Genomic DNA, 57,505 nt, shown 5'->3' on the forward strand with positions numbered 1-57,505 from the left:
GTAGTGCGTCCAGATGTGCTGGGTCAGCCACAGCCCGGCGGTCGGCCACCACGCCCAAGACGCGTCCTCGCCGGCGACGTCGGCCATCCGCCACAGGTCCGTGTTGTGCCAGACCATCCAGCCACTCGAGCCGATCAGGTGCTCAGCCGCCCGGTGGCCGGTCACGGCCAGCTCTTGCAGCATCGCCATCAAGGGCTCGTGGCACTCGGAAAGGTTGAGGTTTTCGGCGATCCAGTAGCACATCTGCACGTTGATGTTGGTGGTGTAATTAGACGCCCACATCGGACACGGGTTGGCGTTCCAGATGCCCTGCAGGTTCATCGCCTGGCTGCCCGGCCGCGAGCTTGCGATCATCAGGTACCGCGCGTATTGCATCACTAGGGCGGAGAGGCTCGGGTCATCCATGGTGGCAAAGGCGGCCAGGCGCTTGCTGGTCGGCCAGATGTCGGTGCTGGGCCCGGCCACCCGCAGGCCGAAGCGGTCGGCGAGCTGGCGGTAGTCGGCGACGTGCCGGGCGGTCAGGGTGGCCCAGTCGCGGGTGGCGGCCTGAGCGACCACCGCCTGGGCGGTCTCGACCAAAGGCTGCACGGCCAAGTCGCGCGGTTGTTGGAAGCCGGCGTAATTGGTGGTCGCGCTGACCAGCACCTCGACGAAGGTGGCGCCGTGAACATAGGTGCGAACCGCGTCTTGCGTCAGGGTGCCGTCGGTGGCGGCCACCGTGGCCACCGCGCAAAAGCGCAGCGCGTGTGAGCCTGCTTCGTAAACCATGCGCGGTGAGTACTGCGGCCAGTAAGACTCGACTTGATCCGGGGCCCGGCCGGTGACCGCCAAAGTGTCGGCACTCAGGTGGCGGCTTTCGTGGCGCAGCGGCGAGTCAAGCGCCAAGGACAGGTCGAACGGCGCCGGGCTCTGGTAGCGAATCCCGACCACGTTGTCGGGGTGCGAGACCCAGTAACTGCGCGTGAACGGCTGGCCGGCCTGCTTGAAGCTGACCGTGGCGACCGCCGTGTCGAGGTCCAGCTCGCGGCGGTAGTCGGTGACCAGCCGCTCGCCGGCCAGCCGGCGCTTTTGCTCGGCGTCGCGCCAGTTGCTGGTGTTGCCCAGCGTCAGGTGGACATGGGCCAGCGGCAGGTAGGCCGCACTCCAGCACCCCACCATGTGGTCGTTAATCAAGTCGTTGGCCGCGCGGAACTGACCGGCCAGGGTCAGCCGCCGGGCCGCTTCAAAATGGGCCCGGGTCTCGGGGTTGAACGTGTCGTGTTCTGCCCCCGACCACAGCGTGTCGTGGTTGATCAACACATCGTCATGCACGGGGTCGCCGTAGACCGTGGCGCCAAGCGACCCGTTGCCCAGCAGATGCGCGTCTTCAAAGCGCGTCGCCGGGGTTTGTTCCATTAGCTTCATGATTGCCTCCTTGGCGTCGTGTTCACAGCACGGCGGCGATGGCCGAAGCCACCGCCTGCCCCACCACCTGGTTGCCGGTCTCGGTCAGGTGCAGGTGGTCGGCCCCCTTGTAAAACCGCGGTCCGGCAAGCGCCACCTGGTACAGGTCGTCGATGGCCACCCCCCGGGCGGCCATCACCGTCGTCGCCGCCTGGTTGTAGGCGACCACCCAGTCGTTATCGTAGTGAATCATCGCGCCGGTGCCGGTGTTGTCGACCGCCGCCCCGCTGCGTTCGATCGGCAGGCTGGTGGCGAACAGCAGCGTGTGGCAGTGGGCCAACAGCAGCTCGGCCAGCCGGTCCAACTGGTAGCCGTACTCGGGCAGCGGCCGCAGCGGGGTCGCAAGCGGCGGCTCGATGTTCATGTCCCAGTACCCGTTGTTCCAGTGGATGACGTCAAAATCCCCGGCCGCAGCCAGCAGCTGGTTGGCCTGATACAGCGTGTAGGTGGTGTCGCGGCCGTTGTCAGCCGGCGCCACCACCTCGGCCTTGCCGGCCAGCTTTGCTTTGACCACGTCTTGGTAGCCCATGCGAATCGAGTCGCCGAGCAGCAGCACCCGCGGCGTCATTGCGGCGCCTCCGCGTCGGCCGCGGCGTTGCTTGTGGTCTCGGCCGCACCGGCGATGGTCCCAGCGGCCGTGGTGCCGGCCGCGGCCCCGTTCGTTGCGCCCGCACCCGCGGTACCGCCGGTGACGGCGACCGGTGCCTCGTGAATCTGGTAGTCGACCAGCTTGTGGTCGGCCCAGGTGATATCGATGGTGCGACCGGCCGTCAGGCGCAGCCCGGCGACGTGGCCGTTGGTCCAGGCCGCCGGCAGCGCCGGCAGGATTTTCAAGCCGTCTTCGCGGTCTTGCACCAGCATGTTGGCGATGCCGGCGGCGCCGCCGAAGTTGCCGTCAATCTGAAACGGCGGGCAGGAGTCCCACAGGTTGTTCAACGTCGACCCCTGAAGCAGCCGCTGCACGAAGGCGCCGGCCTTATCGCCGTCGCCCAAGACGGCGTAGAGGCTGATCAGCCAAGCACAGCTCCAGCCGATCTGGTCCTTGACGTCCAGGTTGGCCAGGCGGTGTTCGATCAGCTTGCGGCAGGCTTCCTGCAGGTCCGGGCGCTTGCTGAACAGGTCGCCGGGGAACAGGCCCCACACCGGCGTCATGTGCCGGTGGCCGGGCTCCCGCTCCGGGAAGGCGCGGTTCCACTCCAGCAGCCGGCCGTCTTCGCCGACCTCAACGTCCGGGTAATGCGCGAGTTTGGCGGCAAACTCGGCAATCAGCGGATCGTCAATCGCCAGAATCTCGCAGGTGCGGCGGAAGTCGCGGAAGGTGCTGCGAACCAGTTCGCGGTCCAGCGCCACGCTTTCGGTCATGCCGGCGAAGTTGCCGCGCGGCGTGATGAATTGGTTTTCAGGCGAGCTCGAGGGGCAGGTCGTGTAGGTGCCGTCGCCGCGGTCGACCAGCCAATCGTTCAAGAAAAGCATCGCCTCGCGCAGCATCGGGTAAACCGTACCCTTAAGGTAGGCCTGGTCCTTGGTGTAGCGGTACTCTGAAAACAGCTCGCTGGCCAGCCACGCGCCGCCCATCGGCCACATCGCCCACCACACGGCGATGCCGCTGGCCGATTGGTCGCCGAAGTTGATGCCGACCGGGTTGGTGCTGCCCCAGGCGTCGATGTTGTGATGCGCGACAAAACCCTTGGCGTGGTAGTTGATCGCCGCGGTTTTTTGACCCTCGGTCACGATTTTGCGCATCAGGCGCAGGTACGGCGGAAAGGCCTCCTCGAGGTTGCCGACATGGGCCAGCCAGTAGTTCATCTGCAGGTTGATGTTGACCGTCCAATTGCTGCTCCAAGGCGCCCTAAGCTGCCAGTTCCAGATGCCCTGAAGCGTCGGCGGCAAGGCGCTGTCTTCTCTGGCCGAGGCGATCAGCAGGTAGCGCCCGTACTGGAAGTACAGGCTGACCAGCCCGAGGTCGGTGGCGCCGTCACGCACCCGCGCCAGCCGCACGTCGGTCGGCGCGGTTTCGTCGGCCGTCTGGTCAAGGTTCAGCGCGACGCGGCCGAACAGCCGCTGGTAATCCGCCACGTGCTGGGCCTTCAAGGCGGCGTAATCGCCGGCAAGCTGGGGCTTTCGAACGCAGGACACCGCGATCACCGTGTCGTGGCTGTCGTGAACGTCCAGCGTCCCGTGGTAGGCGTTGACCCGGCCGTCGGTGGCGAGAATCCGCACCGCACCGGCGAAGCGAATGCCGCGGGTGCCTTGGATCACGGCCTGCGGGGCCTCCCAGTGGTACTCGGGATCCACGTGTTCCGGGCACTGACCGCTCAGACTCAGCGTGTCACCCGCCGCCTCAACGGTCACCGCCAGCTCGGATTCGAACTTGAGCTGGAAGGACTGCGGCCCCTGCAGGCGAATGATCAGCGCCTGGGCCGGATGGCTGACGAAGGCCTCGCGGTGCAGGTGAGCCCCGCCCATGTCGTAATCGACGCTGGCCACCGCAGTCGTCAGGTCCAGGCTGCGGTGGTAGTTGGTCACGATGCTTTGGTTGAGCCCGTCGATGATCAGGTTGCCCATGGGCAGGTAGGACTCGTTGTTTTCACCCAGCAAGGACTGGGCGATCACGGCCTCGGCCTTTTCGTACTGCTGGTCAAAAATCAGCCGCCGCACCTCTTGCAGGTGAGCGAAGGCCTGCGGGTTGTTCTTGTCACGCGGGTAGCCGGACCACAGCGTTTCCTCGTTGAGGCCGATCACCTCGCGGCCGACCGTCCCCCAGACCATCGCACCGAGGCTCCCGTTGCCCAGCGGCAGGCTTTCCTCCCACTGAAGCGCCGGGTGATCGTAATGCAGCAATAAGTTGGTCATGTTCATTCCTCCAATGTCTCGTCGCGACCTAACGCCCGAACGCCCGGGGTTACCCCCAGGCGTTGTGCGACGCTTGCCGCCCTTAGTTGACTTGGTGCAGGCTCAAGACCCGCGCCTGAAAATCGTGGTTGATGCCGGCGTCGATGAACAGGCCGTAGTTCATCAGCTCATCGCCCGGCAGCTTGAGGCCGTCGATCTCGTAGGTCGCTGCCGGATCCAGCCCCCACAGCCGCAGCTTGACGTGCGGCCGGCTGGCGCTGTTGAGAATCTGGAAGAAGAACAGCAGCGCGTCTTTGCGGTCCGGGCTGACGAACATCCAGGCGCAATCGTTGGTCTCGTACGGGCTGAGCAGCCGGTAGAAGTCGCCGAACTGAATCAGCTGGCGGTGGGCCTTGTAAAACTTGATGCCGGCCGCCACTTCCGGCAGGTCGGTGCGGTCTTTTTGGCCCAGGTCCATCATGATGCCCAGGTTGCCCGAGGCAGCGGTGGCAAAGCGCGTCGAAAGGTCCGTGATGCGCCCGACCTGCTGGTTGGGCGACTCGGAGACATGGGCGCAGATCATCGAGGCCGGATACAAGAGGCTGGTGCCATACTGAATCTTCAGCCGCGCGATCGCGTCGGTGTTGTCGGAGGCCCAGCTTTGCGGCATGTAGTAGCACATCGCCGGGTCGAAGCGGCCGGCGCCGCCCGAGCAGTTTTCAAAGAGGATCTGCGGGTAACGGGCGGTCAGCTTCTCCAAAAACTCGTACAGGCCCAGGATGTAGCGATGCGCGGTTTCCTTTTGATGATCCGCGGCGCGTCCGACCGAGGCGACCTCGGTCAGGTTGCGGTTGAAGTCCCACTTGACGTAGGTGATTGGCAATTCATCGAGAATCGCGGTCATCTGGCGGAAAATCTCGGCTCGCACCTCCGGCCGCGAAAAGTCCAGCACCAGCTGGTTGCGACCGCGCGAGCTCGGGTAGCCGGCGACGTGAACGTGCCAGTCGGGATGGGCCCGAAACAGGTCGGAGTCCTCGGAAATCATCTCGGGTTCAAACCACAGGCCGAACTGCATCCCGCGGTCGACCGCGGCCTTGGCGACCCCGGCCAATCCCTGCGGCAGCTTGTCGCGGTCGACTTGCCAGTCGCCAAGCGACGTGGTGTCCGAGTTGCGCTTTTTGAACCAACCGTCGTCCAGCACGAAGAGCTCGACGCCCAGCTTGTGGGCGTTGTCGATCAGATCAACCAGCTTGTCCTCGTTGAAGTTGAAGTACGTGGTCTCCCAGTTGTTGGCCAGAATCGGGCGCTGGGCGTCGCGGTACTGCCCATGGGCCAGCCGCTCGCGGTACAGGTGGTGGAAGGTGTTGGACATGCCGTTCAGGCCCTTGTCGGAGTATACGTAGACCAGCTCCGGGGCCTGGAAGCTGGCACCCGGTTCCAGCTGCCACTCGAACTCGTAGGGGTTGATGCCGGCCAACACCCGGGTCTGATCGAAGGCGTCGACCTCCGCGGCGATGCGGAAGTTGCCGGAGTAGACGAAGTGAAAGGCGTGAACCTCGCCTTGGAACTCGTCGGTGTTGGGGCTGCACAGCGCGATGAACGGCTGCTGGGCGACGGAGCTTGCGCCGCGCTTGCTGTCCAGCACGTGGATGCCGGCGGCCAAGTGGTCGCGCCGCAGCTGCTTCTCGTTGGCCCAGGCGCCTGGCAGCTGGATCATGTCGTAGTCCGAATCCGTGAAGTCGAAGCACCCAGACATCACCTTGTTGAGCCGAATCAGCGTGTCGCCCTCGTTGTCCACCCGGGCCGTGCGGGTCACGACGTTGCGGTCGGCGTAGATGGTGTAGCTCAAGACCACGGCGACGTGGCGCAGCGCGTCCTTGAGCGTGATGTTGAGCGTCTGCGCCTCGCTGTCGGCCTCGACGTAGGTGGCCGGCAGCCCGGTCAGGCGAGGCTTGCCGGCGACGATCTCGTGGTGGTCGTAGGTCAAAGTGGTCGCGTTGGTGCCGTCTGCGTAGGTGAACTCAAAGGCGGTTTCGCGGTAGTCGCCGGCCCCGTCGCCCGGGTACTCCTGCGGCCACAGGTCCAGGGTGAAGCCCTGCAGGCGCTTGTCCGGGACGTTCGGTGAGAAGCTCGACCGCCCGTCGTGCGGGTAGGGCTGGCTTTGGGCGAAGCGGCGAATCCGCTTGCCGGAATAGACATGCACCAGGTAACCGCCCGGCAGGACCTCCATCACGTAGCTGATCTGGTCGTTGTATAGGTGAAACTGCTGCTTTTGGGAATCAAACTCAATCATATTTACTCTCCAACTTTCTAACGACGTATACTTGGCTGCCCGTCTCGAATCTCGAACGGGTAAAAATGCGGCCGCTCCCGCAGCTGGTCGTTCGGCGCGTGAAGCGTCAACAGCGCCTGGCCAGCCAGCGTCTCAAAGACCATGGCGTGACCACCGTCTCGGCCAAACACCGGCACCGGGCACTGGCGCCAGGGGCCAAGCACCGATTCGGTGTCGGACCGCGCCGCCAGCAGCAGGTACTTGCCCTCACCGTAGGACGACCACAGCATGAACAGCCCCTGCGGCCGCTGCACCAAGAACGGCCCGTCGGTGACATAAGCGGCCGCCTTCGTTGCCGTCGCGGCCTCAAAGGGGGTGACGCTGACGCCGTCGGAGCCGTGAAACAGCACCTGCGGCTCCCCGATTGCCCGGGTGAGGTCGGGCGCCAGCTCCTGGACGCAGATGGTGCCGTCTCGCGCCTGCAGCCACTCGTGGCAAAACACCAGGTACGGGGTGCCGTTTTCCACCCACAGCGTCCCGTCGAGACACTCCCAGTCCGGCGGCGTCACCGGGCCGGCGGTCAGCGGCTTGAAGGGCCCGAGCGGTCGGTCGCCCACTAGAATCTGGGTCCCCCGGGCCCGGCCCGGGGCCTTGAAGGTCGCCAGCATCACGAAGCGGTCGCCGTAAGCCGACACCTCCGGGGCCCAGTAGTTCTCCGTCGCCCAGAAGTCGCCGCGGTTTTGAAAACAGGTCACCGGCCCGAGCCACTCGCTCAAGTCGCGGCTGACGTAGCCGTCGAAGCCGTCGGCCGGCCCCCAGGTCGTCGCGCCGCGGGTGCCGTACAAGTAGTAGCGGCCGTGATCCACCAGGACGTACGGGTCTCGCACATTGATTTCATCGAGTCGCATGGCGTCCTCCCTTCAGCCAAGCCGCAACCGCCGGCGCGGCGGCCAGCTGCCGGGCCATCAGCGCCCCGGCGGCCGGCGTCGGGTGAACGTGGTCGCCCGAGTCGTTCTCGGCCAGGTCGCGCGTCGGGTCCTGCGGGTCGGCGACCGCCGCGGCGAGATCAACGCTCGCCCCGAAGCGGCCGGCCACAATCGCTTGGTTCAGCGTCTGCCGCACCGCCTCACGGGCCGGGGTGTGGTAATCGGACCCGCCGAACGGCAGTAAGGTGCTGACCACCGCCGGCACCCGCGCCGCGGCCACAATCGCCTGCAGCTTGGCAAACCCGGCGAGCAGGGCCGCCACGGGTACCTCCTGTTCGACCGGTGCCCATGGGCCCGGCTGCACCAGGTCGTTGATACCCAACAGCACGACGGCCAGGTCTTGGGGGCCGGCCCCACAGGCGGCGAGCTCGCCGGCCGCACGGTTCACCGCCGCCGTGCCGTACTGATTGCCGACCCCTTGGCTGGGATCGGTGTCGCGCAACACGCGGTTGCCGGACACGCCGAGGTTGACGATGGCAAGCCCGGGCCAGTTTTGCGCCAGGGCCCCGAGGAAGTACCCCTGCTGGGTGATCGAATCCCCCAGCGCGATCAGCCGCCGCGGCGCCGGGGCCGGCACCAACAGCGCCTGCAAGCCGTACAGCACGAGGGCATGCGGGTCGTTGGCGGCCAGGGCGAACAAGTCGCGCGAAGCCACCGCGGCCCCGGCCGCGTCTCGATGCGCCACCTGCACCAACGTCTTGTCGTAGGTCCAAGTCAGCGTCTCAACGGTCGCGGCCACCGCGGTCAGCGTCACCGTCAGCCGGTGCGGCCCCGAACCGGTCAACCCAATTGCGTCGCTGTCCAGGACGCCGCCGGCCGGCACGGTCAACGTCGCGCCGCCGCCTTGCGTCACCGGCAGCGCCGCGGCGTCAGGGGCCGCGGCGTCTTGTACCGTCGCCGCGGTGAACACCAAGGGTTGGGTGCCGAACGCGTTGCTCAGCCGCAGCCGAACGCTTGGGGCAACCACCGGGGTCGCCAGGGTAATCACTTGGGTATCATAGGCCAGGTGAGTCGGCACCGTGTGGTAATCCAGCGGGTGCAGGCTCCAGATGGGAACGTCAGATTTTGTCGTCAATTGAGCTCGCTTCTTCCTTGGGTTCGTGAATCTTGTGGGCAACCAACCGGTGGTCGCGCCAGGTCAAGTCGACCGTGCGGCCGCCTTTGAGGCGCAGGCCGGTGACGCTGCCGTCGCGCCATTCGGCAGGCAGCGCCGGCAGCAGGCGAACGCCTGCGCCGTGGTCTTGCACCAGCATGTTGGCGATGCCGGCGATGGCGCCGAAGTTGCCGTCGATTTGAAACGGGGGACAGGAGTCCCACAGGTTGGCCAGGGTGGACTGGGCCAGCAGGTTGCGGACGAAGCGTCCCGCCTGCTCCCCATCCCCCAAAATCGCGTACAAGTTGATCAGCCAGGCGCAGCTCCAGCCGATCTGCTCGGTGGAATGGGCGACCCTAGACTCGATCAGCTTGCGGCAGGCCACCTGGCGCTTGGCGTCGTTGGCGAACAAGTCGCCGGGGTACAGCCCAAACACCGGGGACAGGTGGCGGTGGCCGGGCTCACGCTCCGGCAGCGGCTTCCCCCACTCGAGCAGCCGCCCGTCTGCCCCAACGCGGGTCTCTTGCAGCCGCGCTGCCTTGGCCGCGACCTCCCGCGTGAAAGCGTCGTCGAGGCCAAGCGCCGTGGTCGTTCGCAGAAAATCGCGGAAGGTGGCCGCGGTGAGCTCGAGGTCCAAGGCGACGCCAGCGGTCCAGGCCGCCGGCTCGCCGTCGGGCAGCAGGAACTGGTTTTCCGGCGAATCGGCCGGGCAGGTGGTCAACTGGCCATCCGGCGCCTCAACCAGCCAGTCGCACAAGAAGGCGCTGGCTTCTTTGAGCACCGGGTAAACTTCCGCGGCCAAAAAGGCGCGGTCCTTGGTGTATTCGTAGTGCTTGTAAAACTCCTGGGCCAGCCACACCCCGGCCATCGGCCACATCCCCCACCAGACGCTGACGGCGTTGCCCTCGTGGTCGCCGTAGTTGATGCCGACGGGGTTGGTGTTTTGCCAGTAATCGAGGTTGCAATGGGCGACGAACCCCCGAGCGTGGTAGTTGATCCGCGCCGTTTTTGTGCCCTCCTTGACCACCCCGTGCATGAAGTCGACGAACGGCGTGAAGCAGTCCAGCAGGTTGCAGCTTTGAAGCGGCCAGCAGTTCATCTCGAGGTTGATGTCGGTGGTCCAATTGCCGCTCCAAGGGGCTCGCAGCTGCCAGCTCCAGATGCCCTGCAGGTTCGGCGGCAGGCTGCCGGGCCGGGCACTTGCGATCATCAGGTAGCGCCCGTACTGAAAGTACAAGGCGACTAGGGCCGGGTCGCTGGCGCCGTTTCGCACCGCGGCCAGCCGCAGCGGCACCGGCAGGTCGGACTGGGGCCCCAGGTCCAGGCTGACGGTCGCAAACAGCCGGCGGTAATCCGCGACGTGAACGCTTAGCAGCTGGTCCCAGGTGGCCCCGGCCGGCAGCCGCGCCGGCTTCACGAACTCGACGGCCAACAGCGTGTCGCTCGCGTCCCTGACCTCGAGCATCTGGTCGTAGGCGTAGGTGCGGCCGTCGGTGTGAAGCAGCCGCACGGCGCCTTGGAAGTGTTGGCCGCGCGTCCCCTGAAGGATTGGCGCCGGCACGTCCCAGTTGTACTCGGGCTCGACGTGTTCCGGGCACTGCCCGGTGATGGTCAACCCGGTGCGAGCGGCGACCACCGCGTGTTGCAACAGCGAGCTGAACCGCACCTGAAAGGACTGGCGCCCGGTCAGGTGAATCAGGATCGCCTGGTGGGGAAAGCTCGCGATCACCTCGCGGCGCAAGTGTTCCCCGTTCATGTCGTAGCTGACCGTGGCCGTCGCCGTGGCGAGGTCCAACACGCGGTGGTAGTTGCTTGCGACGTGCTGGTTGAGAAACTCGAGTTCGAGGTTGCCCAGCGGCAGGTAGGACTCGTTGTTCTCCCCCAGCATGTGGGCGGCCATGATCGCCTCGGCCTCGTGGTTGCGCCCGGCCTGAATCAGCCGCCGCACCTGCGCCAGGTACTGGAAGGCCGAGGGATTGTTCTTGTCGCGGTAGTAGCCCGACCACAGCGTCTCCTGGTTGAGCCCGATGCGCTCAACGCCGATGCCGCCCCAGACCATGCCACCGAGGCTACCGTTGCCGACCGGCAGGGTTTCCTCCCACTGCCGGGCCGGCTGGTCGTAGTTCATCTCAAGTTCGGCCATGTCGCACCTCAATCGGCGATTTGGAAAATCAGCGTCTCCTTAGGGGCCAGGGTCGCGGTCAATAGGGCACCGGCCACCACCGGCTGGTTGTGCCACAGCTCGGTGATTGCGCCGTGCTGCCCGACGCCGACCGTCGCCAGGTCCAGGTTCAAGGCCGCCGGCTCCGACAGGCTGTAATTGAAGCAGGCGACATAGGTGGCGTTCGTGTCACGCGCGTAAAACACCGTGGCCGAGGCCTTGCCGAGCAGCGGCTCACCCACTGGGCGGAAGGCCAGCTCCTTTTTGACCAGTGCCATGATTGAGGCGTTGCCAAAAATCGCCTCGGCGTTGGCCCTGGCCTGTGGCACCGCGAAGTCCTCTGAAATCAGCTTGAGCCCGGAGATCAGGCCGGTCGAAAAGCGCGTCTTGGCCTCGGCCAGGCTGATCGAATCGGAGTCGTTGCTGTGGAACAGCACGATGTGATCCGGGTCGTTGTAGGCGAACTGCCGCCCCTGCAGCCACCACAGGTAGGTCATCGAGTTGTTGACGTACTCGGATTGGTCCAAGGCCCCGAAGGCGTCGCAGGAAATGCGCCGGGCGTGGCCGTAGCCGCCGGGGAAAATCGGCGCGATCGACAGGCTGATGAACATATCGTAGCCGATGCGCTCAGGCGCAAGCCGGGCCGTGATCTGCTTCATCGCGAAGTTGTAGGCTGCCATGCCGGTGGTGATCGACGGGTCGTAGAACGCCCCCTCGCGGCTGGCGTGGCCGAGAAAGTCGATTTTGACGAAGCGGAAACCCCAGGCGACGATGCGATCCAGGTCATATTGCAGGTGCTGGATGGTGCCGGGGTGGGTCGGGTCCAGCGAGTACAGCCCATCGACCGGCGGCAAAATGTTGCCGGCGTGGTCGCGCAGCACAATGTCTTTGAGCCGGTAGTTGTCATCGGTGCCGGAGACGTATTCGTCGAAGTTGCCCCCGGAGATGAACGGCGCCAGGTAGGAGCCGGCAATTTGGCCGTTCGCCTGCAGCCGCGCCGGCAGCACCTTCATGCGGTCGGTGAACTTGTTCCAGCTGGCGTCCAGGTTCAGCCACTGGCTGCCGTTGGCGTCGCTGAATTCCTTGTGCTGGGCCAGGTAATCCGCGGAGGTCAAGAAGCGCTCGTAGGTGATGTTGCCCATGAAGGCGGCCCAAGTGTTCCACCCCACCGGCACCGGGTGCGACCAGGTCAGCGGCGGTTGCACGACCTGCAAGGCGTCGCCCAGCTTCGCCAGCCCCGCCTGAAAATCAGCGAACTGGCCGACGAAGAACCGCGCGGAGCTGACCGTCGTGCCGCTCACGGTGCCGTGAACCGCCCCGTCGAAGTCGCGCGTCACCTCGCTGGTGGCCCCGGAGTAGATCTGCACCCGCGCCGTTTTGGCATCCACCACGTCGATGGCGGACTTCCACGTATCGTGGTCGACGGCGCCGACCACCAGCCCGGCGTTGCTGCCGCTTGCGTGAAGCGCCGTGAAGCCGTAGCTCTCCCGGGCCGCGTTCAGCGGGTAATCGACGAACTTCGCCCACTTGTCGTTGTCAAACGGCACGGCCAGCATCCGCCAGGCCTCGGTGCCGGCCAAAGTCGCGGTCAAGCCGACCTGGCGCAGCGCCACGGTCGCGCCGGCGCCGCCGGTCACGCTGACCTGCACCAGCCCGGTGGTCGCGTTCAACGCCGCGGCGGTGACCGTCGCGGTGCCTTCGCTCAGCGAAAACGTGGTCGCGGTGGCGGCCAGGGTGCGATCCCCGAAGGCGACGGTCGTGGCGGCCGCCACCGGCGTCTCAGTCGGCGTCAGGCGAACGCCGGTCGCCGTCACGGCAAAAGGTGCCAGGGCCTGGAGCTGCCAGGCGCCGTTAATCGTCAGCGTTTGATCTTCCATCTTCATCAGCGATAACTCCTTATTGAATGCAACAGACAACAGTGACAAAAACTAGGTTCAGCGGTGCTTGGCAACACGCGAGTCGAGGGGTTGACTTGCGCATTGCCAAGCATCGCCTTTCGAGTGGGCGTCGAAAGGCGAGCCCGACCAGGCGCGGTGAGAAGACGCTGCGCCTGCGCAGCCGCGGCCGCTAGGGAACAGCCGCGGGTGCTAGATGTGGTTGAAGGTGTCGCCGAGGCTAAAAATCTTTCCGTTCGCTACTTGAGCGTTAACAGTTGATGGCGACACGCGACTGTGTCAGGCAGAGGCCCGGATTTTCGGATGCAGTTATGCCTTGACGGCCCCGAGCATCATGCCCTTGACGAAGTACTTTTGGACGAACGGGTAAACCATGATGATCGGCACGGAGGACACGATGGTCGCCGCCATGCGGATGCTGTCTGGGGTGACCGCCTGGGCCGCCGTCGCGTTCTTGACCGCGGCCTTGGAGGCGTCGCCGGTGGCGTACTGGTTCAGGATTTCAACCAGGATCGCCTGCATCGGCTTGAGGCTTTGTGACGAGGTGTACAAGTAGGCATCAAACCAAGAGTTCCACTGCCCGACCGCCACGAACAAGGCGACGGTCATCAGGATTGGCTTGGACAGCGGCACGACGATTTTGAAGAAAATCGTCAGGTCAGACGCCCCGTCCAGCCGGGCCGATTCGAACAGGTCCTCCGGCAGCGTGTCGATGTAGCTGCGAATCAAGATCATGTTGTAGACGCTCAAGGCGCCTGGGATGATGAAGACCCAGAAGTTGTTGATCAAACCGAGGGCTTTGATGATCATGTAAAACGGCACCAGGCCACCGCCGAAGTACATGGTGAAGATGAAGATCATGGTCAAGGTCTTGCCACCGTAGAAGTCACGCCGCGACATCACGTAGGCCAAGGCCGCGGTGACGAACAGCGAAACCGGGGTGCCGATCAAAGTCCGGGCCACGGTGACCTTGATGGAGTCCAGGAACTCCACGTTTTGCAAAATGTTGGTGTAGCTGGCCAGGCTGAACTTGCGCGGCCACCAGTAGATGCCGCCGCGAACCGCGTCGGTCGCGTCGTTGAACGACACGATCAAAACGTTCCAAAACGGGTACAAGGTGACCAAGAGGACCAGGGCCAACACGACCCACTTGACGATGTCCAAGACGACGTCGCCCTTGGAGGAACGTGCGAAGTATTTGTGCAATTTTTCCGTCATGATGTTCCCCCCTTAGAAAAGCGCCGCGTCGCTGTACTTCTTGGACAGCTTGTTGGCAAAAATCACAAGCAAGAAGGACACGACGGCCTTGAACAGCCCGACGGCAGTACCGTAGGAGTACATGCCGTTGACCATCCCGTAACGGTACGAGTAAGTGTCCAGCACATCGGCGTAATTCAGAATCGAGGAGTTCTGCAACAGCAGGATCTGCTCGAAGCCGGTGTTGAGGATGCCACCGATAGAGAGAATCAAGAGGATCATGATGGTCGGCTTGAGGGCCGGCAGCGTGATGAAGCGAATCTTCTGCGAGCGGGTGGCGCCGTCAATGTCGGCCGCCTCGTACTGCTCCTGGTCGATCCCGGAAATCGCCGCCAGGTAGATGATGGCGTTGTAGCCCATCCCCTTCCACATGTTGGCAATCGCGAGGATCCACCAGAAGTACTTCCCGTTTTGGAAGAACAGAATCTCCTTGGTGGTGATGTGCAGCGCCTGCAGGATGTCGTTGATAATCCCGTTGGCGGAGAACATGGTCAAAATCAGGTTGGCCGCGACAACCCAGGAAATGAAGTATGGCAGGTAGGATGCGGTCTGGATGCCCTTCTTTGCCCAACCGACGCGAACCTCGTTGAGCAAGACGGCGATGATAATCGGCATCGGGAAGCCGAACAGCAAAGACAGCAGGCTGACGCCCAAGGTGTTGCGCATGATCAGCCCGAAGTCGTTTTCAAAGAAGTACTTGAACCAGTAGAGCCCGACGAACGGCGCGTGGGTCAGATCCGAGATGTAGCCGTTGGAACTTGAGCTGTAGTTGGTGAAGGCCATGTAAATCCCGGACATTGGCGCGTAGTTGAACAAAATGACACAGACGATGGCGGGAAAGGCCAAAAGCCATAAGTAGCGCTGGTCGACGATGGTTTTCCAGCCATTCTTCTTCTTGTTCGGGTGCGTCACTTGAGTCGTCGGTGCCGGTGTTGCGTTATCCATAAACTCACTCCTCTCTATGAATAAAGCTTGAGGGGTTAGCCTCAAGCTTTACAGAACCGATCAACTCATTCGCCCCAAAGTTTGTTTTGAGCCTTGTACTTCTGGTTGACCACCTTCAAGACGTCCTTCAGCCCGGCCGCGTTGATGTCTTTGAGCATCTGCTTGTAGGCCTTCTTAGTGCCGGCCGCGGTCTTGGCGTTGACCATCTTTGGAATGGCTTGCGTCTGAATGTCTTGGATCTTCTGAGCTTTCAACCCTTCCGGTGTGCTGCCTTCCGGAAGCAGTGAATCGTAAGGCGCCGTGTCGTAGGCGGTGTCCGTCAGGTTCTGCTTGGCGAACTTCGCGCTCATGCTCTGGTCACCGATGTAAGCGGTCAGGCTTTGAGCACTCTTTGGTGTCGGCGGTGTCGAGGTGACACACCAGGTCCAACGCGTGATCCCGGTTTCCTTCTTGGCCTTGTCTTGATCAGCCTTGAAGGCCTTTTCGACCTTGGCGGTTGGCACGTACTCACCGTTCTTGATGGTGTAGTCCTTGCCCTTGAAGCCCCAGAACATCAGGTTTTGACCCTTGCGGCTGGCCAGGAAGTTCAACAGCTTCGCGGCGGCCTTCTTGTCCTTGCACTTGTCGGTGATGCCGATGGCGTCCCAGCCCAGGGAGCCGGCGGCCCCGTAAGTGGTCTCCTTCGGGCCGACGCCGTCACCCATGACCTTGTAGGCCACATAGTGGGCATCCTTGCCGTGCGTGGCTTCCAGGCTCTTGGACGCCGTGTCGGTGTTCCAGTAGGCCCACATGGTCCCGAGCACGTTGTTGGCGGAGAGCTTTTGCGAGGACAGGGTGTCGTTGTTGGTGACCCATTCCTTGTCGAGCAGGCCCTTGCGCTGCAGTTCGTTGACGAACAACATTTCCTTGAGGTACTGCGGATCGTAGGCGTTCCAGTTGAGCTTGCCGCCCTTTTCCGTCTGGTAGTACTTCTTGACGCCGAACATCCCGTCGACGACCCAGAAGGCGCCGGTGCCGTTCAACAGCAAAGGCACACTATCTTTGCCGTCGATCTTGGGGTGCTTTTCCTTGAACTTGGTCAAAATGTCGATCATTTCGGACTGCGTGAACGGCTTGGAGGAGGCGGCTCGCTTGGCGCCGACCAGCTCCTTCATGTAGTCGTAGCGCATTTCGAACCCACCGACCGCGCTACCCGTGCCGCCGTACCAGTTGGCCAGGTAGTAGTTCTTCCCGTCGGACCAGCGCGTCTTGTTCAGGGTGTTGCCGTACATCTTCTTGACGTTCGGCATGTACTTGTCGATCAAGTCGTTGAGCGGCACGAAGGCCTTGGATGAAATGTACTTATTCAGGTTATTCGACGAGCGGCTAACCATAACAATATCGGGATAATCGTGACTTGAAAGCAGCAGCGAGAGCTTGCCGTCCGGGTCGCCGGATGGGTTTTGGATGTCGACCTTGACCCCGGTTTGCTTTTCGATTTCTTTGGCCACTGGATCATCAAACTTGGCAGACCCCGAGTTCCCATCGAACCACGTAAGCGTGACGGGTTTGTTCGTGTCCGATTTGGAACCAGAGTCTTTGGCACCGCATGCAGAAAGCATGACAGCGCCGCCAAGTACTAAACCACTTAGCAAGAGTGTGTGACTTACAAAGTGCTTGTTCATTTGTCCAACCTCCTTAGTTGATACCCAAAGTATAGGGGGTATTCGCGGCTAAATACATGGGCAGATGCTCGATGCAGCCGACCTAATGCGCTATTTCAGCCCATTACTGATAAAGTCTAGCATCTCGCTATATTTTGGATAAAGCGTTTACATCTCGCCCACAATTTAGCATTATCCGGGTTAATTAACTTTTGCAAGCGCTTAGACCACTTTTGCCCCATCTAAAAAGGGCGGCTCACCGTAAGGGTGAACCGCCCGAATTTCGAGGCGTTCGGTGCCGGATCAAGCCGACCCGCACAAGCTGGATGGCCGCATTTCGCGGCGGCTTACTCAGCCGTCAGCTCGTACAGTCGCGACTGGAAATCGCCTGAGGTGCCGTCGAAGGCCTGCTGGTCGTTTTCGGTGGCGATGCGCAGCCCGGCGTTCATCAGCTCGGCGCCGGCGTGGGACCCGACCCCGTTGACCCGGTAGTTCAAGGCGGGGTCAAGCCCCTGCAGGTGCAGGTAGGTCGCGACCGGCTGGTTGGGCTGGTTCAGGGTGCGGTAGTCGGCCAGCAAGGCGGTCTTTTGGTCCTTGGCCACCACCAGCCAGGCGGTTTCGTCGCCGTCAAACGGGCTGAGCAGCCGGTAGAAGGTGCCGTACTGGATCAACTCGCGATGCGCCTTCATGAAGGCGACCTGGCGGCTGACCTCCGCCAGCTCGGCGGCACTGAGCTTGTTGAGGTCCAGCTCGTAGCCGAAGGTGCCAAAGTACGCGACGTTGGCTCGGGTGGTCAGCGGCGTGATCCGCCCCACCTGGTGGTTCGGCACGGCCGAGACGTGCGAGCCGATGGCAGACAGCGGGTAGGCCAAAGACGTGCCGTACTGAATTTTTTGCCGGGCCACCGCGTCGGTGTCGTCGGACGCCCAGGCCTGTGGCGCGTAGTACAGCATGCCGGCGTCGAACCGGGCACCACCGCTGGCGCAGGACTCGAACAAGACATCCGGGAAGGCCCGAATCAGCCGCTCGTACAAGGCGTAGACGCCGAGGATGAAGCGGTGGTAGACGCTGCCCTGAGACTCCGGGGCGCCGCCTTGGGAGAAGACCTCCGTCAGGCTGCGGTTCATGTCCCACTTCACGTAGCTGACCTTGGCGGTGCCCAGAATCGCGCTCATCTGCTGGTACAAGGCGTCGACCACCTCAGGCTTGGAGAAGTCCAAGACGTACTGGTGCCGCCCGACCGAGGCCACGCGGTCCGGGGTCCTAAGCACCCACTCGGGATGGGCCCGAAACAGGTTGGAGTCCGGGTTGACCATCTCGGGCTCGAACCACAGGCCGAACTTCAGGCCCAGCTCGGTGATTTTGTCGGCCAAGCCGGTGATGCCGCCGGGCAGCTTGGCCAGGTTGGCCTGCCAGTCACCCAAGGCGCGTTGGTCGTCGTGGCGTTCGCCGAACCACCCGTCGTCCAAAACGAAGAGCTCGACGCCGACCTTTTTGGCCGTCCGGGCGATGCCCAGGAGCTTGGCCTCGTCGAAGTCAAAGTACGTGGCCTCCCAGTTGTTCAGGAGAATCGGCCGCGGGGCGTCGCGGTACGGGCCGCGAGCCAGCCGATGCGCGAACAGGTCGTGGAAGGCCTGGCTCATCGCGTTGAGCCCGTGGGTCGCGTAAACCATCACCACCTCGGGCGTCTGCAAGGCACCGTCGACATCCAGCCGCCAGGCAAAATGATCGGGGTGAATGCCCATCACCACCCGCGTCTTGTTCATCGTGTCGGCGTCGACCAGCCCCTGGAAGTTGCCGCTGTAAACCAGCGCCAGGCCGATCGCATCCCCGGCGAACTCGGTGGTGTGCGGCCGGCGCAGCACCATGAACGGGTTGAACTGGGCGCTTGAGTGACCGCGCAGGCTCTGAATGGCGGCGATGCCCGGCACCACCGGCCGCGTGGTGATCGCGCGTTCCCGGGCCCAGGCACCGGTCAGGGTCATCAGCTCGTAGTCTTGATCCGGGAGATCCAGCGCCAAGCTGGCGGCCCGGGTGACGGTCAAAGGCGTCGTGGTCGCCTCGAACCGGGCGTTACGGGTGATTACCGGCCGGTGCTCGTAGATCGTGTAGGACAAGACCAGGGTCGCGTCGATCACCGCGTCGTGCAGCGTGATGGCAAGCGTCGTGGCCTCGCTGTCGTCTTCCACGTAGGTCGCCGGCAGCCCGGCCAGGCGCGGCTTGCCCGGGGTGATGGCGTGGCTTTGGTAGGTGAAATTGGTGACGTGGCTGCCGCTTGGCTGGGCGACCTCAAAGGCCGGGGTCCGCATGTCGCCGGTGCCGAACGTCGGGTACTCCTGCCGCACTTGGTCCATCTGGTTGGCGTCGGGTTCTTTTGGATCGAAGGTCAGCGGGGCGTCGATCAGGTCGGACAGGTGCTCCCGGTCGGGGATGCGCGGGCCAAAATACACCTGGCCGAGCTGGCCGTTGGGCAGCACCGCCAGCACGTAGCTGAGCTGCGCGTTGGTCAGGTGGAACGTCGAATCCGTCTTGTGGTATACAACCGTCATATGCGTTTTCCTCTTCTCTCTCCAGTCTACCCCCTCATTCTAGGGACCGGGCGACCCCAATGATATGGACTGACCGGCTTTGAATGCGGCGAAATGCGCTTTTTCCTAGCATTATTGACATGTTCTCGCATTCTGCTATACTCGAGGCGAAAAGCGCTTACAGCGTGGTCGGCCGAGAGGGGGGCCGGCCGCCATTGTCGTGGGCGCCAGGAGGAGGACCATGGAAACCGATAAATTGCTGACGCTTGCACAAGAGGAAATGCTCGACCTTCGGCTGTACCAGGCCGGCTTTGCGGCCTGCGAGCCGCTGCACTACTACGGGCCGGTCAAGCGCAACCACTTCTTGTTTCACCTGATCATCGACGGCAAGGGGACGCTGCAGTCGACCCGCTCGACCGGCGAAACCGTCGACTACCACCTGAACAAGGGCAGCGGCTTTTTGATTGTGCCCGAGCAGGTCAACACCTACTACGCCGACCGGGAGCTGCCCTGGTCTTACGTGTGGATGGAATTCGACGGGCTGCAGGCGTATCATTTGCTGAAGCTGGCCGGGCTCAGCCAGGACAGCCCGATTTTTCGCACGCCCAACGACCACCTGTTCCGGCACCTGCAAACCGAGATGATGTACCTGGCCAACAACGCCGACCAGTCGCCCCTGAACCTCTTGGCTCACACCTACCTGGCCGTCGATTACCTGACCAAGCGGCACAACGACGACGCGCTGAACGCCTACGCCAGAAGCGATCAGCGCCAGCTGGATTACGTGCTTCGCGCCATCGAGTTCATCGAGTACCACTACGCCGAGCCGATTTCCGTGGAGGACATCGCGGAGTTTTGCAACCTCAGCCGCAGCTACCTCGGGGCGGTGTTCAAGAAAATGTATTCCAAGAGCATCCAGGAGTTTTTGATCAACTACCGGCTGGCCAAGGCGACGGAGATGCTGCGCTTTTCCAGCGATTCGATCAAGCTGATTGCCGAAAAGGCGGGTTACGCCAACCAGCTGAACTTCTCACGGGCCTTCCAGAAGCGCTTCACCATGGCGCCGAGCGAGTGGCGCCGCCTCAACCGTCCCTGCCTCGATCCCATGGAAGGAATCAACATTCATGAAGCCTAAAAACATCGTCCTCAAGGCCATCGACAAGATCTACCTGGCCCTGCAGCTGTCCTGCCTGATTCTGGTCGCCAACTTGCCGCTGCTCATCGCCTTCATCCTCTTTCAAGCCGAGCTGTTCAAGAGCTTTTTGGCCTACCTGGTCTTGCTGCCCTTCATCCCCAGCCTGATTGCCGCCTTGGCCTTGATGGGCAAGCAGCTGCGCGGCGAGTCGCCGCGCATGATCCGCGACTACCTGCACTACTACCGCCAGGGGGTGCTGCAAAATTACGGCTTCTCGCTGGTTCAAACCGTGCTGTTTCTGCTGTTGACCACGTTTTTTGCCTTCAGCGTTCAAAACGGTAACCCAATTCTGATCGTCTTTCCGGTGTTGCTCCTGCTGCTCCACGCCTACATCACGATTTTCGGCAGCGCCTTGATCGGTCGCTTCACCGTCACCCTGCCCCACCTGTACCTGTTCATTTTGGGCAAGCTCTACCACCAGTTCGGGCTGTTGTTCAAGCTGGACTCGCTGGCCGTCTTCGCCCTGCTGGCGCTGTACTACCAGCCGCTGTTCGCGCTGTTTCTGGCGGCCGGGTTCTTCACCTTCTTCGCCGCCAAGGTGTGCTTCCCGGCCCTGCAGACCTTCGAGGCCCAGGTAGCCGCCCACGCGGCGGCGGCCGGCAAGTGAGCGGCTAGGCGCGGCTGACAATCCGGGCCCCGGCCCGGACGCACCAGCGCTACGGCGCCAGGCCGGGGCGGCGGTCCGGCGGAGCCTCCGCCGTCGCTCGTGACCTTCGAGGCTAAATACAGACTGATCGGATTGTCAGATTCGGCTTCCAAACCCAAAAACCCCACGGCGCAGCCGCGGGGTTTTCGTGTCTCCAGGCCCGTGTTGTCCAGTCGCGTCGGTGTTGCACCACCTGGCGTAACACCGACGCGACCACCAACGCAACCGCCAACGCAACCGCCAACGCGACCGCCAACGCAACCGCCAACGCGACCGCCAACGCGACCGCCAACGCGACCGCCAACGCGAATAAGCCAGCCCTCACCGCGGCGCCGGCGCGATGATGACTGGCTTATTTGGGCTGTGCTGACGCCTGGTCAGGCCGGCTGCAGGGTCAGGTTGACTAGGTTGGGCAGCTGCCCGGCGGTGGTCAGTTCGATGCGGTTGGCGCCGGCGACCAGGTCGACCAGCACCTCGCGGGTCAACAGCTCGCCGACCTGGGTCGCCCCCCAGACGCCGACGCCGCCAAGCCCCGCCTGGACCTGCTGGCCGCCGTTGACCGTGACGGTGGCGGTGCCACCGGCGGCGGCGTAGTAGTTCACCGCCAGGATGTAGCGGCCGGTGTCGGCGACGAACACCGGATCGAAGGTCGCGCTACTTTTTGCATCCAAGCCGACCAGCACGGCCGGCGTCGCCTCGGTCAGATGCGCGTGGCCGCTCAGGGCCGCGCTGGCGACGTCAAGCGTCAGCGGTGCGGGTTCGACCGCATGGCCGATCTGCACCGCTGACAGCAGCGGTGCCGGTCCGGCCTGCCGGGTCAGCGTCAGGTTGAACGGACCGCCGACCAGCGGGAAGCTGACGTCATGCACGGCGAACACGGTGCCGCCGTGGCTGGCCGGGGGCAGCGTCACGGTTTGGCGCGTGTGGCCGTCACCCAGCGTCAGCGTGATCGGCTCAAGCGCCGCGTAGGTCAGGCGCAGCCGGTGCGAGCCGGCCGCGAAGTTTTCCGGGCAGGCGATCGTCGCGGTGTGGTTGAGCTGCAGCACCGCGCGGCCGTCCTCATCGGAAACCGCGGACCGGACGCTGCCCAAAAGCGGGGTCATCGAACTGGCCGGGTAGGTCACCTGCCCCGCCGCCATGAAGCGGCCGGTCGGCTTGACCGCATAAGGGGTGACGTGCCGGGCGATGTAGAGCCCGGCCCCGCCGTGCTCCAGGAGTCGCAGCAGCAGCTTGCTGTCGCGGGTCACCTTCTGGGTGGTGACGTGAATCTGATCGCCGAAGCGGTCGTCTTGGTACAGCTCGACCTCAAACTCGCCCTCGGGCAAAAAGCTCAGGTCAAGCGTCAGGTCGCGCCGCTCGTTGACGATCACGCCGATCACATAAGCGTCTTTGGTCCAGCGCAGCATCGCCACGTGGCTGCCGGGTTCGCCGGCCAACAGCCGCATGCCGTCGTACTTGGCGGCCAGCCGCTGCAAAAAGCGGGTGCCGGTCCAAGGCAGCAGGTTGTAGATGCTGGCGGCGTAGTCTTGGCAGCCGGACTCGAACACCGCGGCCAAGGCCGCCTGATGCGCCATGGTGGTGTTGCGGTTGGCGTTGATGAAGCCGGTCGGCGTGTAGTCCATCGGCCCCACCGCGTTGCGAATGAACGGCACGGTGCAGTTATGCTCGGCGGTCGGGCCACTGCTCCACTTGTAGTACTCCATGCCTTCGATGCCCTCGGCGGCGATGAAGTGCGGCCAGGTGCGGCCTTCGCCCATCGGCTTGGTCGAGCCGTGGAAGTTGACCATCAGCTTTTCTCTGGCCGCGATTTCCGCCATCATTTTGTACTGCTTGGCGGTATGAGCCGAGTCGTTTTCGAAAAAGTCGATCTTGACGCCGTCGACGCCCCAGCGCTTCCACAGCGGGAGGTGGGCCTCGGCGGATTCAACCGTGTCGATCGCCTGCATCGCCGTCCAGACCCAGGCCTGGACGTGATGGGCATGGGCGTAGGCGCAAAACGCCTGAATCCAGCTGGCATCCCAGCCGGCGTCGAGCAGCACGGCCTCAAAGCCGTTGGCCGCCGCAAAGTCGACGTAGGCCTTGGCCTCGGTGAACTTCTGGGCCCCCAAGTCGTTGCTCCACCAGGCCCAAAGCGTCCGGGCCGGGTGAATCCAGCTGGTGTCTTCGATGATCGAGGCCGGGTTCAGGTCGTAGTTAAAATGCGCCCGGACCACGTCGTCGAGCGTCGGCGCCACCAGCAGGTAACGCCAAGGCGTCTCAAGCGGCAGCGTGGTCGCCACCGGCCGGCCCTTTTCCTCAAGCGCAAACTCGAGGTCAAGCCCCGCCCCGGCGGTGCCCACCACGTGGCTGATGCAGTAATTCTGCTCGAGGTTCAACACCCCGGCCTCGTTGACCATCAGCCAAGGGGTCTCGGCGCCATGGACTAAGGCCGGCAGGTTGTAGCGCTGTCCCTGCCGCGCCTGGCCCCAGTGGCCGTGGTTGTACGGGCCTTCGTAAGACGCGACGATGTCTTGCAGCCAGACATCGGTCAGCCCCGCTGCGAAGTTGAAGGCCGTGGCCTCCCTCACCACCGCCGTCGCCCCGGTCGCACCAGGCACCCGGTAGCGCCAGGCAAATCCGTTGTTGGCCAGGCGAAACTCGAGCTCAAAGGCCTGCGTCCCCTGGGCGAAGCGCAGCACGTAGGCCCAACCTGCGCTGTGGTACTCGGCCAGCTTGCCGGCCGGCAGCGCGTAACGCTCGTCGACGCGCGACCGGGTCGGGCCGGCCGCAAAGGTCAGGTCGCGGGTCAGATCGGCGCCGGTCAAAACCAGGCCAAGCGGCGATTCGGTCATCAAGGGCGTCTGATCCAGCGCCAAGGCGTAGGTCAGCTGCCCCTGGGCATCCAAGTTGATGGTGGCCACCAGGTGGCCGTCCGGAGACGGCAGCGGCCAGTGCATAGGTTTCATTTTGTCCTCCTACAAAGTCTCAAACAGTGGGTCAGCCAATCGTTGCAGCAAGGTGATGGCGCCGAGGTGATCCGGCACCGCGGCCAGCACTGCGGTCGCCAGCTGCCGCGCCAGGTCGTGCTGGCCCAGGCCGTAGTGGCCCAGCGCCAGCAGGTAGCGGCAGTAAATTCGGTGGTTCTTGGTGATGTCGGCCTTGAACACCGTGGTCTGCGGCATCGACACGGCGAAGTAGTCGTAATGCGCGACGTCGTGCAGGTGCTTTTGGCCGTAAGTGGTCAGCGCGTAGAAGCAGCGCTTGGCCGCCTTGGTCTCGCCCAGGCGCAGGTAGGCCAGCCCCATGTAGAGGATCAGGTCGGCCGGCTGGTCGTTGTAGTACAAGACGTCGCCGGGCTCCTGGTCGCCGATCGTCGCCTTTTCAAAATGTTCCCGGGCCGCCTCGGGGTCGTTGAGCTTGTCGTAGGCCACCCCGAGCAGGTACTCGCTGAGGTTGTCGTGGTAGTTGGCCAGCTTCCCCTCGCCGAGGTTGGCCGGCCGCTCCAGCGAGCGGTTGAGCAGGACGATCGCCTTTTGGGGAGCCGTCGCCAGCGCGGCCTTCGCTAGTTCGGTCAGGGCCGTCACGTACTGCGTGGAGACCTTGCCCTCCCCGCCTTCCCACGGGTGGAACTGGCGGTGCATGATTTCGGCCAGCGCGTCTTGGTAGCGGCCACTCGCGTTGAGCAGCGTGATGTACTCGACCAGCAAGTCGTCGCGCTGGTGGACCAAGTCGAGCTTGCCCTCAAGCCCCGCCAGCCGCGTCGCCACCGGCTGCCCGGCCAGCTGCTGCAGCGAGTTGAGCTCTAGCAGCAGCCGCGCGTCGGTCGGATCAAGCGCCTGAGCCTTGGCCTGAAGCGCCAAGGCGCCTTTCAGGTCGTCTTGGACGTTGTAGCGAGCGAAGGCCAGGTTGCGCAGCAGGGTCGGAAAATCGGGCAGCTGTTCCTGCGCCTTTTCCCAGGCCGCGATGGCCGCTTCGTGGCGCCGCTTATCGTACAACAGGTTGCCCAGGTAGTAGGACGCATGCGGTGTGTCGTCCGGAAAGGCCGCAATCAAGGTGGTCAGCACCCGGTACTCGCGCAGCTTGTTGGGGAAGCAGTAGGTCGGATCCGCCGCCTCGGCCGCGGCCAGCTCGGCTGCGGCCTGCCGTGGGTCGCCCTGGGCCAACGCCAGCGCCGCCAGGTAGTAGTGCGGCATCGGACCGGCCGGCGCCGCCTGCAAAATCGCCGCGGCCGCCGTCAGCTCGCCCATCTGCCAGTAGTCATCGGCCAGCTCCAGGTAGTTGTTCAACGACTGGCGCATCGCCTGCTGCCAGGTCGCCTGGGCCGCGACGTCACCGCGGCCGGCCTCGTAAAGGCTGCCGAGATCCAGCGGGTCGATCGCGAGGTTGGCCGCAATCGCCGCGTCAACCGGCTGGCCCAACCGCCGCATCAACACCACCTGCAGCACCCGTGCCTTGAGGTGGTGGGTGTTGCGGGTCAAGGCCTGCGTGACGAAGGCCAGCGCCTGGCGGTCGTTCCCCTGCCGGGCGGCGGCCAGGGCCAGCTGGAAGAAGGCCGGGCCCTTGGTGTCGTCGTTCCAGGTCGCCTTGTAGAAGCTGTCGAAGGCCGCGGCGTCTTCGCCCAGCGCCAGCTGTGCAAGCCCCAGGTTGAAACGCGGGGCCCCGGTGTCGGGGTTGGGCGTGTGCAGTTCCTGTCTGGCCACGGCCCTGGCGAAGTGGGCCTTGGCCGCCTTGAACTCGGCGCGGCGGTACAGGTACAGGCCGTAGCCGTTGTTCAGCCGAATGTCCGAGGCATCGCGGCGCAGCCCCTCTTGGTAGTAGGCCGCCGCGTCCAGCGTCGCGTGGCGGTACTGCTCGATGTGCTGGGCGGCCAAGAAAAGCTCCTCGGTGGTTTTGATTGCGGTCGGCTCGCCGATAGCGGCCGCCGGATCCGGCAGGTCGGCGATGGCGGCCGGGGCCCCTTGGTAGGCGACGATCACGCCGTGGTCGTCGCTCAAAGTCAGCTTCACCCGCTCGTCGATCGCGGCGATCGGCGTGTCGAGCAGCTTCTCGTAGGCGGCGTTGGGGGTCAAGGCGACGTGGTCGGTGAACAGCACCTCATCGTCCAGGGCCAAGGTTAGCTGGGCCGAGAGCTTGCTTGAGGCGTAGACGGCCACGCGGGTCTTGCCGTCGGTCAGCTCGACGTTGATCGCCGCGTCCTTGGTCGCGTTTTTGATGTGGCCGACGCCCTTGTACGGCATGAAGTACTGGGTGAAGGTCTTCTCCTCGTACGGGGCCAGCCACGAGAAGTCCGGCTGGTTGTCGGTGAACACGCCGGTCATCAGCTCGATGTACGGGCCATCGTGGTCGGTCAGGTTGCGGTCCCAGGCCTGGCCGAAGTCGCCGGAGCCCCAGGTCCACTGCTTTTTGCCCGGCGAGACGTGGTGGTCGGCGACGTGCAACAGCCCCGCCGCGACTTTCTCGTCGTAGTTGCCCATGAAGTTGTAATCCGAGTGGTAGGCCATGTACGAGGTCGGCACCTTGACGTTCTTGTAGCGCGAGATGTCCACGCCATCGGAGTAGTCGTACTTGTAGTAGGTTCCCGTCGCGATGGGGAAGCTCGACACCGCGCGTTTGCCGTGGTCCATCACCGCGTTGACGTCGGGCGGGAAAACGGAGTAGGTATGGTCATTGACCGGCACCGCCGGGTTGGCCCACCACAGGAAGGTCTGCGGCAGGTCCGTGCGGTTGTACAGCTGCCCGTCAATTTGGATGTAGGCCTTGTCCGGGTAAAGCGTGAACCGCGCCTCCCCCTTGGTGCCGTACATCTGATCGATTTCCGAGACGATCACGGTTTGGCTGCCGTCGGCGTTTGGAACCAGCTCGTGCTCCACCGGCATGAAGGTCGACGGCCGGTGGTGCTGCGGCCAGTTGAACTCGATGCCCCCAGAGATCCAGGGCCCGACCAGCCCGACCAAGGCCGGCTTGATCACGTGGTTGAAGTAGATGAAATCGTAGCCGTTGGTCTTGTCCAGGGCCCGTTGGATGCGGCCGCCGAGCTCCGGCAGAATCATCACCTTCAGGTAGTCGTTTTCGAGGTAGACGGCGCGGTAGGTCTTGTCCGTCGGCTTGTCCGCGATTTTTTCGGTCACCGGCAGCGGGTAGACCTTGCCGCTGGATCCCTGGTAGACGCGCTTTTCCAAAAACAGCGGGTTCTTATCCGGCTTGGCCACCTCATAGGTCGGCAGCACAACGTTCTCTTCCCAAGCTTTCACTTGCATGTGATCCACACTCCTTTTGTTAATCGCCCCTATCGTAGCCGCTCCCGGCGGCAAAATGAATGCACTTTCAGCCGAAAGCATTGACTATCCGCCACTCCCGCGGTATAAAGGGCCCGAGGTGATCGTATGACGATTCAAAAAAAGGCCGGCTTTGCCGGCGAGCGCTACTTGCTGTTGCCGATGCGCGATTCGGCGGCGCTTTTGGCCCACGCGCTGGTCAACCAAAACTACATCACGGAGATCGGCTACTACCCCGCCGCGCGGTTTCACTACCGCGAGCGGCCGCACGGGGCGGCCCAGACCATCTTCTTGTTTTGCGTCGCCGGCCGCGGCACCGTCGAATTCGGCGGCGCGACCTACCCGATGACCGCCGGCACCATCTGCTTCATTCCGGCCAACACGCCGCACCGCTACTTCGCCGACCCGGCGGCGCCTTGGACCATCATGTGGTTTCATTTTGCCTCCCAGACCTTCGCGCAGATTCAGGCGACCGATCAGACCAAGTTGCTGCACCTCGGCGCGGCCAAGCAGGCGCGAATCGAGCAGCACTTCTCGGAGCTCTTGACCCTGCTCGAGCAGGAGGTCTCGATCGCCAATCTGATCTGCGCCTCCAACTACCTGACTTTGATCATCACCGAAAGCTACTTCATGCAAAATACGCCGGTCCAGGACCTGAAGGCCAAGCTGGTGTCCGATTGCATCGCCTACATGAACAGCCACCTGGAAACCGACCTCACCGCGGCCGCCCTGGCCAAACACGCCGGCGTCTCGATCAGCTACCTGAACCAGCTGTTTCGCCAGTACGCCGGCCGCTCGCCGATCGAGCTGTTCATCGAGTCGCGCATGAACCGCGCCTGCAGCTACCTGCGCCTGACCGACATGCGCGTCGGGGCGGTCGCGACGACCCTGGGCTACCACGACCCCTTCTACTTCTCCAAGCTGTTCAAAAAAACCATCGGCCTGTCGCCCAAGGCCTACCGCGAGCAGGCGACCGCGCCGACGCCGTAGCGGTCAGGCGGCGAGCGGTCGGGCGGCGAGCGGTCGGGCGGCGAGCGGTCGGGCGGCTTGGCCACGGGCCAGCCGGCGACCGCGAAATAACCGCTGCCCGAGGTCGCGGCGGCGGCGCCACCCGCCGGTCCGAGGCCGCCCAATTTCTGATCGCGGCGGTTCGCACCAACGCGTGAGCCGCAGCCCAAATCAAATCCCGGTGCCGCCGATCGTCGGCGACCGGCCGGCGCGAAACCGCCGGCCATTTTTTTTGGCAATCGCCCTTGACCCTGACGTCGCGTCAGCCCTTATGCTACTGAGTGGGGCCAACCCGGCCCCGAACGGAGGAATGAGATGCCCACTTACACCACCAGCCAGTTTGCCGCCTTGACCGGCCTGACGCCTCGCACCCTGCGCTACTACCACCGGCTCGGGCTGCTGCACCCGCACGTCGCGGCCAACGGCTACCGCCTGTTTTCAAGCCAAGACGCCGACCGGGCGCAGCTGATTCGCTTCTACGCGGCGCTTGGCCTGAGCCTGACCAGCATCGCCGCGCTGCTGGCAGTCGACGCCGCGACGCGCGTTTCGGCACTGAGGGCCCAACGCGCCAGGCTGGTCGCCCAGCAGCAGGCGCTGGGTCACCTCATCGCCGAGCTGGACAGCACACTCACCAATCAGGAGGGACAACCGATGACAGATACCGACAAATTCGCCGCCTTCAAGCAGGCGGCCCTCGCCCACAACGACGCCGAGTTCGGCCAGGAGGTCTTGGCCAAATGGGGCCCGGCGGAAAAAGCGGCCGCCGACCGCCACTTCGCAGGCCTCGATGAGGCCACCTACAACCGCGCCCAGGCAATCGAGCGGCAGCTGGCCCAGGCACTGCGCCAGGCAACGGCTGCTGGCGCCGCCCCCGCCGGCCCCCAAGGCCAACAGGTCTACACCCTGCACCGGCAGTGGCTTGAGATCATGTGGCGCAAGTACGACCCGGTCATGCACCGCAACCTGATGGCGCTGTACGAAGGCGACAGCCGCTTTGGCGCCTACTACGACGCGCTGGCCGGCGCCGGCGCCGCCCAATTTCTGATCGCGGCGGTTCGCGCCAACGCGTGAGCTACGCCAAAATCAAATCCCGGTGCCGCCGACCCGAACGGGTTGGCGGCACCGGGATTTTGGCGTTGCGGCATTCAAAAATCCGGCGCAGCGCTGCGCCGGACGCGCCGGAGCCACCGCGGGTCTCGACCCGTGGCGGCCTCGGTCTTCTTGTTGATCGGTGCGTTCTTGTGCTGATTGACCCGCGGCGGCCGCGTTGCGGCACGGTGCCTTGGGACAAGAAGCCGCCTGTCAGTCGGCGCCGCAGCTACCTCGCGATGCGAGTAGGCGCCAGGCTTTGCGGCAGGCGGATGGTGGTCCACACCCTGGTGGTCGGTCCCAATCGGAGGGGACCGTTGCACGAAAACGTCGGCGTTGTTGCCTGGTACGGCATGGCATGGGTGGGGGTACTGGGAATGCTTATGTCCCGGACCTTCCCCCTAAGCAGTAGAGTTGCAAGCGCCGCGGCCGCGGCGTTTTCCCTGCCCGTTGACAATCATCTGATTCTAATGTAAGCCCCGTCACCGCCGGCGTCAACTTTTTAGCTCACGTGATTGGGTGCCGGCTTGCGCGATCGACGGCCGCCGATTCAGCCCCCGGCGACCGCCGGCCTGCGCCGGCTCACGGTTGCGACCGGTCGGCAACTGACGGCTCCGGTTCCGTGAGGCGGCACCCCGCCAGTGTTCAGTCCCCGTACACGATTTGCTGAACGCGCGTCGCGACGGTTTGGACCAGCGACCAGTCCATGTAGTCCTGGTTGGTGGTCAACACGGCCAGCAGGTAGCGCTGGCCGTTGGGCAGCGTGACGATCGCCGCGTCGTTGTCGGTCGATTCCAGCCAGCCGACCTTGTCTTGCACCACGGCCTTGGGCGTCAGGCTCGCCACGGCGGCGGGAATGCCGTCGCGGTAGACCTGCGTCGCCATGTCACCGGTCAGTTTGCTGGCCAGGCTGGCGTTGGCAAAGGGCGCCTGGCGCAGCGCGATGCGCCGCAGCATGGTGACCAGGTCGTTGGCCGTCGTTTTGGCGATGCCGTTGCCAAACACCGGGCTGACGATGCCCAGGCTTGCGAAGTAGGCGTTCATCGCCGTGGCGCCGTAGCGGTAGAGCTGGGCCTCGCCGTACTCGTTGGCGGAGTTGACGATCATGTTGGTGAAGCCGGTTTCGTCCTCGCTCGTCCAAGTCCGGGCCCCGCTTTCGACTTGGTGGAACAGGTAAGCGGTGATGTACAGCTTATAGGTGCTGGCGGCGGTCCAGCTGGTGGTGCCGTTGACGCTGGCCGCCAGGGCCCCTTGCTGGTAAACCGCGGCGGTCCGAGCCTTGGCCGCGGCACTGTCAGCGGTTGGGCTCAGGTTGTAGAAGCTGACGGCGACGTTGCCGCTAGCCCCGACCTCCTTCAGGTAGGCCGCAAGCTTGGTGCGAATGCTTTGTTGGCGCTGGGTCACCTGGGCCGCCGTCAGCGCCGTGGTCGCAGCGGCCTTTTTGACCGTCGCGGTCTTGGCCGCGCTGGTGCTGGCCGCGCTGCTGCCTGTGGTCTCGGCGCTGGCGTCCGTTTCGGCCTTGGCCGCCGTCGCCGGCTCGTCCAGGCCGTCGTCTGGCGCCACCATGGTGTGGACGCCCCAGCCCAGCAGGCTGAGGACCAGCACGGTGCAGCCGGCCGCCATGGCGACGCGATCCCAGCGCAGGCGCCGGTGATGATGATGTTTGCTCATGTCGTCCCTCCGTATGGGCGAGTCCCCGCCCATCACTTTTGATTATGCCGATAATTTGTGAATTTATCTACATTAATTAAGGATTTTTTGAGGTCACGCCAAAAAGGGCCGCTGCGGTGGCAGCGGTCCTTGAACAAGGCTCAGTCGGCGGTGGCGGAGACCCCGCTGACGATGCTCCAGTTGACGGTGGCGGAATACGCCGTCGCGGTGACGGTCGTCTGGTCCGGCAGCTGCAGGCTCACGTTGCCGACGGATTGGCTCACGGTGACCGCCGCGGTGCCGGTATTTTCGATCAACGTCTGCGGCGTTCGGCCCAGTACCGTGGTCCCCCACAGGCCGCTCACCGCCGGCAGGGTCATCGCGCCGGCGAAGCTCGCCCCCGCCGCGTTTTGCCAAGGCGAGATGGCGACGGTCAGGCGGCTGTTGGCCGGCAGCGTTGCGGCCAGGCTGACCAGCCCGGTGCTGGTCACCGCGCTTGGCAGTTGGCCCAGCGTCAGGGTGCCGAAGTTCCAAGTGCTACTGACGGCCAGGGTTGCCGATGGTTGCTGCAGCTGCGCCAGCCAGTCTTGAAGCGCCTGGCGGGTCGCGGCGGAAAGATGGGCGTTGTTGTCCAGCAGGCTTTGAATCGAAGCGGCGGTCATCTGCGGCAAAAACACGCTGACCGCGTGGTCGTTCATCTCGGGAATGCCGCTGTACGGGTTGGCGGTGGCCGTCACGATCGCGTTGACGCTTTGGTCGGACAGGCTCAGGCTGCCGGTGTCCATGTTGACCAGGTTCAGGATGTAGATAATCGTGTTCCAGTTGCTGACATCCAGGTCGCTGTCGCTGAGGTCGGAGTCGCCGGCGTTGGTGATTACCGTCTGCAGCATCGAATTCAGGGTGCTTGAAATCCACATGACCGCGTTGCCGGCCAGGTTCAGCTTGGTCACGTACGTCACCGCGGCGAACTTGCGGTCCCACGCCAGCTGCAGGATGCGGTTGGTGTTCAGGTCGAGCGTGGTGATGCGCTGCGCTGCCGTGGCGTTGAGCAGCGTGTCGGCGACATGCGAGTAATTCAGCATTCCCAGGTTGTTGTGTCCCAACATGAGCGTGGTCAGGTGCGGCAGCCGCGGCGTGTCGAAGAGGCTCATCAGCTGCTGGGCCAGGCTCGAATCGCCAATGCGCTCGGTCACCCCGGTGAGGTCGACGGTGGTCGCGTTCGTCGCAGCGGCCGCCACCAGCATCAGCATGTTGAACGGTGGGTGGTACTGCTCGCTCGCCGATTTGCCATCGAAGCTCAGGGCGTTGTCGGCCAGCGCCTGGTCCGACTGCCCGGCGATCAGCACCTGGTTGTAGATGTTTTCGCTGACGTCGTAGCCGGTCGGCCCCTGGGCCAGGCCGGCCACCCAGTTGCTGACGGTGGCGCTGGAGGTGGAAACCACCGCACCGCTGGCCGTCGTGCTGCGTTCGGCCAGGCTGAAGGTCGTCAGCTGCGCGACGTCGGCCATGGTGAAGGTTGCCGGCTGCTGGCCACGCGCCTGTGGGGTCTGGCCGTCGGCGTAGGTGCTGTTGGCCAGCACCACCTGAATCACGGCGTCCGGAATGCCGTAGGTCTCAAGGGTGTTGCCGGCGTAATCCGCGGCAGTGGCGGCCTGCACCGGTCGGGCGCAGGCCCAAAGCCCGAACAGGATCGTCAACGCGATGATGATGCGGCTCAGTCTGTGCATGCCCGACCTCCTTTACCGGTGCGGCCTCGCGATTGCGTTGGGCGCCGCCTCACTTTTGGTTTTCGTGAAAGCGCGATTGCATCAACGCCGCGCTTACTGCTTGCGGCGCCTCAATAGTAGCACGACCAGCAGCGCAATCACCAGCAGCAGCACGGCGAACGCCGCGCTGGCGGCGTAGACGAACCACGGCCAGCCGCCGCGCTGGGCGGCCGCCGCCTTCGCCTGGGCCGCCTGGGCCGCCGCCGTCAGGGTGACGGTTTGGCGGTTGGTCAGCCGGTAACGGTAGCGCTGACCCTTGGGCCCGACGTATGCGCCCTTGGCGTCTTCGACGTAATACGCCGCGGTGGTCACCTGGTAGCGGCCGGCCTGGTCGCCTGGCAGTGCCAGCTGGAAGCCGAATTGCGAGTTCGGCGCCATTTGCATCCCGGTCGCCTGGCGCTTGGTGGTTTTGCCGGTGGTCAGGTTCTTAACGGTGGTGGTGACGGCCAGCTGGTTCAAAAACGTCGCGCTGGTGTTGGCCAGCGTCAGCGTCGCAGTTTTGGCCCCGGCCACCGTCGCGATGGTGGTGCGGCCGGCCGCCAGCTTCGGCGTGAAGGTGCGGTCGGTGTTTCGCGCGACCACCGCAATGCTGTAGCTGTAGCGGTTGACGATGGCCAACCCCGAGCCTTGCGCCTTGGCCGCCTTGGCCGGGCTGAAGGTCAAGGCCCCGGCGATTAGGCCATCCAACGCGGTCTTGGGCATGGTCAACGTGGCCTTGTAGGTCACCTGCCCCTTGGCCGGAATCGTCACGCTTTTGGCCCCGGTCACCAGGTCGGCCAGCGCCACCTTCAAGGTCGCCGCTGGCTTGCTGGTGCCGGCGTAATCCACCTGGCCGTTGGCGCCGGTGGCGGCGGTGTGGAACCGCACCGCCACCTTCACCGGCTTGGCCGTCGTGTTCTTCAGCACCACGTTAAGCGGCGTCGCCTTGCCCGGCGCCACCACGACGTCGAAGTACGAGCCGGCCCCCTTGCGCTGCGCCGTGCCGGTTTGCGCCTGAACCGAAAAAGGCAGGCTAGCCGCCTGCACGATTGGGCCTCGCAGTCCCAGCCCGAGCATGAGCCCGAGCAGCAGTGCGAGGAAGAAGTTTTGTCTTTTCATAATTAGTCTTGGGTGGTGCTTGCCGCCGCGGTCAGGTTCCAGTTCAGCGCGTTGGTGTAGCTGCCGGCCTTGATGGCGGTCTCCTTCGGGATGTCGAGGGTCACGGTCGTGTCCTTAACCGGGGTCTCACCGGTCGTACCGGAGGCAATCAGGAAGCCATCGGCGAGGTTGGCGCTGGTGGCGTCTTGGGCGTCGCCTTGAGTCGCGGTCAGCGTCGCGTTGGCGTTGAGAATGGCGGCGCCGGCCGCGGAGCCGTCCGAACCGGCCACCCAACCGGCGGCCTTCACGCTCAGCATCCAGTTGTCGTTGTCCAGGCCCTGGAAGTCGGTGACGGTGGCGGTCAGCGTGTTATCGGCGGCTTCGTTGAAGCCCTTGGTCCAAACGCCTTCAACGGTGAGATCGGAGCCGAAGTTGGCCGTCTCCGTCACGTTGGTCAGGCTCAGGTCGCCGGCCTTGAAGTTGATCGTACCGGTGGTGGTCCCAGTGGTTTCGGCAGCGGCAACGGGGTTAACGGTGGCCAGCGCAACGCCGGCGAGTGCAGTGAGCAGAACAGGTGCGATCAATTTCTTCATGGTAATTTCTCCTTGCTTACATTTTGTATGTTTATTTCGTCTGGTGAATATCGGCCATGTGGCAGGTTTCTGAAAACTTGCCGGCACTATCTAGTATACCGGATGAACAATTAGTTGCAAGCAATAATTTCATTTTCATTACAAAAAACTGTTGCAGCGGCCTTCGCCGGTCCCTTACGCCGGGCCTTTCGTCCGCTGTGGTCGGTTTCGCGAGCTCACGCGGTCCGACGCGGTGCCGCCGTTGCGACGGCGTTGTTGCATAAACTATGCATATACTGTTTTATTAGTTTCGCCGGTGACCGCGACGCTCTCCGGGCCCAGGACGCGGCCGCGACACCGCGTCGACGGGCGGAGGCCGATGGTTGCCAGGCCATTTTCAGGAAGGACACGGGCGGTCAAAGTTGGTCGCCAGACCATGTTTGCGTTTCCAGAATGCGGGTTGCCGACCAAAAAAGGCGACCTTTCGCGAAAAGCCCCCCGCTGGTCGCCAAGTCTTTGTATAATGACCTATAGAACCAGAAGGGAGAACCTCGAATCGATACGCTGATCAAACTTTACGCCCCATTCTTCTCCGGTGCGGAGTGGCATGCCGCCATCATGACCGGCAGCGGCCTGATGACCATCCTCACGCTGGCCATCATGGAGTGCCTGCTGTCGGTGGACAACGCCGTGGTACTGGCCGCCCAGACGGCCACCTTGAAGGAGCCGCACAAGGAGCACATGGCCTTGATGTACGGCCTGTGGGGCTCTTACGTTTTCCGCTTCATCGCCATCGGCCTCGGGAGCTTTTTGATCAAGTTCTGGGCGGCCAAGGCGATTGGCGCCGCCTACCTCTTGTACATGTCGCTGCACTTCTTCTACGAACAGCACCGCCCCAACCAGCCGAGCGAGGCCGAAAAGCTGACCAAGCCGCGGTCCTTCGCCGGCACGGTGGCCGCGATCATCCTGCTGGACATCGTGTTCTCCATCGACTCGATTCTCACCGCCCTGGCGATCGACAACAACCCCGTGATCGTCCTGATCGGCGGCTGCATCGGCATTCTCGCCATGCGGTTCGTCGCCTCGATGATGATCGTGCTGCTCGACAAGGTGCCGGAGCTTTTGATCATGGCCTACATCCTGATCGGCTTCATCGCCTTGAAGCTGGGGCTGAGCCTGCCGATGATCAACATCGAAATCTCCAACACCTTCTTCAGCATCTTCGTCCTGGTCGCCTTCGCCGCCACCTTCGCCTTGCACTGGTGGCACGTGCGACACCCCAAGGGCCAGCAGCAAGAAGCCAAATAAGCAACGCCGCATCCCCCGCCAGCTGACGGGGGATTTTGCTTGTCCGGGTGAAAAAAATGGGGTCCCACCGTATCTTGCAGGTGGGACCCCATTTTTGGCGGGTGGCGCTAGCTCACGGCCGGTCGACCGCAAAGCCGTAGTGCGGCATGGCCAAGCCGTAGTAGTGCTTGACGTCCCGGCCTCGCACCAGCATGCCGTTGCGAATCGCGACGTTCATCGACGCGAAGTTGGTGTCGCGGATGATCGACCAGACCCTCGGCACCGCAAGCGTCGAGAAGGCGTAGGCCTTGGCGCCGATCGCCGCCTCGCAGGCGTATCCTTGGTGCCAATAGTCGCGCTGCAGCAAGTAGCCGATTTCGATCACCGGCCGACCCAAAAATTGCTGCTTCGTCAGGCCGCACTGGCCGACGAAGCGGCCGTCGGTTTTGCGCTCAAGGGCCCACAGCCCGAAGCCGTCCTCGCGGTAGCGGCGCAGCTGATTGTCCAGCCACGCCTGAACCTCGGCTTCGCTGAAGCCATGGGCGTAGGCATACATCGTCGCCGGGTCGCACAAGGTCAGGCTCAGGCTGGTCCAATCGGCCTGCGTCAGCGGCCGTGCGATCAGCCGCTTGGTTTCGTAAATCATAGCAGCTCCTTTCATCGCGGCATCAAAACGGCCCCACGCAAACGCTCACGTGGGGCCGCCGGCGCAACTCGGCGGGTTGCCGCCGGTTCCGTTCAAGCCAGCGCCGGGTTACCGCCGGTTCCGTTCAAGCTAGCGGCGGCTGTTCCGCCGGTTCTCTTGACGCCATTGCCAGGTTGTCGCAAGGCCTGCCGCGGGTCAGGCCTCTGGGTTCTCTTGGTCGAAGGCGAGCTTCTTCTCGCGGTTGTAGCCGATGAAGGCGAACACCGTGCCGATGATGCGAACCACCCAGGAGGCGAAGCCGAAAATCATCGACGCCATCAGGCCGCCGACCATCTGGACGGCCTGCTTGTCGGACAAGGCGTCGAGCTCTTCCTTCAGGTTGTTGAGGTTGGTGACCACGTTGTGAACCGACGAAATCGCGATGACCAAAAACACGATCTGCAGCCCGGTCGCCACGAGAAACAGGATCAGCGCGGTGCGGCGCTTCTTGTCCCCCCGCGGAATTTTGACCATCATGTAAATCGCCAGGCCGGCCAGGACCAGCGCCAGCGCGGTGTTGGCGACGCCGCCAAAGCCGGTGCAGGTGATGACCCCCAGGATTGCCAAGATCAGGTACAGCGTCTGGTAGGTCTGCTTTGATTCTTCTTCCATTGTAATTCCCCCTCACGCCACCTGCGACGCGCAGGTGAGTACTCCTGTTCATTATCGCCCAAAAAGGCCAAAAGTGCCAGCGCGACCGCGGCACAAGCGCGTATACTAGCCTTATTCCACTTTCGGAGGCACTGCCATGACCGACCGTTTTTACCCCACCGAGCTCACCTGCTTTTGCCTAGTTCAAAGCCAAGGCCAGCTCCTGGTTCAGCACAAAACCGACTCCGAGTTCGCCCCCAGCCTGACCTTCCCCGGCGGCCACTGCGAGCCCGGCGAATCGCTGACCGCAAGCGCCACCCGCGAGCTGCAAGAGGAGTGCGGCCTGACCGTCGCCGACTGGCGGCTGGCCGGCGTCGTCAACTTCAGGCGCGAAGACGGCAACAAGGAGCTGATCTTCGCCTTCGCGGCCACGCTGCCCGAGCCAACGCCCACCCGTGTCACGCCTGGGACCAAGAACGAAGGCGCGACCGCGTGGCTGCCGCTGGCCCAAGTCGCCCAGGCGCCGCTGAACGCCGTGGTGCGAGGCGTCTGGGACGCTTACCGCAAGGGCGAGCCGCGCGAGCTGTACTTCGACTAGCCGTGACCGCAAGTTTGGGCAGTCGCGCGACGACCCCAAACTTTTTTTTATTTGACGCTTGCCTTCGAGTCCACTCTAAGGTGTAGCTTAGTCCAAGAGGTGATCACATGACTTATCGCATCGGCGAGTTTGCCGCCCGGCTCGGCCTGTCCAGCTACACCCTGCGCTACTACGAGAAAGAGGGGCTGGTGGCGCCGCACCGAGACGCCAACGACCAGCGCTACTACACGGATGAAGACGGCGCCTGGCTGCTATTCTTGTTGCACCTGAAGGGTACCGGCATGACCATGGCGCAGCTGCGCGAGTACGTGCGGTTGCGGGCCCAGGGCGACGCGACGATGACCGCGCGGCTGGCGCTTTTGCAAGACGTGCGGGAAGAGGCCCAGGCCCAGATTCGCGCGTTGCAGCACAACCTGGCCGTGCTGGACGATAAGGTCGCGTGGTACCAAGGCAAGCTCGCCGGCACGATTGACGCCGCCGAGACCTTCGCCGCTTACCTGCAACGCATCAACCACGAGGAGGACTCAGACCATGACTGATCAAGTTTCCAAGCTTTACCCGCGCGGCGCCGCCAATGTCGACTACGCGCAGTTTTTCACCGGCAACAGCTACCTGAAGACGCTGATTGCCGACCCCGCCATCAGCGTCGGCGTCGGCGAGGTGACGTTCGAGCCGGGATGCCGCAACCACTGGCACATCCACCACGACGGCTTCCAGCTGCTGATTGTGACCGGCGGCACCGGCTGGTACCAGGAGGCCGGGCAAAAGGCGCGGCTGCTGCACGTGGGTGACGTGGTGGTGACCCACGATGGCGTCAAGCACTGGCACGGCGCGACCAAGGACTCCTGGTTCGCCCACCTCGCGATCACCGCCGGCACCCCGGAGTGGCTCGAGGCCGTCTCGGACGCCGACTACAACGCACTGGAGGACAATGACTAATGGCCAAACAAACCGCTGGTCGCGACGCGCTGGGCGACTTCGCCCCGCAGTTCGCGGCCCTGAACGATGACGTGTTGTTCGGCCAGGTCTGGGCCAAAGAGGACGAGCTTTCGCCGCGCGACCGCAGCCTGATCACGGTGTCGGCGCTGATGGCCCAGGGCCTGTTCCCGCAGCTGGAGGCCCACATGAAGCTGGCCAAAACCCACGGCGTCACCCAGACCGAAATGGTTGCCTTGATCACGCAGCTGGCCTTTTACACCGGCTGGCCCAAGGCGTGGTCGGCCTTTGGCATCGCCAAGACCGTTTACGAAGGCACCACCGCCTAACCGCACCACCAAAACAGGGACCGGCCCGGACCCGGCAGCGTGATTGCACGTTGTCGGACCCGGACTGGCCCCTGTTTGAATGGCGTCAGGTGCGGCCTCAACGTCCAGCTCTTGCACCGGTCTTAGCTTGCTGCGGCGACGCGACCAGCGAGAGCTTGACGGTCAGCCCCAGCCCGGCGGCGTAACGTCCGAGCGTGGCCAGTGTCGGTAGTGAATCCAGCCGCTCGATTTTGGCCAGCTGCGGCTGCGTCATGCCGATGCGCTGGGCAAGGTCACGCTGCGACAGCCCCTGCCGCTGGCGCTCGGTTTGCAGCTGCGCCAGCGTCTCAATGATGCTTTGCTCCGTTGGCGTCACAGTGCTCAACTGATTTTTGACCATCTGCCAAGTTTTCATCTCAGTTCCCCTTTCGCCTCATCCAGTCCGTCATCAAGATCACGGCCCGTTGAACCTGGCGCGGATCCGTCTTATCCCGGCGCTTCGTAAAGTGGTTCAAAATCACATAAGTACTGGGCCGCCAAGGCGAATAAAACACGCGTTCAGGTAGCGGTCGCAGCTCGTGAAGCGGGTAGCGAAAGCCCCTTAGCGCCTTGGCGTGAGGCATTCCGAGTGCCGGGCCTTGCATCTGAAGGAGGCTCATCTGATAGCTAATCTTACGTAGCATCACGCGAGCGGTCTTCGCCCGGCTTCGGTCCAACTGGTTCAAGAAATCCTCAAACTCGCAAAACCCGTTGCGATCTTCGTAAAGCACCACCTCATACACCGCCGCCAACCCCTTTCGCGATGTGGCTCATATGATAGCATTATTGCTATCAGCCTGTCAATCAATCCCCCGCGCGACCGCCGCTTATAAATTACGCCAATGGTCTTAATCGGCCACACCACCGCTTAACGACCGCACACAAATAGGCGTCAGTTGCGGCCGCCTTAACGACACGGGCAAACTTGCCCCTTGGTCGCTGCGACTGGTCCTTGGTTGAACGCGGCCTGGCCGCTGCTAAGTCGCGTCGCCAGGCCGCACCTAGGGCCTGGACCTGGCCGAAACCGACCGGCAGGCGATCATCGCCGCGACCAAGCGAGACATCACCCGGTACCTGACGGCAGTCGCACAGAACTGACAACAGCACCTGGCGCCTTCAAGGCTTAACCTTGAAAGACGCCAGGTGCTGTTGCGTTGTCGCCTGGGCTCACGCCGCGACCCGGCGCCGGACGCCGAGCTTCGTGCGGTTTAAGAGCAGCGAGCTTGTGACCACCGACAAGGACGAGGCCGCCATGGCCAGCCCGGCCAACTCTGGGCTCAGGGTGACACCCAGGGCCGCGAACACGCCGGCGGCGACGGGAATGCCCAGCACGTTGTAGACGAAGGCCCAAAAAAGGTTCAGCTTGATGCGGCCGAAGGTTTTTTGGCTCAGGGCCAGCGCCGTGGCGACGTCGCGCAGGTCGTTTTTGACCAGCACGATGCCCCCGGCGTCGATCGCGATGTCCGTGCCGGAGCCCATCGCGATGCCCAGGTCGGCCGTGGTCAGGGCCGGCGCGTCGTTGATGCCGTCGCCGACAAAGGCCACCTTGCCGCTTGCCTGCAGCCGCTGGACCGCTTCGGCCTTGTCCTGCGGCAGGACGTCGGCGATCACCTGATCGATGCCGACCTGCTTGGCGATAGCCGAAGCCACGCGTTCGTTGTCGCCGGTCAGCATCACCGTCTTCAGGCCGCGGTCGTGCAGCGCCTGAATAGCCGCCTGCGAGGTGGCCTTGGCGGTGTCTTGAATCGCGATCAGGCCGACGACCGCGCCGTTTTCACCGACGTACACGACGGTTTTGGCGGCGTCTTGCAGCGCCGTCGCCTGGGCGGCCAGGGCGGTCGGCACGGCGCCTGACGCGAGCTTCGCGCTGCCGACGAAGGCCGAATGACCCGCCACCGTGCCGGTGACGCCCTTGCCGGCGACGGCGGCGAAGTCGGCCACCGGTGGCACGGTCAGGCCGAGCGCTTCGGCCTTGGCCACTACGGCGGCGGCCAGCGGGTGTTCGGAGGCCGCCTCAAGCGCGGCGGCGAGGCGAACCACGGCCGTCTCATCCCCGATCACGTCGGTGACCACCGGGGTCCCGTTGGTGATGGTGCCGGTTTTGTCGAACACTACGGTGTCGATGCCGTTGGCGGCCTCCAGCACCTCACCATTCTTGATCAAAATCCCGGCCCGGGCGGCGCGGCCGGTGCCGACCATCAAGGCGGTCGGCGTCGCCAGCCCTAAGGCACACGGGCAGGCGATGACCACGACGGACACGGCGAAAATCAGGCTGGTCGCGACGCCGGCCCCGACCAGCACGAACCAGATCCAAAACGTCGCGATGGCGGCGATCAGCACCACCGGCACGAAGACGTCGGCGACCTTGTCCGTCAGCTTTTGAATCGGCGCGTGGGAGTTCTGCGCGTTTTGGACCATCGCGACGATCTGCGCCAGCATCGTGTCCTCACCCACCTTGTCGGCGGTGAAGTCGACGGTGCCGGTGCCGTTGATGGTCGCACCGATCACGCGGTCACCGGCCGCCTTGGCGACCGGCAGGCTTTCGCCGGTCACCATCGACTCGTCGATGCTGGTGGTGCCGCTGACGATCACGCCATCCACCGCAATTTTTTCCCCTGGCAAAACCCGGATGCGATCGCCGACCACGATTTGGTCGATCGGCACCCGCACCACCCGGCCGTCTCGCACGACGCCGGCGTCTTTGGCCTGCAGGTTGGCGAGCTTGGCCACGGCGTTGCTAGCGTTATCGCGCATGCGTTCCTCAAAGACTTGGCCGAGCATGATGAAGGTCACCACCACCGCCGCGGTTTCGAAGAACACCGGCCGGCCGGTCGCCATCGCGTAGAGGCTGTAGAAGTAGGTGATCGCCGTGCCCAGCGCCACCAGCGTGTCCATGTTGGCGTGGTGCTTGGTGAAGCTGGCCCAGGCGCTTCGCCAAAACGGCACGGCGGTGACCGCCATGATCACGGTGGTCAGCCCCAGGGCCAGCCACTCGCCACCCGGCATCATGATTCCGAATGGCATCAACACCATCTGCGCCAGCATCGGCAGGCTCAAAACCAGCGCGACCCAAAACCGTGTGCGAATCGACATCAGCGAATCACCACTTTGCCGTGGAACATGTCCATGCCGCAACTGAAGTCGTACTCGCCGGCCGCCGTCGTGTTCAGCGCGACGGTTTGCGGCTGGTTCAGCGGCAGCGCGGTTTCAAACCCGAGCTGCTGGGAATGCACGACATCCAGACACCCCTGGGCGCTGGTGCGGTTGAAGGTCAAGGTGGCGGGAACGCCGGCCTTGAGGACAACGACCTGCGGCTGGTAGCCGCCTGCGACTTCGATGTTGACGTTTTGACTTGCTTCACTCATGTTGTTTTCCTCCGTGGAATTATTCAATGACTAACTGGCCGTGGAACATGTCCATCCCACAGGCCCAGGTGTAGGTACCCGGCTTGCTGGTGTCGATGGTGATCGCCTGGGGCTCGCCCTGCGGCAGCGCCTGGTTGATGCCAAAATCCGGGAACACCACCCGGTCCAGGCAAGACGACGGGTCGCTTCTAGTGAAGGTCAACACCGCCGGCACCCCGCGGCGCAGCACCACGTGTTCCGGGGTGTAGCCGCCCAGCACCTTGATCGCGATGCTTTGGGTCTCACCTTGAAGCTTTGCCGTGCCGCTTGCGACCTGGTGCTTGCCGAAGAACCACCAGACGATAAAACCGATCAGGGCCACCGCCCCGATGGTCACGCTAATCTGTGCCATTGCTTGTTGCCTCCTTCATCTCACAGGTGCAGGTGTCGCCCAGGCAGTTGCAGGCCACCTGCGTTGGGGCCGTCTTCGCCTTGGTCGCCAACAGCGCCTGGAGCTTGGCGATGTCGGCCTGGCTCAGCGTGGTGTCTTGCACCAGCGTGGTCAGCACCGCGCCTTTTTTCATATCGCACAGCCGGGCGAAAAAGTCGCCGGCCTCCTGCTGCATCGTCGCCTGTTCGCCGATTCTCGGCGTGTAGGTGAACTGGCGACCGGCCTTGGTCGTCGCCAGCGCCTTCTTGGCGACTAGCCGGCGCAGCAGGGTCTTAATCGTCGAGTCGGCCCAGTCGCGCTTTTGCGCCAGCACCGCGATGATGTCGCCGCTGGTCGCCGCCCCCTTGGTCCAGACGACGCGCATGACCTCCCACTCGGCCCGAGACATTTCTTGCATAGTGACCCTCCTTGGTTTACATCTGTAACTCACAAGATTCATGATAGCCGTCGGGTTTACGTTTGTCAACGACGAATGTCAAAAAAACCGCCGGTCGCCCTGACCGGCGGAACGTCTCAATGTCTCAGCGCAGCTGCTCGTCCTCGTTGTAAAAGCGCGGGTAGGCCAGGTAGCAGGCGATTACCGAACCGATGCTGGTGGCCGCCAGCAGCATGAAGGTGACCATGATCTGGTACATGATCGCCTTGGTCGGGTCGACGCCGGCGAAGATCAGCCCGGACATCATCCCCGGCAGGCTGACGATCCCCACCGTCTTGGCCGAGTCGATGGTCGGCGCCATGCCGGTGCGAATCGACTCGCGAACGATGTGGCGCGAGGCCTGGCGTAGGTCGGCGCCAAGCGCCAGCCGCTCCAACACCCCTTGGCGCTGGTCGTGAAACTGGGTGTTCATGCTGCGGTAGGCCAGGCCGATGGCGACCATCGTGTTGGACGCGATCATCCCGGACACCGGCACGATCTGGCTGGGCGTGAACCGCACGGCTCGCGTCGCCACCAAAAGCACTAGGGTCAAAATCGTCGCGGTCCCAATCGCCAGCAGGCTGATCGCGAAGGCGTGGGGAATGCCGGCCGCGCGTTTGTTGGCGTTCAGGGCCGCGTTGAACAAGATGATGGCGACCATCAGCCCGGTCAGCCACAGCCGGTCGACCTTGATGATGTAGGTCAGGACGTACCCGACCACGGTCAGCTGAACGACCGCCCGCACGACGCCGATCACCATGTCTTTTTCCAGGCCGATCTTCTCGTGCAGGTTGATTGCCAGGGCAATCAGCACCAGCACGATGGCGAAGGTCAGGGCCAGCGGGCTCACAATCAGATTAGTCATGCTGCACCTCCCCGCCGCGGATGGTCACAAGCGTCTGGGCCGCCGCGATCTCGGTTTCGTCGTGGGTCACCGACAGCACCGTCAGCCCGGCCGCCACCTGCGCCTCGACCAGGTGATGGACCAGCGCCTTGGTGTCGGCGTCAAGCCCGGTGGTCACCTCGTCGAGCAAGAGCACCTTGGGCTTGAAAAGCAGGTTGCGAATCAGGGCCACGCGCTGCTTCTCGCCGCCGGACAGCGCGGTCACCTTGGCCGTCAGCTGGCTGGCGTCAAGCGCCACCGCGTCAAGCGCCGCGAGGGCCCGGGCCTGGTCGAAGGCCTCGTTGCGGATGGCGAAGGGAAACGCCAGGTTGTCTCGCACCGTCTCGCCGAACAGGCTGGGCTGCTGGAAGCAGTAGGACACCTGGCGGCGATAGTCGGGCTTGGCGATCGCCGCTTGCGGCTGCCCGGCGTAGGTGATGGTGCCGCTGGTCGGCGTCAACAGCGTGGCCAACAGCCGCAGCAGGGTGCTTTTGCCCGACCCCGACGGCCCGGTGATGGTCCAGTAGGCCCCGGCCGGCACGGTCAGGTTGATGTCCTTGAGAATCGGCCGGCCGCCCGGGGCGAAGCCGACGTGGGAAAGCTCAAACATAACTGTCATGGTCTAATCCTCCTGCCCCCAGTCTACACGCTCGTGGCCAAAATGCCACTGTCAGGGTCGCCAGTCGCCGGGCCGCACAGCGGCCGGTCACCGGTACCTGGTCCTCAGACCGCAACCGGCCAGCAGCGGCGGCCAAAGTCTGGTCCCCAGACCCTATCGCCGGCCGATGCAAGCGCTATACTTGTTCTGTAAACCATTAGGAGGAACGCGGAATGAAAGTCATTCAGTTAACGCCTCAAGACAACGTGGCCGTGCTGGTGGAGGCCGGCCACCGCGGGGATGCGGTCGACGGCCACCCGGGCCTGGTGCTGCAAGAAGACATCCCCCAGTCCCACAAGGTCACCTTGGCAGACGTCGCGCAAGGCGAGCCGATTCGCCGCTACGGCGTGGTGCTGGGCTATGCCCTGCGCGACTACCCCAAGGGGTCTTGGATCAACGAAACCAGCCTGCGCCTGCCCAAGAGCCCGGCGCTTGACGCCTTACGCGCCAATCCAGACTTCAAGTCGCCGACCGATATTCGCGAGCCCAAGCAGGACTTTTTCATGGGCTACGCCAACGACCCGGCCTTTTCCCCCTTCGCCGGCACCCGCAACATCCTGGCGATTCACACCACCGTGCAGTGCGTGATCGGCATCGTCAACGCGGCGATTGCCAAAATCAAGCAGGACCTCTTGCCACAGTTCCCCCACGTCGATGACGTGATCGCCATCAACCACCAGTACGGCTGCGGCGTGGCGATCAACGCGGAAAACGCCGAGATCCCGATTCACGCGCTGCAAAACCTGGTGCATCACCCGAACTTCGGCGGCGAGATCATGTGCGTGTCTTTGGGCTGCGAGAAGCTGCAGCCGACCATGCTGCTGCAGGAGCACTGCACCGCAGACAACTTGGTGATCCTGCAGGCCCAGCACGGCTTCAAGGGCATGATCGACGCGATCGTCAAGATGGCCGCCGTTAAGCTAGCAAAGCTGGACCAACGGCGCCGCACCCCGCAGCCGCTGAGCAAGCTGCTGATCGGCCTGCAGTGCGGCGGCTCGGATGCCTTTTCCGGCGTCTCCGGCAACCCCTCGGTCGGCTATGCCGCCGACATGCTGGTGCGAGCCGGCGCCACGGTGATGTTCTCCGAGGTCTCCGAGGTCCGAGACGGGGTCCCCTTCATCGCCAATCGCATCACCAGCCCCGCGACCTGCGAGACCTTCAAGCAGCAGGTCTCCTGGTACGACGACTACCTGGCCAAGGGCAAGGTCGACCGCTCGGCCAACCCCAGCCCCGGCAACAAAAAGGGCGGTCTTTCGACCATCGTTGAAAAATCGATGGGCTCGATCGCCAAGTCCGGCAGCCAGGAGATTCAAGAGGTGCTGGTCCCGGGCGGCATCCCGACCAAGCGCGGCATGATTTTCGCCGCCACCCCGGCCTCCGACCTGGTCTGCGGCACCATGCAGATGTGCTCCGGCGCCACGCTGCAGGTCTTCGTCACCGGTCGCGGCACCCCTTACGGCCTCGCCGCCCTGCCGGTGCTGAAGGTCTGCACTAGAAACGAGCTGAAGGCCAAGTGGCCGGATGTGATCGACATCAACACCGGTTCGGTTTTGACCGCCGGCACCAGCATCCAGGACATGGGTGAGTCGATCTGCGACACCATTTTGAGCGTCGCGTCCGGCACCACCAAGCCGTTCACCGAGCAGTACGGCATCTACAACGACATCTGCCTGTTCAACCCGACGCCGAACACCTGATTCCGACAGCAAAAACGGCCGCCTCTCACACGCTGAGGGGCGGCCGTTGGCGTCTTGCGGATGTTTTGCCGAGGCGGCGCTTGGGTCTTGTGGCGCTTGCGCCAGGAGCGGCGCTTGCGGCGGGTGGCTCTGACACTGAGGCGGCGCTTGCGGCCTGTGGGGCCTGCGCCGAAAGGCCGCGCTGTGTCTTGCGGGGCTGATGCCGAGAGCCGCGTTTGCGTCCTGTGAACCTTAGCCGAGACGGCGCGACGCCATGTGCGATCGCCGGCAGGTCACTGGCACCGGCGTGGCGCTAGCGCTTGGAAAACCCGCTACTGGCCGCGGAAGTTGACCCAGCGCCGCAGCCACCGGCGGCTCACCGCGCCGATGCCGGCCAGGCCGACCAAAAGCGCCGCGCCGAGCCACGCGAGACCCCGGGCCTGGGCCTCGCCGGTTTGCGGCATCGCGGCCTGCTGGTGCTTGGTCGCGGCCGAGTCGGCCCGACCGCGGCCAGTCGCCGCCGGATCCACCCGGCCGTGACCGGCCTGAGCCGGGGTGGCTGGGCCGCTGCCCGGCTGCTGATCCGGGTTCTGGCCCGGCTTCTGACTTGGCTCTTGTCCCGGCTTCTGGCCCGGCTTCTGACCCGGCAACTGATCCGTTCCCTGACCCGGCTTCTGGCCGGGCTTTGCGCCAGGTGCCGGCTGCTCGCCAGGCAGCGGCTTATCGCCGGTGCCCGGTTGCGGCTTGGTCCCGGCGTCGGTGCCGGTTGACGCGTCGCCCGAGCCGCCTGTGCCATCCGAGCCTGCGGAACCGCCCTGGCCATCGCCCTTGCCATCGTTTTTGCCGTCTTGCTCGCCGGCGTCGCTGCCGTCACCCTTGCCGTCTTTGCCACCCTGGTCGCTGCCACCCTGGTCGGTGCCGTCCTGGTCGGTGCCGTGATTGCTGTCGCCACCGGTAGCCAGCGGCTTCAACGCCTTTTGGGCGGTCGTCAGCGCCGCCAGCGCCGCGTCGCGGTCGGCCGGGGCCAGGCGATCTTGGGCCAGCGCCTTTTGCGCGGCGGCCAGGGCCTTTTGGAAGGCCGGTTGGCCGGCCGGGTCGTACTGCGCAAGCACCACGGCCTCGGCCTTGGCGACTGCGGCCGCCAGCTTGCTGCGATCCAGCGCATGGGCGACCAGCGTGGTGTCGTCGACCACGGTGCCGTCCGGCTGCTGGGCGAGCAGCTGCAGGTGGTTGCCGGCGACATGCGCGGTCAGGTAAATTTTTTGGTCGGGGTCCTGCTGCAACTTGGCCCAGACGCCAGGCTGCGTCGGCGCAATCTCGTAAGTCTTGTCGCCGGTATGGCCGGCCGCGACGTAGACGGTACCGCCGGCCTTGGCCTGATCCGCCACCAGCGGCTTGGTGCGGCCGTACGAGTGGTCGTGCCCGTTGAACACCAAGTCGATGCCCAGCTCGTCGCAGACCGGGGCCAGCTGGTCGTGAAAAAGCATGGCCCCGGCGTCGGCCGGGTTCTTGTTGTACACCGGCTGGTGGGTCAAGACGATTTTCCAGGTGGCCGCGCTGTGGTTCATGTCCCGCCGCAGCCAGTCCATCTCCGCCTTCATCGTGGCGGCCGAGTCGGTCCAACCGATGGTCGCGATGTGCAGGTTGCCGTAATCCACCGCGTAGGTTCCGGTCGGGTTGACGCTGGCGCCGTTGCCCCGCGGCACCCCCATCATCGCGGCCGACTTGGTGCCGTCGTCGCCCATGTACTCGTGGTTGCCCAGCACGTGCAGCAGGTCCAGCGAGTCGAAGCCGGGGTGGCGGTTGAACATCGCCGCGGTCATGTCGGCCTCCTTGAACAGCGACTGATCGTCGTTCCAGTCGCCGACGTGAATCGCGAAGTCCGATTTTTGCTTGGCGCCTTCGATGGCCGTCAGCACCCGGTCAAAATCGGCCAGCCCGGCCGGGTTCGTGACCTGGGTGTCGCCGAACACGTTGAAGGTCAGGTGGTCAACGGCGGCCAAGGTGGTGAACTGGCGAACGTCGGACCAGTGCGTGCCATCGCCGACCCGGTAGCGGTAGGTGGTGTTGGGCGTCAGCTTGGTCGCGGTGACGCTGGACAACTGCAGCGCCTTGCCGTCGCCGCTGTAAGTCAAAAGCTGCGTGGTGCCGGCCACGTCGGTCCAGCCGGCCGCGGCCGCATCACCGGCGGCCGCCTTGGCGCCGGCAACCTTCGCACTGGTCGCCTTGGCGCTGGCCGCCTTAGAGCTGACCGCTTTGGCGCCGGTCGCCTTCGCGTGGTCGCCGGAAGCCCCGGCCGTCACCGGTGCCAGCTGCAAGATCGCCTTTTCGGTACCGGGGGCGGTCATCCAGGTGAAGGTCTTCATCGTGGTCGGATCGGCGGTGGCACCGGTCAGCAGGTTGGTCGGCGCCGCGGTGAGGCTCGGGGCGAAGACCTGGGTGCTGTAATTGAAGGCGTAGGCCTGATCCTTTTGGGCCGTCAGCGTGAGCTTTTGGGCCTTGGCGGTCAGGGCGGCGCTGCTCAGATGCCCGAGCGCGTCGGTGCTACCCAAAGCCAGTGGCTTGCCGGCGGCGGTCACGGCCGCCACCTTGACGCCGGCCACCGGCTGGCCGAGGGCGTCGGTGACGGTGACCACGCCCGGGCGGCCGCTGACCAGCGGGGCCGTGGCCAGGCGCAGCCCCGCCTCAATGGTCGTGGTCTGCGGCGCCGTCGCGAAGGTGCCGGTGGTGTCGTGGCCCGTCGCACCGGCGAAGCTCACGGTCCCGGCGGTCACGCTGGTGGTCAGCGCGGTGCCGGCCGCCGTCGGCGCCGGCACGGCCACGTCGAGCGTCGCCAGCGGGGCCTGGGCCCTGGTGGCGGCCTCGGCACCGCGGGTCAGCTGCAGGCTGACGGTCCCGGCGACCGGGTCGGCCTGCCAGGTGCCGGTGACGCCAGGCGCCATAGTCACGCCGCGAACCGGGAAGTCGCGACCGACCTGAACGGTGGCCTTGACCGTGCGAACCGCCGCCGGGTTAGCCGCGGTCAAGGCGACGTGAGCGGTGCCGCCTAGCGCGGCGGTTGACGGGGCGGCCAGGCCGATGGCGGTGTCTTTGGCGGCGGTCGCCACGGTAAAGGTCGCCGTTTGCTCCCCTGTGTTGCCGAAGCCGTCGGTGGCCACCACCCGGACGCGGTGGGTGCCGTCGGTGAAGTGCAGCCCGTTCAGGCTCAGGGTGCCGTCCTTGTCGTAGGAGTAATGGCCCTTGGCCCCAGTGAAGTCCTGCCCGTCGACGAAAATCTGGTTGTGGGTCCAGTCGATCCCGGTGGCATGGGCGTCTTGGGGGTCGTGCAGGGCCGCCGTGATGTTGACGGCGGCGGTGTGGAACGTGCGATCGGCGACGCTGATTGAATCGACCACCGGTGCGGTCAGGTCGTCGACGTTGGCCCCGTAGACCGCCCGGACGTTGTCGACGTACAGCGTCCCCTTGGTCTTGGGACCGCCGCCGGGCAGGCCGGACTTCAGCGACAACAACCGGATCATCTGCCGCGGGAAGGTGGTGAACGGCCCGGCGTAACTGGCCGGAATCTCGGCCTCGACGTACTTCCAGCCGGTCCAATCCACCCCGTTCTTCTGGTCGGTCAGGTTGATCGGCTTGGTCGAGCCGGTCGGGTCGGTGATGTACATGCGCAGCCAGTAGCCACGCGCCGCGGCGTCGGCATGGACCCACATGCCCAGCGCGGTCGGGGCCCCGGGAATGCGCAGTGCCTGACTCGGCCCGGCGTATGCGCCGAGCGTCGTGCCGGTTTGGGCCTTGGTGAAGTCGTACTGAAGCGCCAGGGAATGGGCCCCGAACCGCACCGGCCCGTCGCCGGCCTTGGTCGCGACCACGGTGCTGGTTTCGCCGCGGCCGGCGGTGCTGGACTGCCAGTCGCCCAGCCCGTTTTCAAAATCGTACAGGACGCTTGGCAGCTGCCCCACCGTCAGGCCAAGCGTCGCGCTCAGCTTGGTGTTGGCCACCGTGGCGACCACCGATCCGGCCTGGGACGTGGCGGCGCTGTGCAGCTGGTTGGCCGCGTCGATGTGGCCGAGCTTGGCGTCGTACTGCCAGGTGATGTCGCCGTCGTGCAGCACCACCGGGCGGCCCTTGTAGGTCGCGCGAAGGCCGAGGTCGACCACCGCCCCCATTTTGACCGACAGGGCCGGCTGGGTGAAGGCGATCGCGTCCGGCGTCGCGATGGTCAACGTGCTGGTGCCGACCACCTGCGAGCCGCGGCACAGCTGCACGGTCAGGTCGCCGGTCCGGCCGTTGCCGGTGAAGCGGCCGCTGGTCGCGTCGATGGTGCCAAGCGCCGGCGTCTTCAGCCGCCAGGTCAGGCCGCTCGGCAGGGCCGCGGTCGCCCCGGAGGCGTCGAGGCCCTTGGCGGTGAAGGCAATCTGCGACCCCGGGGTGTAGACCTGATGGTGCGGCGCGACCGTCGCGCTGGCGAATTGGTGATCCGCCTTCGCCTTGGACACGATCAGCCAGGAGTCGGCCACCGTGCGTTCCTCGCGGTCGGAAGGCGAGTTGGACACCGACAAGGCGTCTTCACCGGGCTTTCTGGTGACCAGCGTCGTGGAGCCGCCGCCGTCGATGTCGACCGCCTCCACCGCGCCTTTTTCGATCATCAGGGCCGCCAAGTCGGCCATCGAGCTGCCGTTGCTGTACGGCGCCTGCTGCCCGTCGATGGTGACGAAGAAGACGTCGCCGGCGGCCGTGATGCCGACCGCGGTTCGCGCGGCGTTGTCGTTAGAAATCGGCGCGGTGTCTTGGACCTTGCCCTGATGCACCAAGATGTTTTGCGACCCCAGCGCCTCTTGGAGGCTCGCCTTCACGCTCGGGTACTGCTCGCGGGTGCCGATTACCGGGGTGCCGTCCTTGCGAATGCCGAAAAACGAGCGGTCGGCGCCGCCCGGGGCGTGAAGCTCCACGCCTTTTTCAATCACGGTGCCGTGCGGCTCGCCGGTCGCCATGTTGAAAAAGTCGGCGTTGACCGCGGCCACCACGTTTTGCCCGTGCTCAATGGCGGCGTTGGCCATGCCCCGCACCGTCTGCATCCCCACCTTGGTGCCGTCGTTGGGCAGCGCCGCGGCGATGGTCGCCTGGCCGCCCAGGTCGACTCGCACGATATGCGCGACGGTCTGCTCGCCCCGCTGGTTGATGTATGTATCCTGCTGCGCCGACACGCCCGGTGCCAGCGTCGTGGTGTGTTGCGAGATCAGCTGCTTGGCCACCGCCTTGGCGGAGCGGTTGACCGCCACCGCCGGAATGTGTGGCACCGCGGTGACCCCCAGGCCGCCCAATACGCTGGCCGACGTCAGCACCACGGCCCATTTTTGCCAATGTTTCACTCTCATTCTCTCGTCTCCCCAAACCCAGTTTGGTCCGGCCCTGCCGGACTCAGCCAGTGTAGCGCGTGAATGTATCCCCGCTAACGCCGCAGTGTAAGGGTTGCGTAAAAATTGCGTAAAAACGCCGGCGAATGAGACGAAACGGCCAGCACACAATCACCTCCAAGCAAAAGCCGCAATACCGGGATTTGTACTGGACTAACGGCAGAAAAACGGCCCCTCGAAAAAGTCGAGGGGCCGTTTGCGCCAGCGTGGGGCTGGCATGGGGAATAGGGTTCGTGCAGTTCTTGCGGTGGCGCGACGGGCGGCGTCAGTGGGGGCTAGCGTGGCCCGTGTCTGAGAGACGTCGGCGGTCGTCGCAACCTTGGCGCTGAACTGCAGTCATCGTGGTGCCAGCGCTAGTGAGCCCGGCGCTTCAGGAACGCACCGGCCAGGCCAAACGCCAGGATTGCGAGTCCCGCAACCACCACCGCGGTGTTCTTGACCTCGCCGGTTTGCGGCAAGGTATCACCGCTGGTCGTGGCCGGCGTTGCGGCTGGACTGTTCAGCGACGTCGCGGTTGCACCGCCGGTAATTGGCAACGTTGTCGGTGTCGCTGTGGTGCGACCGGTGGTCAGGTTCGTGGCCCGAGCCGGCGTCGTGGCAGTGTTCCCGGTTGGCGTTGCCGTGGCAGTGTTACCGCCAGTGATTGGCAACCCAGTGAGCGGAGTGCCCGTCGGCGTCGTATCAGTCGGCGTCGTGTCCGTCGGCGTCGTGTCCGTCGGCGTCGTATCCGTCGGTGTCGTATCGGTTGGCGTCGTGTCCGTTGGCGTCGTATCCGTTAGCGTCGTGTCCGTCGGCGTCGTATCCGTCGGCGTCGTGTCCGTTGGGGTCGTATCCGTCGGCGTCGTGTCCGTTGGGGTCGTATCCGTTGGCGTCGTATCCGTCGGCGTCGTGTTGGTTGGCGTCGTGTCCGTCGGTGTCGTATCCGTTGGCGTCGTGTCCGTCGGCGTTGTATCGGTTGGCGTCGTATCCGTCGGCGTCGTGTCCGTCGGGGTGTCGCTGTCCTTGCCGTCAGGGGTCGGCTCAGTCACATCGCCGTTGTCGTCGGTGTCCGGCGTGGTATCATCACCATTGTCTCCCGGGGTGATATCCGTCCCGTTTTCGGTCTCGTTACCATCCGTGGTGGTGGAACCACCGTTAGCGACTGCCGTGGTAGAACCGCCGTTGTCAGTGGTCGTCGTGGTTGAATCGCCATTTTCAACAATCGTGGTATCGCCGCTGTGATCGGTGTTCGTCGTGTTGGTCTGGCTGTTATCCGTGTCACCGGAAATCGAGGTGTCGCCAGTCGTCTGACTATTGTCCGTATCACCCGAGATTGTGGTATCACCAGTCGTCTGGCTGTTATCCGTGTTGGTGTCTCCGGTAGTCTGGCTGTTGTCGGTCGTCGTGTCACCACTCGTCACCGTCTGGCTGTTGTCCGTTTCACCGGAAATCGAGGTGTCGCCAGTCGTCTGACTATTATCCACATCACCCGAGATTGTGGTGTCACCGGTAGTCTGGCTGTTATCGGTCGTCGTGTCACCACTTATCACCGTCTGGCCGTTGTCCGTGTCACCGGAAATCGAGGTGTCACCAGTCGTCTGGCTGTTGTCCGTATCACCCGAGATCGTGGTGTCACCAGTAGTCTGACTGTTATCCGTGTTGGTGTCGCCAGAAATCGTGGTATCACCCGTAGTCTGACTATTGTCGTTGTTCGTGTCCCCGGAGATGACAGTTTGACTGTTGTCCGTGTTGGTGTCGCCCGAGGTCACGGTCTGACTGTTGTCCGTGTTGGTATCGCCCGAAATTGTGGTGTCGCCGGTGGTCGGATTGTTCGAACCGATGGTGACATCCCCAACCGTCGTGTCGTGACTGTCGATGTTGATGGTCACGTCGCCGGTGGTGTCGTCCTCATCCGCGGCGGCAGGCGAGTTCAGCACGATGGTGAACAGCTGCTCCTTGCCGTCGTTGGCGTCGAAGGTCAGCCCTTTTTCAGGAAAATCGTTGCTGATCAGCGTGTAGCCCTGAGTCAAGTATGCCTGAATTGTCGCTGTAGGATCGTAATCACTAGCTTGGTTGGTCCGGCCGGTCAACGTGTCCGTGCGTAAAACGGTTTTGCCCTTCGCGTCGATGTAGGTGACCGAGGCGGTTTGGGTGTCGGCCTCGTAAAGAAGCGTCAGTGTCTGCTTCTTGGCGGTGAATGTGCCGCGCAACTCACCGGTTTTGGCCGCGACGAAGGTGAAGCCCTTGAAGCTCGGCACCGCAATCTTGTACTGGCGGCCGACCTTGCGCGTAATCACATTTTGCTTGTGGATAATGTTGCCTTGCGCGTCGACGTAGTTCACCACCAGCTTACCCTTCTTGACCACGGCCGGCTTGGTCGTCGTGGTTCCCGGGTCCGTGGTTGTGGTTCCCGGGTCCGTCGTCGTGGTTCCTGGGTCTGTGGTTGTGGTTCCTGGGTCCGTCGTCGTGGTTCCCGGGTCTGTGGTCGTGGTTCCCGGGTCTGTGGTCGTGGTTCCCGGGTCCGTCGTCGTGGTGGTCGGCTTCTTGACCATTTTGATCACGTAGGTGTTGACGGTGAATGGGTCGTCTGGGCCGGTGACGTACTGATCCGGCACGTTGTCGGAGACGTAGACGTAACCCTCCTTCTCCAGATCTCTGGTCACGTAGTTGTAGTCGTACGACATCGGCGGGGTACCCCAGGCACCGCGGGCCGTCTGCTGGGTGATTGGAACCGGGTTGTCCGGGTCGGTGACATCCACGAATAGGAAGTTACGGGTAAACTGCTTAGGCTCTGGGTTCTTGGTGTAAGTGAAGGTCACCTGGGTCTCACTGTTCTGGTTGCTGCCGTGCTTGACCGTCTGCTTGGCATCGCCCTTAACGGTGTAGCCGCCGATGTGCGGGGCGGTCACGGTTTCCTCGGTGCCGGCAGTGCCCTGCTTGGACTCGGTCGGCGGCACCAGTTCCTTGCCGTTCTCGTCGACGTAATGGGTCTTCACGGTGTCAAAACCGACCCACTTGTACCAGATCACAGCGTTTTGAGTCCCAAGCGGTAGCCGCAGCTCCTTGCTGGTCGGCCCGGTCGCGGTGGACGAGAGCAACGTGCCGGCGGCCTGGGGCACATAGCCCAGGATGTCAAGCGGTTGAACCGTGTAGGTCGCATCGACGTTGCCGTTGATCCACATATCCGGCGCGATGGCGGTGGAACCGTTGCCGTTGTCAATCCGGTACATCAGGTCGATGTGACCCGGATACTTGTTGTCGATGGCGGCGCTGAGCTCCAGGCCGGTGCTCGTGATGGTGGTCGCCACCGGCTCCATGGTCGGCTGCGCCGGGTTGGCCGCCTGCACTTTGGTTCCGCCGACGGAAGCGGTACCAATCGCAACCGCAAAAATACCGGCGGTCAGCCACAGCTTTCCCTTCTTGTACATCTTGAAGTGTTCCTTGGCTGCGCCTGGCGCAACCCGCTGATTCGTCAATCGACTCATTCTCCTAATTCCTCCTTGAGATTGACCGTCCAAATTCCCCCAAATGACACTGCAGCGGCGGATCAAAAACCGGCGCCGTAATTACCAATTAGTATAGCCAGAACGTTTTGAACGCGTTTTCGAATCTCAAGTTAAGTTGATATTTCGGAAATATTTTTCGATTTTCGCCTGCCGCAGCTCACCCGCTGAAAACTCGGCCGGCTAGTTGACATCACGGCTACTCATTGTTATTATGTACCGGTACCTAGTGATAACATTTAGCTTAGCAAGACTGTGCGTCTCAACCGCCGCCCGATGGCAATAACCGGCGACGCGGCGACGACCAGTCAGAGGAGACCGACCATGACAACGGGATTGACCAAGATGATTCGCGATAAGAAGCGCTACAGGCAGTTTTTGAAGGACGTCAACGCCCTGCCGGCACCTTACGCCCAGACGCTGTTGGCGCTGCAGGCCTACCTGTGGAACTTCGCGCGGAGCGGCGACTTGATAGAGCCGCTGGAGGAGATGCTGCGCATGTTTCAGGAAAGCGCGGCCGAGCAAGTGCCGGTCGCCCAGATTGTCGGGCCCGACCCGGTGGAATTCGCTGCCAACCTGATGGCCCAGTACCCAGACGACCTGTGGCTGATCAAGTACCAAAACCGACTGCGCAAGCAGGTCGAAGCCGCCGAGCAACAGTAGGCGACCACCGGCACGGCGGGTCCAAAAAAGCAGTTCAACGATTGGTTGAACTGCTTTTTGGCGTCCCGCCGCGGAGGCAGCCACCACGCCGCCTCACCGGTCAACCGGCACCGCTTGGCCACGGGCAGCCGTCACGTTCCATCACGCGGTGGCGGTCAGGCCCCGCCACCAGACGGCCGCCACGCCGCCGGTCAGGACCCTTGGCCGCCGGTGCCATCCGCCTGCGGGACAATGCGGTTGCGGCCGCTGTGCTTGGCCGCGTAGAGGTTGCGGTCGGCCTGCTTGTAGACGTCCTCGGCGCTGTAATCCGCGTCCTGCACCCGGGCCTGGCCGATCGAGCAGGTGATGGTCAGCCCCTCTGCCACGTCGTTGAACTGAACGAGCTGCAGCAGCTCCAGGAAGCGGTCACCGATTGCCTGGGCCGCGGCCTGGGACAGGTCGGTTCGGGCGATGATGGCGAACTCTTCACCGCCCAGCCGGTAAGCGGTCGCCGAGAACGGCAGCCCGTCGGCAAAACCGGCCAGCTCACGCGCCAGCCGCCGCAGCACGGCGTTGCCGCCGAGGTGGCCGTAAGTGTCGTTGATCTGCTTGAAGTGGTCGAGGTCGCCTTCAAACACCGAGTAGCCCGTGCCGTTTTTCTGAAACTCGGCAAAAAGCCGCCCGAGCTCCTTGGTGAAGGTGCCGAAGTTTTGCACCCCGGTCAGCTCATCGACCCGCGTCTGCACCACCAGGCGGTTGGTGCGAGCAAGCGTTCCGGCCAACAAGGCGGCCGCCCCGTGACCCAGCCCGGCCAACAGCGCCAGGCCCAAGAGCTCGCGGCCCCAAAACGCCGGCCCGGGTGCCGGCGCCACCCACTGCGCCTGGGCCACCAACAAGCCGGCGGCCAGCGCAATCAGCAGCCCGAATTCAACCAGGCCGTGCCGCTGCCGCGCCGCTGCTGCGGCGAATCGCCCCGCAAGCGCCGCGACGGCGACCAGCAACCCCGCGACCGCAAGCCACGTGGCGCGGTGGCCGAGCGCGACCAGCGCATAGGCCGCAAGCATCGTCCCACCCAGCCAGGCCCGTGGCCGCCCGAGCGGCCTTAGGCTGAGCAGCGCAAGCGCCACGATCAGCAGGTTCAAGGCGGTCCAGCGCGTCGCCGCGTTCAACAGCAACCCGCCCAGGTACAAGGTCCCCACCACCGCGCCGGCGCCTAGCAGCGCCTCGCGATGCGCCACGACCCAGGGTGCGGCGGTGCTGGCCCGAACCCAAGTGGCGAAGGCGAGGCCGCCGAGCACGACCAGCAGTGCGGTGCCCAGCGCCAGCACGTCGGACAATAAGAAATTAAACTGACTCATAAGCTTCCCCAAAAATGAATTTCATCACCCCTCAAGAATAGCACAAAACCCCGCGGCGGTCGGCGGAGATGTCCGACCCGTCGGCCGATAAATAACGGTAGGTTGACCCCGTTGACTGGGCCGCAATAAGGCGCTAAACTCGCCGTATAAGTATTTTTATAACATGCTTACATCGTTCTATTTATTGTGATTTCGATGAGAACATCTCGAAACTCGCGTGCATATATGCAAATCCGGCGAAGCAGGCGGAAATCCACATGCATATATGTAATTTTCGGCTGCGATGGCGGGCGCAACAATTATCGATCACGACCGATATTGCAGCCGAGCAAATAAAGTTTGGAGGCACACGTATTATGACGCAAACACGTCAGGATTATCGAGCGCAACGGCTCCCCCAAGGGCCGACCCTACATAAAGGTAAGTTGA

At 64.0% G+C, this 57,505-nt stretch carries 43 protein-coding genes (2 of these 43 only partly in view); 12 read left to right on the forward strand and 31 right to left on the reverse strand.

Going from position 1 to position 57,505, the window contains the following annotated elements; all coding sequences use genetic code 11:
- From NUH19_RS03045 to NUH19_RS03100, 12 genes are all read right to left on the reverse strand, one after another.
- Positions 1 to 1,404 carry the 5' portion of a glycoside hydrolase family 95 protein gene (locus NUH19_RS03045; RefSeq protein WP_262315092.1) on the reverse strand. 1,008 nt of this gene lie to the left of the window's left edge, so only the first 1,404 of its 2,412 coding nucleotides appear in the window; the start codon lies at positions 1,402 to 1,404; the stop codon falls past the left edge of the window.
- A 22-nt stretch (positions 1,405 to 1,426) separates the two neighbouring features.
- The gene (locus NUH19_RS03050) at positions 1,427 to 2,011 is read right to left on the reverse strand and encodes a hypothetical protein (protein WP_262315093.1); all 585 of its coding nucleotides are present in this window, start codon (positions 2,009 to 2,011) and stop codon (positions 1,427 to 1,429) included.
- A complete protein-coding gene (locus NUH19_RS03055) occupies positions 2,008 to 4,296 on the reverse strand; it encodes a glycoside hydrolase family 95 protein (RefSeq protein WP_262315094.1) in 2,289 nt (762 codons plus the stop codon). Before NUH19_RS03055 ends, NUH19_RS03050 begins: the two co-directional genes overlap by 4 nt.
- Positions 4,297 to 4,378: 82 nt before the next feature.
- Positions 4,379 to 6,568: an alpha-galactosidase gene (locus NUH19_RS03060; RefSeq protein WP_262315095.1), complete on the reverse strand. Its 2,190-nt coding sequence runs from the start codon at positions 6,566 to 6,568 to the stop codon at positions 4,379 to 4,381.
- Between the two features lie 17 nt (positions 6,569 to 6,585).
- Positions 6,586 to 7,455, reverse strand: coding sequence for a glycoside hydrolase family 43 protein (locus tag NUH19_RS03065; protein WP_262315096.1), 870 nt, complete (start codon positions 7,453 to 7,455; stop codon positions 6,586 to 6,588).
- Positions 7,442 to 8,608 carry a GDSL-type esterase/lipase family protein gene (locus NUH19_RS03070; protein WP_262315097.1) on the reverse strand — a complete coding sequence of 389 codons (1,167 nt, stop codon included), beginning with the start codon at positions 8,606 to 8,608 and terminating at the stop codon, positions 7,442 to 7,444. The genes NUH19_RS03065 and NUH19_RS03070 overlap by 14 nt, the downstream gene beginning before the upstream one ends.
- A complete protein-coding gene (locus tag NUH19_RS03075; RefSeq protein WP_262315098.1) occupies positions 8,592 to 10,769 on the reverse strand; it encodes a glycosyl hydrolase family 95 catalytic domain-containing protein in 2,178 nt (725 codons plus the stop codon). The genes NUH19_RS03070 and NUH19_RS03075 overlap by 17 nt, the downstream gene beginning before the upstream one ends.
- A gap of 8 nt (positions 10,770 to 10,777) precedes the next feature.
- A complete protein-coding gene (locus NUH19_RS03080; RefSeq protein WP_262315099.1) occupies positions 10,778 to 12,670 on the reverse strand; it encodes an alpha-amylase family protein in 1,893 nt (630 codons plus the stop codon).
- A gap of 321 nt (positions 12,671 to 12,991) precedes the next feature.
- Positions 12,992 to 13,900, reverse strand: a complete 909-nt coding sequence (locus NUH19_RS03085) for a carbohydrate ABC transporter permease (protein ID WP_262315100.1) — start codon at positions 13,898 to 13,900, stop codon at positions 12,992 to 12,994.
- A 12-nt stretch (positions 13,901 to 13,912) separates the two neighbouring features.
- A complete protein-coding gene (locus NUH19_RS03090; RefSeq protein ID WP_262315101.1) occupies positions 13,913 to 14,884 on the reverse strand; it encodes an ABC transporter permease in 972 nt (323 codons plus the stop codon).
- Positions 14,885 to 14,949: 65 nt separating this feature from the next.
- Entirely contained in the window at positions 14,950 to 16,374 is a 1,425-nt protein-coding gene (locus NUH19_RS03095; protein ID WP_262315102.1) for a type 2 periplasmic-binding domain-containing protein, read from the reverse strand.
- A gap of 500 nt (positions 16,375 to 16,874) precedes the next feature.
- Positions 16,875 to 19,076 (reverse strand): alpha-galactosidase, encoded by a 2,202-nt coding sequence (locus NUH19_RS03100; protein WP_262315103.1) that lies wholly within the window; start codon positions 19,074 to 19,076, stop codon positions 16,875 to 16,877.
- 220 nt (positions 19,077 to 19,296) lie between these two features.
- On the opposite strand from NUH19_RS03100, the gene NUH19_RS03105 reads away from it, so the two are divergent.
- Both NUH19_RS03105 and NUH19_RS03110 read left to right on the forward strand, forming a co-directional pair.
- Positions 19,297 to 20,190 carry an AraC family transcriptional regulator gene (locus NUH19_RS03105; protein ID WP_262315104.1) on the forward strand — a complete coding sequence of 298 codons (894 nt, stop codon included), beginning with the start codon at positions 19,297 to 19,299 and terminating at the stop codon, positions 20,188 to 20,190.
- Positions 20,180 to 20,857 carry a DUF624 domain-containing protein gene (locus NUH19_RS03110; RefSeq protein WP_262315105.1) on the forward strand — a complete coding sequence of 226 codons (678 nt, stop codon included), beginning with the start codon at positions 20,180 to 20,182 and terminating at the stop codon, positions 20,855 to 20,857. The genes NUH19_RS03105 and NUH19_RS03110 overlap by 11 nt, the downstream gene beginning before the upstream one ends.
- Positions 20,858 to 21,273: 416 nt before the next feature.
- Here NUH19_RS03110 and NUH19_RS03115 read toward each other — a convergent pair whose 3' ends face one another.
- Together NUH19_RS03115 and NUH19_RS03120 are read right to left on the reverse strand one after the other, a co-directional pair.
- Positions 21,274 to 23,841, reverse strand: coding sequence for a glycoside hydrolase family 97 N-terminal domain-containing protein (locus NUH19_RS03115; protein ID WP_262315106.1), 2,568 nt, complete (start codon positions 23,839 to 23,841; stop codon positions 21,274 to 21,276).
- A 9-nt stretch (positions 23,842 to 23,850) separates the two neighbouring features.
- Positions 23,851 to 27,132: a DUF5107 domain-containing protein gene (locus NUH19_RS03120; protein ID WP_262315107.1), complete on the reverse strand. Its 3,282-nt coding sequence runs from the start codon at positions 27,130 to 27,132 to the stop codon at positions 23,851 to 23,853.
- Positions 27,133 to 27,258: 126 nt separating this feature from the next.
- On the opposite strand from NUH19_RS03120, the gene NUH19_RS03125 reads away from it, so the two are divergent.
- Both NUH19_RS03125 and NUH19_RS03130 read left to right on the forward strand, forming a co-directional pair.
- On the forward strand, positions 27,259 to 28,140 hold the full coding sequence (locus NUH19_RS03125; RefSeq protein WP_262315108.1) for an AraC family transcriptional regulator: 882 nt from the start codon (positions 27,259 to 27,261) through the stop codon (positions 28,138 to 28,140).
- Positions 28,141 to 28,473: 333 nt separating this feature from the next.
- Complete coding sequence (locus NUH19_RS03130; protein ID WP_262315109.1) at positions 28,474 to 29,229, forward strand: MerR family transcriptional regulator; 756 nt, start codon at positions 28,474 to 28,476, stop codon at positions 29,227 to 29,229.
- 663 nt (positions 29,230 to 29,892) lie between these two features.
- On the opposite strand, the gene NUH19_RS03135 is transcribed toward NUH19_RS03130, so the two are convergent.
- From NUH19_RS03135 to NUH19_RS03150, 4 genes are all read right to left on the reverse strand, one after another.
- Positions 29,893 to 30,918 (reverse strand): serine hydrolase, encoded by a 1,026-nt coding sequence (locus NUH19_RS03135; protein ID WP_262315110.1) that lies wholly within the window; start codon positions 30,916 to 30,918, stop codon positions 29,893 to 29,895.
- A gap of 140 nt (positions 30,919 to 31,058) precedes the next feature.
- The gene (locus tag NUH19_RS03140; RefSeq protein WP_262315111.1) at positions 31,059 to 32,624 is read right to left on the reverse strand and encodes a hypothetical protein; all 1,566 of its coding nucleotides are present in this window, start codon (positions 32,622 to 32,624) and stop codon (positions 31,059 to 31,061) included.
- Between the two features lie 93 nt (positions 32,625 to 32,717).
- On the reverse strand, positions 32,718 to 33,761 hold the full coding sequence (locus NUH19_RS03145; RefSeq protein ID WP_262315112.1) for a DUF916 domain-containing protein: 1,044 nt from the start codon (positions 33,759 to 33,761) through the stop codon (positions 32,718 to 32,720).
- 2 nt (positions 33,762 to 33,763) lie between these two features.
- Positions 33,764 to 34,333 carry a hypothetical protein gene (locus NUH19_RS03150; protein ID WP_262315113.1) on the reverse strand — a complete coding sequence of 190 codons (570 nt, stop codon included), beginning with the start codon at positions 34,331 to 34,333 and terminating at the stop codon, positions 33,764 to 33,766.
- A 597-nt stretch (positions 34,334 to 34,930) separates the two neighbouring features.
- Between NUH19_RS03150 and NUH19_RS03155 the strand changes: the two genes are divergently transcribed.
- The gene (locus tag NUH19_RS03155) at positions 34,931 to 35,620 is read left to right on the forward strand and encodes a TerC family protein (RefSeq protein ID WP_262315114.1); all 690 of its coding nucleotides are present in this window, start codon (positions 34,931 to 34,933) and stop codon (positions 35,618 to 35,620) included.
- A gap of 112 nt (positions 35,621 to 35,732) precedes the next feature.
- Here the strand turns inward: NUH19_RS03155 and NUH19_RS03160 are convergent, their stop codons facing one another.
- Together NUH19_RS03160 and NUH19_RS03165 are read right to left on the reverse strand one after the other, a co-directional pair.
- Positions 35,733 to 36,245, reverse strand: coding sequence for a GNAT family N-acetyltransferase (locus NUH19_RS03160; RefSeq protein WP_420844663.1), 513 nt, complete (start codon positions 36,243 to 36,245; stop codon positions 35,733 to 35,735).
- 195 nt (positions 36,246 to 36,440) lie between these two features.
- Positions 36,441 to 36,896, reverse strand: a complete 456-nt coding sequence (locus NUH19_RS03165) for a hypothetical protein (protein WP_262315116.1) — start codon at positions 36,894 to 36,896, stop codon at positions 36,441 to 36,443.
- Between the two features lie 136 nt (positions 36,897 to 37,032).
- On the opposite strand from NUH19_RS03165, the gene NUH19_RS03170 reads away from it, so the two are divergent.
- The 4 genes from NUH19_RS03170 to NUH19_RS03185 all read left to right on the forward strand — a co-directional run bounded on the left by NUH19_RS03170 (position 37,033) and on the right by NUH19_RS03185 (position 38,738).
- The gene (locus NUH19_RS03170) at positions 37,033 to 37,473 is read left to right on the forward strand and encodes an NUDIX hydrolase (RefSeq protein WP_262315117.1); all 441 of its coding nucleotides are present in this window, start codon (positions 37,033 to 37,035) and stop codon (positions 37,471 to 37,473) included.
- 107 nt (positions 37,474 to 37,580) lie between these two features.
- Complete coding sequence (locus NUH19_RS03175; protein ID WP_262315118.1) at positions 37,581 to 38,012, forward strand: MerR family transcriptional regulator; 432 nt, start codon at positions 37,581 to 37,583, stop codon at positions 38,010 to 38,012.
- Positions 38,005 to 38,412 carry a cupin domain-containing protein gene (locus NUH19_RS03180; protein WP_262315119.1) on the forward strand — a complete coding sequence of 136 codons (408 nt, stop codon included), beginning with the start codon at positions 38,005 to 38,007 and terminating at the stop codon, positions 38,410 to 38,412. Before NUH19_RS03175 ends, NUH19_RS03180 begins: the two co-directional genes overlap by 8 nt.
- The gene (locus tag NUH19_RS03185) at positions 38,412 to 38,738 is read left to right on the forward strand and encodes a carboxymuconolactone decarboxylase family protein (protein ID WP_262315120.1); all 327 of its coding nucleotides are present in this window, start codon (positions 38,412 to 38,414) and stop codon (positions 38,736 to 38,738) included. The genes NUH19_RS03180 and NUH19_RS03185 overlap by 1 nt, the downstream gene beginning before the upstream one ends.
- 97 nt (positions 38,739 to 38,835) lie before the next feature.
- Here NUH19_RS03185 and NUH19_RS03190 read toward each other — a convergent pair whose 3' ends face one another.
- The 8 genes from NUH19_RS03190 to NUH19_RS03220 all read right to left on the reverse strand — a co-directional run bounded on the left by NUH19_RS03190 (position 38,836) and on the right by NUH19_RS03220 (position 44,468).
- Positions 38,836 to 39,132, reverse strand: a complete 297-nt coding sequence (locus NUH19_RS03190) for a helix-turn-helix domain-containing protein (protein ID WP_262315121.1) — start codon at positions 39,130 to 39,132, stop codon at positions 38,836 to 38,838.
- A 1-nt stretch (position 39,133) separates the two neighbouring features.
- Positions 39,134 to 39,400, reverse strand: a complete 267-nt coding sequence (locus tag NUH19_RS13160; protein WP_420844664.1) for a type II toxin-antitoxin system RelE/ParE family toxin — start codon at positions 39,398 to 39,400, stop codon at positions 39,134 to 39,136.
- A gap of 523 nt (positions 39,401 to 39,923) precedes the next feature.
- Positions 39,924 to 41,849 carry a copper-translocating P-type ATPase gene (locus NUH19_RS03195; protein ID WP_262315122.1) on the reverse strand — a complete coding sequence of 642 codons (1,926 nt, stop codon included), beginning with the start codon at positions 41,847 to 41,849 and terminating at the stop codon, positions 39,924 to 39,926.
- Positions 41,849 to 42,121 (reverse strand): cupredoxin domain-containing protein, encoded by a 273-nt coding sequence (locus NUH19_RS03200; RefSeq protein WP_262315123.1) that lies wholly within the window; start codon positions 42,119 to 42,121, stop codon positions 41,849 to 41,851. The genes NUH19_RS03195 and NUH19_RS03200 overlap by 1 nt, the downstream gene beginning before the upstream one ends.
- Before the next feature lie 19 nt (positions 42,122 to 42,140).
- Complete coding sequence (locus NUH19_RS03205) at positions 42,141 to 42,512, reverse strand: cupredoxin domain-containing protein (RefSeq protein ID WP_262315124.1); 372 nt, start codon at positions 42,510 to 42,512, stop codon at positions 42,141 to 42,143.
- The gene (locus NUH19_RS03210; RefSeq protein ID WP_262315125.1) at positions 42,499 to 42,948 is read right to left on the reverse strand and encodes a CopY/TcrY family copper transport repressor; all 450 of its coding nucleotides are present in this window, start codon (positions 42,946 to 42,948) and stop codon (positions 42,499 to 42,501) included. The genes NUH19_RS03205 and NUH19_RS03210 overlap by 14 nt, the downstream gene beginning before the upstream one ends.
- A 124-nt stretch (positions 42,949 to 43,072) precedes the next feature.
- Positions 43,073 to 43,831 carry an ABC transporter permease gene (locus NUH19_RS03215; protein ID WP_262315126.1) on the reverse strand — a complete coding sequence of 253 codons (759 nt, stop codon included), beginning with the start codon at positions 43,829 to 43,831 and terminating at the stop codon, positions 43,073 to 43,075.
- On the reverse strand, positions 43,824 to 44,468 hold the full coding sequence (locus tag NUH19_RS03220; protein ID WP_262315127.1) for an ABC transporter ATP-binding protein: 645 nt from the start codon (positions 44,466 to 44,468) through the stop codon (positions 43,824 to 43,826). The genes NUH19_RS03215 and NUH19_RS03220 overlap by 8 nt, the downstream gene beginning before the upstream one ends.
- Before the next feature lie 212 nt (positions 44,469 to 44,680).
- Here NUH19_RS03220 and NUH19_RS03225 point away from each other — a divergent pair, with 212 nt between their 5' ends.
- Entirely contained in the window at positions 44,681 to 46,204 is a 1,524-nt protein-coding gene (locus NUH19_RS03225; protein ID WP_262315128.1) for a UxaA family hydrolase, read from the forward strand.
- A gap of 311 nt (positions 46,205 to 46,515) precedes the next feature.
- Here the strand turns inward: NUH19_RS03225 and NUH19_RS03230 are convergent, their stop codons facing one another.
- Positions 46,516 to 51,555: a phosphodiester glycosidase family protein gene (locus NUH19_RS03230; RefSeq protein WP_262315129.1), complete on the reverse strand. Its 5,040-nt coding sequence runs from the start codon at positions 51,553 to 51,555 to the stop codon at positions 46,516 to 46,518.
- 392 nt (positions 51,556 to 51,947) lie between these two features.
- Complete coding sequence (locus tag NUH19_RS03235; protein ID WP_262315130.1) at positions 51,948 to 55,058, reverse strand: mucin-binding protein; 3,111 nt, start codon at positions 55,056 to 55,058, stop codon at positions 51,948 to 51,950.
- A gap of 342 nt (positions 55,059 to 55,400) precedes the next feature.
- On the opposite strand from NUH19_RS03235, the gene NUH19_RS03240 reads away from it, so the two are divergent.
- A complete protein-coding gene (locus NUH19_RS03240) occupies positions 55,401 to 55,739 on the forward strand; it encodes a DUF1048 domain-containing protein (protein ID WP_262315131.1) in 339 nt (112 codons plus the stop codon).
- A gap of 191 nt (positions 55,740 to 55,930) precedes the next feature.
- On the opposite strand, the gene NUH19_RS03245 is transcribed toward NUH19_RS03240, so the two are convergent.
- The gene (locus NUH19_RS03245; RefSeq protein WP_262315132.1) at positions 55,931 to 57,076 is read right to left on the reverse strand and encodes a GGDEF domain-containing protein; all 1,146 of its coding nucleotides are present in this window, start codon (positions 57,074 to 57,076) and stop codon (positions 55,931 to 55,933) included.
- 356 nt (positions 57,077 to 57,432) lie between these two features.
- Between NUH19_RS03245 and NUH19_RS03250 the strand changes: the two genes are divergently transcribed.
- Positions 57,433 to 57,505: the 5' end (the start) of an LPXTG cell wall anchor domain-containing protein gene (locus NUH19_RS03250; RefSeq protein ID WP_262315133.1), read on the forward strand. Its footprint extends 2,891 nt past the window's final position; the window shows 73 of its 2,964 coding nt (coding positions 1–73); its start codon is at positions 57,433 to 57,435; the stop codon falls past the right edge of the window.

Origin of the sequence: Lacticaseibacillus parakribbianus (assembly GCF_025490915.1) — a bacterium.
GTDB lineage: Bacteria > Bacillota > Bacilli > Lactobacillales > Lactobacillaceae > Lacticaseibacillus > Lacticaseibacillus parakribbianus.

What these genes read in the sequence shown, in the direction of transcription:
- NUH19_RS03230 (WP_262315129.1), bottom strand. Translation starts at nt 51,555, where the DNA reads ATGAGAGTGAAACATTGGCAAAAATGGGCCGTGGTGCTGACGTCGGCC.
- NUH19_RS03235 (WP_262315130.1), bottom strand. Translation starts at nt 55,058, where the DNA reads ATGAGTCGATTGACGAATCAGCGGGTTGCGCCAGGCGCAGCCAAGGAA.
- NUH19_RS03060 (WP_262315095.1), bottom strand. Translation starts at nt 6,568, where the DNA reads ATGATTGAGTTTGATTCCCAAAAGCAGCAGTTTCACCTATACAACGAC.
- NUH19_RS03205 (WP_262315124.1), bottom strand. Translation starts at nt 42,512, where the DNA reads ATGGCACAGATTAGCGTGACCATCGGGGCGGTGGCCCTGATCGGTTTT.
- NUH19_RS03145 (WP_262315112.1), bottom strand. Translation starts at nt 33,761, where the DNA reads ATGAAAAGACAAAACTTCTTCCTCGCACTGCTGCTCGGGCTCATGCTC.
- NUH19_RS03170 (WP_262315117.1), top strand. Translation starts at nt 37,033, where the DNA reads ATGACCGACCGTTTTTACCCCACCGAGCTCACCTGCTTTTGCCTAGTT.
- NUH19_RS03155 (WP_262315114.1), top strand. Translation starts at nt 34,931, where the DNA reads ATGACCGGCAGCGGCCTGATGACCATCCTCACGCTGGCCATCATGGAG.
- NUH19_RS03185 (WP_262315120.1), top strand. Translation starts at nt 38,412, where the DNA reads ATGGCCAAACAAACCGCTGGTCGCGACGCGCTGGGCGACTTCGCCCCG.
- NUH19_RS03160 (WP_420844663.1), bottom strand. Translation starts at nt 36,245, where the DNA reads ATGATTTACGAAACCAAGCGGCTGATCGCACGGCCGCTGACGCAGGCC.
- NUH19_RS03150 (WP_262315113.1), bottom strand. Translation starts at nt 34,333, where the DNA reads ATGAAGAAATTGATCGCACCTGTTCTGCTCACTGCACTCGCCGGCGTT.
- NUH19_RS03175 (WP_262315118.1), top strand. Translation starts at nt 37,581, where the DNA reads ATGACTTATCGCATCGGCGAGTTTGCCGCCCGGCTCGGCCTGTCCAGC.
- NUH19_RS03210 (WP_262315125.1), bottom strand. Translation starts at nt 42,948, where the DNA reads ATGCAAGAAATGTCTCGGGCCGAGTGGGAGGTCATGCGCGTCGTCTGG.
- NUH19_RS03200 (WP_262315123.1), bottom strand. Translation starts at nt 42,121, where the DNA reads ATGAGTGAAGCAAGTCAAAACGTCAACATCGAAGTCGCAGGCGGCTAC.
- NUH19_RS03220 (WP_262315127.1), bottom strand. Translation starts at nt 44,468, where the DNA reads ATGACAGTTATGTTTGAGCTTTCCCACGTCGGCTTCGCCCCGGGCGGC.
- NUH19_RS03140 (WP_262315111.1), bottom strand. Translation starts at nt 32,624, where the DNA reads ATGCACAGACTGAGCCGCATCATCATCGCGTTGACGATCCTGTTCGGG.
- NUH19_RS03085 (WP_262315100.1), bottom strand. Translation starts at nt 13,900, where the DNA reads ATGACGGAAAAATTGCACAAATACTTCGCACGTTCCTCCAAGGGCGAC.
- NUH19_RS03120 (WP_262315107.1), bottom strand. Translation starts at nt 27,132, where the DNA reads ATGCAAGTGAAAGCTTGGGAAGAGAACGTTGTGCTGCCGACCTATGAG.
- NUH19_RS03195 (WP_262315122.1), bottom strand. Translation starts at nt 41,849, where the DNA reads ATGTCGATTCGCACACGGTTTTGGGTCGCGCTGGTTTTGAGCCTGCCG.
- NUH19_RS03180 (WP_262315119.1), top strand. Translation starts at nt 38,005, where the DNA reads ATGACTGATCAAGTTTCCAAGCTTTACCCGCGCGGCGCCGCCAATGTC.
- NUH19_RS03055 (WP_262315094.1), bottom strand. Translation starts at nt 4,296, where the DNA reads ATGACCAACTTATTGCTGCATTACGATCACCCGGCGCTTCAGTGGGAG.
- NUH19_RS03165 (WP_262315116.1), bottom strand. Translation starts at nt 36,896, where the DNA reads ATGGAAGAAGAATCAAAGCAGACCTACCAGACGCTGTACCTGATCTTG.
- NUH19_RS13160 (WP_420844664.1), bottom strand. Translation starts at nt 39,400, where the DNA reads ATGCTACGTAAGATTAGCTATCAGATGAGCCTCCTTCAGATGCAAGGC.
- NUH19_RS03065 (WP_262315096.1), bottom strand. Translation starts at nt 7,455, where the DNA reads ATGCGACTCGATGAAATCAATGTGCGAGACCCGTACGTCCTGGTGGAT.
- NUH19_RS03215 (WP_262315126.1), bottom strand. Translation starts at nt 43,831, where the DNA reads ATGACTAATCTGATTGTGAGCCCGCTGGCCCTGACCTTCGCCATCGTG.
- NUH19_RS03245 (WP_262315132.1), bottom strand. Translation starts at nt 57,076, where the DNA reads ATGAGTCAGTTTAATTTCTTATTGTCCGACGTGCTGGCGCTGGGCACC.
- NUH19_RS03080 (WP_262315099.1), bottom strand. Translation starts at nt 12,670, where the DNA reads ATGAAGATGGAAGATCAAACGCTGACGATTAACGGCGCCTGGCAGCTC.
- NUH19_RS03105 (WP_262315104.1), top strand. Translation starts at nt 19,297, where the DNA reads ATGGAAACCGATAAATTGCTGACGCTTGCACAAGAGGAAATGCTCGAC.
- NUH19_RS03110 (WP_262315105.1), top strand. Translation starts at nt 20,180, where the DNA reads ATGAAGCCTAAAAACATCGTCCTCAAGGCCATCGACAAGATCTACCTG.
- NUH19_RS03090 (WP_262315101.1), bottom strand. Translation starts at nt 14,884, where the DNA reads ATGGATAACGCAACACCGGCACCGACGACTCAAGTGACGCACCCGAAC.
- NUH19_RS03135 (WP_262315110.1), bottom strand. Translation starts at nt 30,918, where the DNA reads ATGAGCAAACATCATCATCACCGGCGCCTGCGCTGGGATCGCGTCGCC.
- NUH19_RS03130 (WP_262315109.1), top strand. Translation starts at nt 28,474, where the DNA reads ATGCCCACTTACACCACCAGCCAGTTTGCCGCCTTGACCGGCCTGACG.
- NUH19_RS03125 (WP_262315108.1), top strand. Translation starts at nt 27,259, where the DNA reads ATGACGATTCAAAAAAAGGCCGGCTTTGCCGGCGAGCGCTACTTGCTG.
- NUH19_RS03115 (WP_262315106.1), bottom strand. Translation starts at nt 23,841, where the DNA reads ATGAAACCTATGCACTGGCCGCTGCCGTCTCCGGACGGCCACCTGGTG.
- NUH19_RS03100 (WP_262315103.1), bottom strand. Translation starts at nt 19,076, where the DNA reads ATGACGGTTGTATACCACAAGACGGATTCGACGTTCCACCTGACCAAC.
- NUH19_RS03050 (WP_262315093.1), bottom strand. Translation starts at nt 2,011, where the DNA reads ATGACGCCGCGGGTGCTGCTGCTCGGCGACTCGATTCGCATGGGCTAC.
- NUH19_RS03240 (WP_262315131.1), top strand. Translation starts at nt 55,401, where the DNA reads ATGACAACGGGATTGACCAAGATGATTCGCGATAAGAAGCGCTACAGG.
- NUH19_RS03075 (WP_262315098.1), bottom strand. Translation starts at nt 10,769, where the DNA reads ATGGCCGAACTTGAGATGAACTACGACCAGCCGGCCCGGCAGTGGGAG.
- NUH19_RS03225 (WP_262315128.1), top strand. Translation starts at nt 44,681, where the DNA reads ATGAAAGTCATTCAGTTAACGCCTCAAGACAACGTGGCCGTGCTGGTG.
- NUH19_RS03190 (WP_262315121.1), bottom strand. Translation starts at nt 39,132, where the DNA reads ATGAAAACTTGGCAGATGGTCAAAAATCAGTTGAGCACTGTGACGCCA.